At 70.8% G+C, this 54,745-nt stretch carries 58 protein-coding genes (2 of these 58 cut by a window edge); 28 read left to right on the forward strand and 30 right to left on the reverse strand.

Going from position 1 to position 54,745, the window contains the following annotated elements; translation table 11 throughout:
- The 9 genes from ABGB14_RS43370 to ABGB14_RS43410 all read right to left on the reverse strand — a co-directional run.
- Positions 1-650, reverse strand: partial view of a hypothetical protein gene (locus ABGB14_RS43370; RefSeq protein WP_347649719.1) — the 5' portion only. It extends 592 nt beyond the left edge of the window; the window shows 650 of its 1,242 coding nt (coding positions 1-650); it begins with the start codon at positions 648-650; its stop codon lies beyond the left edge, outside the window.
- Positions 651-853: 203 nt separating this feature from the next.
- Entirely contained in the window at positions 854-1,159 is a 306-nt protein-coding gene (locus tag ABGB14_RS43375) for a DUF1416 domain-containing protein (RefSeq protein WP_132337667.1), read from the reverse strand.
- Positions 1,159-1,998, reverse strand: a complete 840-nt coding sequence (locus ABGB14_RS43380) for a sulfurtransferase (protein ID WP_347649720.1) — start codon at positions 1,996-1,998, stop codon at positions 1,159-1,161. The genes ABGB14_RS43375 and ABGB14_RS43380 overlap by 1 nt, the downstream gene beginning before the upstream one ends.
- The gene (locus tag ABGB14_RS43385; RefSeq protein WP_347649721.1) at positions 1,995-2,408 is read right to left on the reverse strand and encodes a DUF4395 domain-containing protein; all 414 of its coding nucleotides are present in this window, start codon (positions 2,406-2,408) and stop codon (positions 1,995-1,997) included. Before ABGB14_RS43385 ends, ABGB14_RS43380 begins: the two co-directional genes overlap by 4 nt.
- Before the next feature lie 232 nt (positions 2,409-2,640).
- The gene (locus ABGB14_RS43390; protein ID WP_347649722.1) at positions 2,641-3,132 is read right to left on the reverse strand and encodes a thioredoxin family protein; all 492 of its coding nucleotides are present in this window, start codon (positions 3,130-3,132) and stop codon (positions 2,641-2,643) included.
- A 28-nt stretch (positions 3,133-3,160) separates the two neighbouring features.
- Positions 3,161-3,940: a zf-HC2 domain-containing protein gene (locus ABGB14_RS43395; protein ID WP_347649723.1), complete on the reverse strand. Its 780-nt coding sequence runs from the start codon at positions 3,938-3,940 to the stop codon at positions 3,161-3,163.
- A complete protein-coding gene (locus tag ABGB14_RS43400) occupies positions 3,937-4,416 on the reverse strand; it encodes a sigma-70 family RNA polymerase sigma factor (protein WP_347649786.1) in 480 nt (159 codons plus the stop codon). Before ABGB14_RS43400 ends, ABGB14_RS43395 begins: the two co-directional genes overlap by 4 nt.
- Before the next feature lie 124 nt (positions 4,417-4,540).
- A complete protein-coding gene (locus ABGB14_RS43405) occupies positions 4,541-5,206 on the reverse strand; it encodes a DUF2993 domain-containing protein (RefSeq protein WP_347649724.1) in 666 nt (221 codons plus the stop codon).
- Between the two features lie 63 nt (positions 5,207-5,269).
- Positions 5,270-5,521, reverse strand: a complete 252-nt coding sequence (locus ABGB14_RS43410; RefSeq protein WP_347649725.1) for a MoaD/ThiS family protein — start codon at positions 5,519-5,521, stop codon at positions 5,270-5,272.
- Positions 5,522-5,696: 175 nt separating this feature from the next.
- On the opposite strand from ABGB14_RS43410, the gene ABGB14_RS43415 reads away from it, so the two are divergent.
- Positions 5,697-6,389, forward strand: a complete 693-nt coding sequence (locus ABGB14_RS43415) for a response regulator transcription factor (protein WP_347649726.1) — start codon at positions 5,697-5,699, stop codon at positions 6,387-6,389.
- A 24-nt stretch (positions 6,390-6,413) separates the two neighbouring features.
- Here the strand turns inward: ABGB14_RS43415 and ABGB14_RS43420 are convergent, their stop codons facing one another.
- From ABGB14_RS43420 to ABGB14_RS43430, 3 genes are all read right to left on the reverse strand, one after another.
- A complete protein-coding gene (locus ABGB14_RS43420; protein WP_347649727.1) occupies positions 6,414-7,076 on the reverse strand; it encodes a hypothetical protein in 663 nt (220 codons plus the stop codon).
- A 114-nt stretch (positions 7,077-7,190) separates the two neighbouring features.
- Positions 7,191-7,724, reverse strand: a complete 534-nt coding sequence (locus ABGB14_RS43425; protein WP_347649728.1) for an SET domain-containing protein-lysine N-methyltransferase — start codon at positions 7,722-7,724, stop codon at positions 7,191-7,193.
- 16 nt (positions 7,725-7,740) lie between these two features.
- Entirely contained in the window at positions 7,741-8,955 is a 1,215-nt protein-coding gene (locus ABGB14_RS43430; RefSeq protein ID WP_347649729.1) for an FUSC family protein, read from the reverse strand.
- An 84-nt stretch (positions 8,956-9,039) separates the two neighbouring features.
- Here ABGB14_RS43430 and ABGB14_RS43435 point away from each other — a divergent pair, with 84 nt between their 5' ends.
- Positions 9,040-9,642, forward strand: coding sequence for a dienelactone hydrolase family protein (locus tag ABGB14_RS43435; protein WP_347649730.1), 603 nt, complete (start codon positions 9,040-9,042; stop codon positions 9,640-9,642).
- Here ABGB14_RS43435 and ABGB14_RS43440 read toward each other — a convergent pair.
- From ABGB14_RS43440 to ABGB14_RS43450, 3 genes are all read right to left on the reverse strand, one after another.
- Entirely contained in the window at positions 9,632-10,327 is a 696-nt protein-coding gene (locus ABGB14_RS43440) for a zf-HC2 domain-containing protein (RefSeq protein ID WP_347649731.1), read from the reverse strand. The genes ABGB14_RS43435 and ABGB14_RS43440 overlap by 11 nt on opposite strands.
- 120 nt (positions 10,328-10,447) lie before the next feature.
- Positions 10,448-10,945 (reverse strand): sigma-70 family RNA polymerase sigma factor, encoded by a 498-nt coding sequence (locus ABGB14_RS43445; RefSeq protein ID WP_132599997.1) that lies wholly within the window; start codon positions 10,943-10,945, stop codon positions 10,448-10,450.
- A gap of 175 nt (positions 10,946-11,120) precedes the next feature.
- Entirely contained in the window at positions 11,121-11,717 is a 597-nt protein-coding gene (locus tag ABGB14_RS43450) for a hypothetical protein (protein ID WP_347649732.1), read from the reverse strand.
- Positions 11,718-11,930: 213 nt separating this feature from the next.
- Here ABGB14_RS43450 and ABGB14_RS43455 point away from each other — a divergent pair, with 213 nt between their 5' ends.
- On the forward strand, positions 11,931-12,188 hold the full coding sequence (locus tag ABGB14_RS43455; protein ID WP_347649733.1) for an AbrB/MazE/SpoVT family DNA-binding domain-containing protein: 258 nt from the start codon (positions 11,931-11,933) through the stop codon (positions 12,186-12,188).
- Positions 12,185-13,216: an alpha/beta hydrolase gene (locus tag ABGB14_RS43460; protein WP_347649734.1), complete on the forward strand. Its 1,032-nt coding sequence runs from the start codon at positions 12,185-12,187 to the stop codon at positions 13,214-13,216. The genes ABGB14_RS43455 and ABGB14_RS43460 overlap by 4 nt, the downstream gene beginning before the upstream one ends.
- A gap of 22 nt (positions 13,217-13,238) precedes the next feature.
- Here the strand turns inward: ABGB14_RS43460 and ABGB14_RS43465 are convergent, their stop codons facing one another.
- Positions 13,239-14,243, reverse strand: coding sequence for a helix-turn-helix domain-containing protein (locus tag ABGB14_RS43465; RefSeq protein ID WP_347649735.1), 1,005 nt, complete (start codon positions 14,241-14,243; stop codon positions 13,239-13,241).
- Between the two features lie 70 nt (positions 14,244-14,313).
- Here ABGB14_RS43465 and ABGB14_RS43470 point away from each other — a divergent pair, with 70 nt between their 5' ends.
- The 3 genes from ABGB14_RS43470 to ABGB14_RS43480 are packed head-to-tail and all read left to right on the forward strand — an operon-like array spanning position 14,314 to position 16,551.
- Positions 14,314-15,594, forward strand: a complete 1,281-nt coding sequence (locus ABGB14_RS43470) for an MFS transporter (RefSeq protein ID WP_347649736.1) — start codon at positions 14,314-14,316, stop codon at positions 15,592-15,594.
- A 60-nt stretch (positions 15,595-15,654) separates the two neighbouring features.
- Entirely contained in the window at positions 15,655-15,918 is a 264-nt protein-coding gene (locus ABGB14_RS43475; RefSeq protein WP_347649737.1) for a hypothetical protein, read from the forward strand.
- Between the two features lie 33 nt (positions 15,919-15,951).
- Positions 15,952-16,551 carry a TetR family transcriptional regulator gene (locus tag ABGB14_RS43480; protein ID WP_347649738.1) on the forward strand — a complete coding sequence of 200 codons (600 nt, stop codon included), beginning with the start codon at positions 15,952-15,954 and terminating at the stop codon, positions 16,549-16,551.
- 18 nt (positions 16,552-16,569) lie between these two features.
- On the opposite strand, the gene ABGB14_RS43485 is transcribed toward ABGB14_RS43480, so the two are convergent.
- Positions 16,570-16,905, reverse strand: coding sequence for a hypothetical protein (locus ABGB14_RS43485; RefSeq protein WP_347649739.1), 336 nt, complete (start codon positions 16,903-16,905; stop codon positions 16,570-16,572).
- A 191-nt stretch (positions 16,906-17,096) separates the two neighbouring features.
- On the opposite strand from ABGB14_RS43485, the gene ABGB14_RS43490 reads away from it, so the two are divergent.
- Positions 17,097-17,705 (forward strand): hypothetical protein, encoded by a 609-nt coding sequence (locus tag ABGB14_RS43490; protein WP_347649740.1) that lies wholly within the window; start codon positions 17,097-17,099, stop codon positions 17,703-17,705.
- 34 nt (positions 17,706-17,739) lie between these two features.
- Here the strand turns inward: ABGB14_RS43490 and ABGB14_RS43495 are convergent, their stop codons facing one another.
- Positions 17,740-19,224 (reverse strand): M28 family metallopeptidase, encoded by a 1,485-nt coding sequence (locus ABGB14_RS43495; protein ID WP_347649741.1) that lies wholly within the window; start codon positions 19,222-19,224, stop codon positions 17,740-17,742.
- A gap of 128 nt (positions 19,225-19,352) precedes the next feature.
- Positions 19,353-20,300, reverse strand: a complete 948-nt coding sequence (locus ABGB14_RS43500; protein ID WP_347649742.1) for an ATP-dependent DNA ligase — start codon at positions 20,298-20,300, stop codon at positions 19,353-19,355.
- 55 nt (positions 20,301-20,355) lie between these two features.
- Here ABGB14_RS43500 and ABGB14_RS43505 point away from each other — a divergent pair, with 55 nt between their 5' ends.
- Positions 20,356-20,970 carry a histidine phosphatase family protein gene (locus ABGB14_RS43505; RefSeq protein WP_347649743.1) on the forward strand — a complete coding sequence of 205 codons (615 nt, stop codon included), beginning with the start codon at positions 20,356-20,358 and terminating at the stop codon, positions 20,968-20,970.
- Here ABGB14_RS43505 and ABGB14_RS43510 read toward each other — a convergent pair whose 3' ends face one another.
- Both ABGB14_RS43510 and ABGB14_RS43515 read right to left on the reverse strand, forming a co-directional pair.
- A complete protein-coding gene (locus tag ABGB14_RS43510) occupies positions 20,971-22,980 on the reverse strand; it encodes a GxGYxYP domain-containing protein (protein WP_347649744.1) in 2,010 nt (669 codons plus the stop codon).
- Positions 22,981-23,158: 178 nt separating this feature from the next.
- Positions 23,159-26,080: an AAA family ATPase gene (locus ABGB14_RS43515; RefSeq protein ID WP_347649745.1), complete on the reverse strand. Its 2,922-nt coding sequence runs from the start codon at positions 26,078-26,080 to the stop codon at positions 23,159-23,161.
- A 163-nt stretch (positions 26,081-26,243) separates the two neighbouring features.
- Between ABGB14_RS43515 and ABGB14_RS43520 the strand changes: the two genes are divergently transcribed.
- From ABGB14_RS43520 to ABGB14_RS43535, 4 genes are all read left to right on the forward strand, one after another.
- Positions 26,244-30,059 carry a S8 family serine peptidase gene (locus ABGB14_RS43520; protein WP_347649746.1) on the forward strand — a complete coding sequence of 1,272 codons (3,816 nt, stop codon included), beginning with the start codon at positions 26,244-26,246 and terminating at the stop codon, positions 30,057-30,059.
- A 137-nt stretch (positions 30,060-30,196) separates the two neighbouring features.
- Positions 30,197-30,547, forward strand: a complete 351-nt coding sequence (locus tag ABGB14_RS43525; RefSeq protein WP_347649747.1) for a hypothetical protein — start codon at positions 30,197-30,199, stop codon at positions 30,545-30,547.
- Between the two features lie 3 nt (positions 30,548-30,550).
- The gene (locus ABGB14_RS43530; RefSeq protein ID WP_347649748.1) at positions 30,551-32,674 is read left to right on the forward strand and encodes a carbon starvation CstA family protein; all 2,124 of its coding nucleotides are present in this window, start codon (positions 30,551-30,553) and stop codon (positions 32,672-32,674) included.
- Positions 32,675-33,031: 357 nt separating this feature from the next.
- Positions 33,032-34,261, forward strand: a complete 1,230-nt coding sequence (locus tag ABGB14_RS43535) for an MFS transporter (RefSeq protein ID WP_347649749.1) — start codon at positions 33,032-33,034, stop codon at positions 34,259-34,261.
- Here ABGB14_RS43535 and ABGB14_RS43540 read toward each other — a convergent pair.
- On the reverse strand, positions 34,218-35,108 hold the full coding sequence (locus ABGB14_RS43540) for a helix-turn-helix domain-containing protein (protein WP_347649750.1): 891 nt from the start codon (positions 35,106-35,108) through the stop codon (positions 34,218-34,220). The two genes, ABGB14_RS43535 and ABGB14_RS43540, sit on opposite strands and share 44 nt — an antisense overlap.
- A 331-nt stretch (positions 35,109-35,439) precedes the next feature.
- Here ABGB14_RS43540 and ABGB14_RS43545 point away from each other — a divergent pair, with 331 nt between their 5' ends.
- Positions 35,440-35,904, forward strand: coding sequence for a GNAT family N-acetyltransferase (locus ABGB14_RS43545; protein WP_347649751.1), 465 nt, complete (start codon positions 35,440-35,442; stop codon positions 35,902-35,904).
- Positions 35,905-35,919: 15 nt separating this feature from the next.
- Here the strand turns inward: ABGB14_RS43545 and ABGB14_RS43550 are convergent, their stop codons facing one another.
- A complete protein-coding gene (locus ABGB14_RS43550; RefSeq protein WP_347649752.1) occupies positions 35,920-36,390 on the reverse strand; it encodes a hypothetical protein in 471 nt (156 codons plus the stop codon).
- A gap of 38 nt (positions 36,391-36,428) precedes the next feature.
- Here ABGB14_RS43550 and ABGB14_RS43555 point away from each other — a divergent pair, with 38 nt between their 5' ends.
- A complete protein-coding gene (locus ABGB14_RS43555; RefSeq protein WP_347649753.1) occupies positions 36,429-37,019 on the forward strand; it encodes a TetR/AcrR family transcriptional regulator in 591 nt (196 codons plus the stop codon).
- Between the two features lie 50 nt (positions 37,020-37,069).
- On the opposite strand, the gene ABGB14_RS43560 is transcribed toward ABGB14_RS43555, so the two are convergent.
- A complete protein-coding gene (locus tag ABGB14_RS43560; RefSeq protein WP_347649754.1) occupies positions 37,070-38,290 on the reverse strand; it encodes a family 16 glycosylhydrolase in 1,221 nt (406 codons plus the stop codon).
- Between the two features lie 195 nt (positions 38,291-38,485).
- On the opposite strand from ABGB14_RS43560, the gene ABGB14_RS43565 reads away from it, so the two are divergent.
- The 3 genes from ABGB14_RS43565 to ABGB14_RS43575 all read left to right on the forward strand — a co-directional run bounded on the left by ABGB14_RS43565 (position 38,486) and on the right by ABGB14_RS43575 (position 40,728).
- On the forward strand, positions 38,486-39,529 hold the full coding sequence (locus ABGB14_RS43565) for a BtrH N-terminal domain-containing protein (protein ID WP_347649755.1): 1,044 nt from the start codon (positions 38,486-38,488) through the stop codon (positions 39,527-39,529).
- 33 nt (positions 39,530-39,562) lie between these two features.
- Positions 39,563-40,246, forward strand: a complete 684-nt coding sequence (locus ABGB14_RS43570) for a DNA alkylation repair protein (protein ID WP_347649756.1) — start codon at positions 39,563-39,565, stop codon at positions 40,244-40,246.
- 62 nt (positions 40,247-40,308) lie between these two features.
- Complete coding sequence (locus tag ABGB14_RS43575) at positions 40,309-40,728, forward strand: hypothetical protein (RefSeq protein WP_347649757.1); 420 nt, start codon at positions 40,309-40,311, stop codon at positions 40,726-40,728.
- A gap of 17 nt (positions 40,729-40,745) precedes the next feature.
- On the opposite strand, the gene ABGB14_RS43580 is transcribed toward ABGB14_RS43575, so the two are convergent.
- Entirely contained in the window at positions 40,746-42,080 is a 1,335-nt protein-coding gene (locus ABGB14_RS43580; protein ID WP_347649758.1) for a hypothetical protein, read from the reverse strand.
- 83 nt (positions 42,081-42,163) lie between these two features.
- Here ABGB14_RS43580 and ABGB14_RS43585 point away from each other — a divergent pair, with 83 nt between their 5' ends.
- From ABGB14_RS43585 to ABGB14_RS43595, 3 genes are read left to right on the forward strand one after another with little or no spacing between them, the layout of a single operon-like run.
- Entirely contained in the window at positions 42,164-43,495 is a 1,332-nt protein-coding gene (locus ABGB14_RS43585; RefSeq protein WP_347649759.1) for a DUF4407 domain-containing protein, read from the forward strand.
- The gene (locus ABGB14_RS43590; RefSeq protein WP_347649760.1) at positions 43,492-45,933 is read left to right on the forward strand and encodes a hypothetical protein; all 2,442 of its coding nucleotides are present in this window, start codon (positions 43,492-43,494) and stop codon (positions 45,931-45,933) included. Before ABGB14_RS43585 ends, ABGB14_RS43590 begins: the two co-directional genes overlap by 4 nt.
- 48 nt (positions 45,934-45,981) lie before the next feature.
- Entirely contained in the window at positions 45,982-46,698 is a 717-nt protein-coding gene (locus tag ABGB14_RS43595; RefSeq protein ID WP_347649761.1) for a class I SAM-dependent methyltransferase, read from the forward strand.
- 48 nt (positions 46,699-46,746) lie between these two features.
- Here the strand turns inward: ABGB14_RS43595 and ABGB14_RS43600 are convergent, their stop codons facing one another.
- Together ABGB14_RS43600 and ABGB14_RS43605 are read right to left on the reverse strand one after the other, a co-directional pair.
- Positions 46,747-47,505 (reverse strand): hypothetical protein, encoded by a 759-nt coding sequence (locus ABGB14_RS43600; protein WP_347649762.1) that lies wholly within the window; start codon positions 47,503-47,505, stop codon positions 46,747-46,749.
- A complete protein-coding gene (locus ABGB14_RS43605; protein WP_347649787.1) occupies positions 47,492-47,995 on the reverse strand; it encodes a SigE family RNA polymerase sigma factor in 504 nt (167 codons plus the stop codon). The genes ABGB14_RS43600 and ABGB14_RS43605 overlap by 14 nt, the downstream gene beginning before the upstream one ends.
- Positions 47,996-48,146: 151 nt before the next feature.
- Here ABGB14_RS43605 and ABGB14_RS43610 point away from each other — a divergent pair, with 151 nt between their 5' ends.
- The 4 genes from ABGB14_RS43610 (at position 48,147) to ABGB14_RS43625 (ending at position 50,585) form a co-directional block, all read left to right on the forward strand.
- On the forward strand, positions 48,147-49,043 hold the full coding sequence (locus ABGB14_RS43610) for a hypothetical protein (RefSeq protein ID WP_347649763.1): 897 nt from the start codon (positions 48,147-48,149) through the stop codon (positions 49,041-49,043).
- A 169-nt stretch (positions 49,044-49,212) separates the two neighbouring features.
- A complete protein-coding gene (locus ABGB14_RS43615; RefSeq protein WP_347649764.1) occupies positions 49,213-49,611 on the forward strand; it encodes a metalloregulator ArsR/SmtB family transcription factor in 399 nt (132 codons plus the stop codon).
- A complete protein-coding gene (locus ABGB14_RS43620) occupies positions 49,544-50,026 on the forward strand; it encodes an SRPBCC family protein (protein WP_347649765.1) in 483 nt (160 codons plus the stop codon). Before ABGB14_RS43615 ends, ABGB14_RS43620 begins: the two co-directional genes overlap by 68 nt.
- Entirely contained in the window at positions 50,013-50,585 is a 573-nt protein-coding gene (locus tag ABGB14_RS43625; protein WP_347649766.1) for a TIGR03086 family metal-binding protein, read from the forward strand. Before ABGB14_RS43620 ends, ABGB14_RS43625 begins: the two co-directional genes overlap by 14 nt.
- 111 nt (positions 50,586-50,696) lie before the next feature.
- On the opposite strand, the gene ABGB14_RS43630 is transcribed toward ABGB14_RS43625, so the two are convergent.
- A complete protein-coding gene (locus ABGB14_RS43630) occupies positions 50,697-51,326 on the reverse strand; it encodes a DJ-1/PfpI family protein (protein WP_347649767.1) in 630 nt (209 codons plus the stop codon).
- 156 nt (positions 51,327-51,482) lie between these two features.
- Here ABGB14_RS43630 and ABGB14_RS43635 point away from each other — a divergent pair, with 156 nt between their 5' ends.
- Both ABGB14_RS43635 and ABGB14_RS43640 read left to right on the forward strand, forming a co-directional pair.
- On the forward strand, positions 51,483-51,983 hold the full coding sequence (locus ABGB14_RS43635; RefSeq protein WP_347649768.1) for a SigE family RNA polymerase sigma factor: 501 nt from the start codon (positions 51,483-51,485) through the stop codon (positions 51,981-51,983).
- Positions 51,980-52,792, forward strand: a complete 813-nt coding sequence (locus tag ABGB14_RS43640) for a hypothetical protein (protein ID WP_347649769.1) — start codon at positions 51,980-51,982, stop codon at positions 52,790-52,792. The genes ABGB14_RS43635 and ABGB14_RS43640 overlap by 4 nt, the downstream gene beginning before the upstream one ends.
- Positions 52,793-52,825: 33 nt before the next feature.
- Here the strand turns inward: ABGB14_RS43640 and ABGB14_RS43645 are convergent, their stop codons facing one another.
- Positions 52,826-53,422 (reverse strand): hypothetical protein, encoded by a 597-nt coding sequence (locus ABGB14_RS43645; RefSeq protein ID WP_347649770.1) that lies wholly within the window; start codon positions 53,420-53,422, stop codon positions 52,826-52,828.
- A 1-nt stretch (position 53,423) separates the two neighbouring features.
- Between ABGB14_RS43645 and ABGB14_RS43650 the strand changes: the two genes are divergently transcribed.
- Positions 53,424-54,044, forward strand: coding sequence for a hypothetical protein (locus tag ABGB14_RS43650; protein WP_347649771.1), 621 nt, complete (start codon positions 53,424-53,426; stop codon positions 54,042-54,044).
- 227 nt (positions 54,045-54,271) lie between these two features.
- On the opposite strand, the gene ABGB14_RS43655 is transcribed toward ABGB14_RS43650, so the two are convergent.
- Positions 54,272-54,745 carry the 3' portion of an AraC family transcriptional regulator gene (locus ABGB14_RS43655; protein ID WP_347649772.1) on the reverse strand. It continues 339 nt past the right edge of the window, so the window shows 474 of its 813 coding nt (coding positions 340-813); its start codon lies beyond the right edge, outside the window; it ends in the stop codon at positions 54,272-54,274.

Here is a 54,745-nt window from a genome sequence, read left to right on the forward strand (position 1 = left end):
CATTCGGAGCGCGCGTCGGCGATGGCGACGGTGGCGTTCAGCCCGTAGAACATGAACGCGAACTCGGAGAAGGCCGCGGCGAAGCCGTAGAACCCGGTCTTGCCCTGCTCCACGAGCTTCGCGAAGAGCGTCTTCAGCCCGAACATGACGACCATCGCGCCGAGCGACACGCGCCAGTCGAGGTCGACGAGGCCGCGGCCGACCTGCGAATCCTCCCCGAACCAGGATGCGTCCGTCATTTCGTTGAAGTTGTGGAACAGGTCCATCTGGTAGATGTCCCTGGCGTCCTCGGTGTGGAATCCCCACGCCAGGTAGATCACGGCGAAGGCGGGGGCGACCCGGTCCAGCGTACGGAAGAAGCGCTCGTCGGCCACGCCCTCGTCGGCCCTGGCGCGCATCTCCCACAACGCGTTGCGCAGGCAGTAGAGCATGCCGGCGATGACCGTCACCGCGGACATGACGACCAGCGTGAGCAGGGTCATGACGGCCACCAGCCGGAGTTGCCGGAAGTCGCCGTAGGCCACCTCGGTGGCGGCGTACATCAGCACGAAGCGCACCAGCTCGCCGGCCGCGAACCAGAAGACCAGCGGCATGGCGCATCTGCCCACGAGCCGTAGCGTGTGCAGGGGCAGCGAGTACGGCGACGGCATCCGCTGAGCCGGCGTAGGCCCAGGTCGGGGCGGATCCATCACACCTGTCGAACCGGACATCTGTCGAATCGTATCGGTCTGTCCCTTCTGCCGCAGCCGCAACTCCCTGATTGCGTGCACGAGCAGTTCCAGGGTGGTGACCCCGGGGAGCACACGCGCGAAGGCCCGCGTCATGAAGACGCGGGCCTCACGGGAGAACGGGCTCAGACAGCCACGGCGAGCTGGGCGACCTCGCCCAGCTTGGCCTCGACCTGGACGTCGCGGGTGACGCCGCCGCCCGCGATGATGCGTACGGTCCAGTCGCCGGGAGCGGCGAAGAACCGGAAGACGCCGTCGTCGGAGACCACGACCTCGCCGGTGAACTCGCCGGACCCGTCGAGCAGGCGGGCGTAGGCCGTGCCGGCGCCGGTCACCACACCCTGGATCACGGCCTGGTTGGACAGATCGATCCCGGCCGGCAGCGCGATCGTCTGCTCCGGCGCTCCGCAGCCCTGTGCAGCGCTCGTCATCAGCGGGCCTCCCCCAGCTCGATCGGCACGCCCACGAGCGAGCCGTACTCGGTCCATGAACCGTCGTAGTTCTTCACGTTGTCCTGCCCCAGGATCTCGTGCAGGACGAACCACGTGTGCGCGGAACGCTCGCCGATGCGGCAGTAGGCGATGGTGTCCTTGCCGAAGTCGACTCCGGCCTCGGAGTAGAGCGTGCGCAGGTCGTCGTCGGACTTGAACGTGCCGTCGTCGTTGGCGGCCTTGGACCACGGGATGTTGCGGGCCGTGGGCACGTGGCCGCCGCGCTGGGCCTGCTCCTGCGGGAGGTGCGCGGGAGCGAGCAGCTTGCCGGTGAACTCGTCGGGCGAGCGCACGTCGACCAGGTTGAGCTTGCCGATGGCGGAGACCACGTCGTCGCGGAAGGCGCGGATCGCGGTGTCCTGCTCGCTGGCGACGTACTGGGTCTTGGGCCGCTGGGGCACGTCGCGCACCAGCTCGCGGGAGTCGAGCTCCCACTTCTTGCGGCCGCCGTCGAGCAGCTTGACGTTGTCGTGGCCGTAGAGCTTGAAGTACCAGTAGGCGTAGGCGGCGAACCAGTTGTTGTTGCCGCCGTAGAGAACGACGGTGTCGTCGTTGGAGATGCCGCGGTCGGAGAGCAGGGCCTCGAAACCGGTCTTGTCCACGAAGTCGCGACGCACCGGGTCCTGCAGGTCCTGCTGCCAGTCGACCTTCACGGCGCCACGGATGTGGCCCTTGTCGTAGGCGCTGACGTCCTCGTCGACCTCGACGAGAACGACTCCGGGGGTGTCGAGGTTGGCCTCGACCCAGTCGGCGTCCACCAGGGCGGCGGAGCGGCTCATTGGGATACCTCCATGTTGGCAGCGGGCGTTAGACGACGAATGAGCAGGTACATCTCGCAGCCGAGGCAGAATCCGAAGGCTGCGTTGAGGAATGCGGCGAGGAGAGCCGCGGCCGTGGCCACCAGGGCCAGCGGCACGATCCCGGTGAGGAACCCGACCAGGCCCGCGACCGCGAAGACCAGCCCGGCCAGCTGCGCGAAACGCGGCGGGCGGGCGTCTTCCGTCTCCTTGGGCGCGCTCTTGACGAACGCCTTGAAAAGCATCACGTAGGGCGAGCGGCCGGCGACTCCGAGCGCGAAGACCGCTGTCTGGGCGCCGAGGAGCCAGACGCTCTCCGTCACCAGGACGGAGAACAGGACCAGCGTGGTGATGGCCGCGCCGAAACGCAGCGCTCTAGGGTCGGCACGCATCGTGGGATGCTCCTGAAGGGGTCGACTGGAGCGGATCGGATATCCGCGAGATCGTCCTCAGGCAGCGCGACAGAGCGCGGTGGCGACGCGGCAGAAGTCAACCGCACGCCGCTTCGTCAGCAGCTCTGTCGATGGGTTCATGCCCATGACCCTACTCGGCGTCTCGTCATCTGTCACTTCTCGTCCGGTTATTGAGACTATCCGTCTGGTACGCGGACCGGCCACGACGCCGTCACCCGGGCGGCAGGGCATCGGCCACCGCGGCCAGGACGTCGGCCTTGCGGGGCTGGCCCGAGGCCCTCCTGACGACGGCGCCCGCGGCGTCGAGCACGAGGACGGTGGGCGTGCGCATGATGCCGAGCCGGCGTACGAGGTCGAGCCGCGACTCGGCGTCGATCTCGACGTGGCTCACCCCCGGCACGAGCGCGCTCACGTCGGCCAGGATCCGCCGGGTGGCCCGGCACGGCTGGCAGAACGCGGTGGAGAACTGCACCAGCGTCGCCCGCTCGCCCAGCCCTTCGCCCAGGTCGGCCCCGGTCAACCGCTCCGTCAGCCGCTCCGTCAGCCGCTGACTCCCGGACGGGTCCTCGGGCGACTCCCCGGGCAGGCTCTCGGGCAGCCGCTCCCCGCCCACGTCACGCATCCTTCCGCCGCGGCGCAGGTGGACCACGCCGATCACCGCACCGAGCGCCAGCGTCGCCACCGCCACCCACAGACCAGACATCCCTCGGTGCAACCGCGAAAGGCCGCGATTACTTCCGCACCGGGATCCGTACGAGCGCCTTGCCGTTCTCGTCGACGAGCTCGAACCGCGCGATGTCGCCCATGGGCAGCGACGTCGTGCTCTTGAAGGCGGCCTTGTCCTGGTAGCGGACGTCCCAGCTCCCGGCCGGGTCGCGCCGCCCGTCGCGGGCCACGACGACGAGCCGGGCGGTCGTGCCGGCCGGCACGCCGTCGACGCTCACGCTCAGCTCGGTGCCGCCGTCGCCGGGGAAGGCCGTCACGGTGGCGCGGTAGCCCTTGGCGCTGTTCTCGCCGGGGAACGGGCGGCCCGCGACCGCCCTGTCCGACGACTTCGGGACGGGCGCCCTGCTCGGGCTCGGCTTGGCGTCGCTGTAGAGCTCCGCTCTCGGCTCGGCCTTCTCCTGCGTGGACCGCGACGATTGGGCGACCGCGGGCGCGGCGGCCGAATCTTCATGGCTCGTGGTGTTGACCGTCGTCCAGACCGTGCCGCCCACCACCAGCACCGCGGCGGACGCGGCGACCGCCATCAGCGCGCGGCCACGCCTGTTGCGCCTGGCGCGGTCGTTCAGCAGCCGGTGGAGCACCTGGCGAGGGGGGCTGGACACCAGCTCCACGTCGCGTTCCGACACCTTGCCGAGGAACGACGCCACGCCCTCGAACTCGACCAGCTCGGCGCCGCACGCCTCGCAGGTCGCCAGGTGGTCGTCGATCTCCAGTGCCTCGTCAGGGTCCAGCGCTCCGAGGGCGTGCGCCCCCATGGCCAGCCGGATCTCTTCGCACGTCATCATGGCGCCAGCCCCCGCTCCTCGAGCGCCAGTTTCAGGGCGCGCAGCGCGTAGTAGGTGCGCGACTTGACGGTGCCCGGCGGGACGCCGAGCGTCGCGGACGCCTCCCTCACGGACCGCCCCCGGTAGTAGACCTCCAGGAGCACCTCGCGGTGCTCCGGCCGCAGCGCGGCCAGCGCTTCGGCCACGGACCACGACTCGACGGCCCGCTCCAGCTCGTCGTCGGCCGGTATGACCGCCAGGGCCTCGTCGCTGGTCTCCTGCGGCCTGGCCTTCCTGGCGCGGTGCTGGTCGAAGACGAGATTGCGGGCCACGGTGAACAGCCACGCCCTGATCGGCCGGTCGGAGAGCGCCTCGGGATGCCGCCAGGCCCGCAGCAGGGTCTCCTGCACGACGTCCTCCGCACGCCCCGAATCACCGGTCAGCCGCAGGACATAGCCGTAGAGCGGCCCCGCGTGCTCGTCGAAGAGGGTCCTCACGAGTTCCTCGTCGGCCGTGCCGGCCGCGCTCACAGGGTCCCTTCCCCTGTGAGCTCCGCCCCGGCTCGCTCGCTGCGCTCTCTCACGTCCCTCATCACGTACGGGAGGGCGCCGCGGTTCATCCTTATCCACGAATCGGCACGTCAGACGCTTCGGCCGCGAACTCCAGCCCGTCGGCCACGTTCTTCACCCCGGTCACCTTGACGTCGAAGGGCAGCTTTCCCTTGAACGGGATCGTGTACGAGATGAACCGCGCGGCCTGGTCGGGCACGCCCTCGATCTTCTCCGCCTGGAGCCTGAGGCCGCCGTCGGCCACCTCGACCGTCATCTCCGCCTCGAACGTCACCTTCCTCGCCCCGACCATCACCTCGCCCGATGCGACGAGCCGCTGCCCGTTCCCGCTGATCTTGACGCCGCGCGGGGCGAACTTGTCGATCGTGGCCCTGGTCAGCGTGCCGCTGACGGTCACGCGCCGGGCCCTGATGTCGGGTCGGTTCTGCAGGACGTCGGCCAGCGGGGCCGTCACGTCGTAGGCGGCGCCCCGCAGGTTCTGCACCGGCACGCCGGCGTAGGTCAGCGTGCCGAGGTCGAAGCGGACTTCCGGATAGTGCCCGGACAGGGCCTGGGTGAGAAAGGGGATGCCCTCGATGGTCACCGTCGGCGTGCCGGACAGGTCGGTGGCCGCCGCGATCCTGTTGGCGAGGTCGCGCTGCACTCCTGCCACGGCGACCCTGTCGACGGCGACAAGGAGGATGATCAGCACGATCAGAGAAACGATCAGCTTCCGCATGGGGCTCCCAGTCTCAAGCGGGGGTCAAGAGCCTACCGACTCCTTCCCCGCAGAAGACGGCGATCACCCGCCCGCGAAGGGCGGCAGCACCTCCACGGTCGCGCCGTCGCCGAGGACCACCTCGTGGTGGGGTCGTCTGCCGACGGGCAGGCCGTCCACGAGGAACGAGGACCGCCGGACAACCCGTGCCAGATCGGCACGATTTTGTGTGATTTGCGTCATGAGTTCGTCAAGAGTGACCGCGTCGAAGGATTCTTCCGCAACGCCGGCCGCCTCCTTGGCGGCGGCCCAATAACGTACTTTTCCCCTGGCCATGGGCACCTCACAATCCCTTTAATCCTATTGTGCGTCGCCCTTAACACGCACGTATCACGCGGCGTCCTGTTCGTCCCGAGGACGCGCAATGGACACCACTTACCCGTGAGATATCCTCGCCTACAGGACTCGGGCGACGTAGCCCCCGGGTCCTTGCGCGTTTGAGGAGGCCCTGATGAGCAACTTGCTCCTGCTGACCAACGCCCTCGAGCCGTCCGCCGAGGTGCTTCCGGCGCTGGGGTTGCTCCTCCACTCGGTCAGGGTCGCGCCCGCCGAGGCGTCCGCGCTGATCGACGCCCCGCCCGCCGACGCCGTCCTGGTCGACGCGCGCAAGGAGCTCGTGCAGGCCAAGAGCCTGTGCCGGCTGATCCGCACGACCGGCATCGACTGCCCGCTCCTGGTGATCGTGACCGAGGGCGGGCTGGCCGCCATGAGCGCCGAGTGGGGCGTCGACGACGTGCTGCTCGACAGCGCCGGACCGGCCGAGGTGGAGGCCCGCCTGCGCATGGCCACCGGCCGCATCTCACAGGCGGCCACGGAAGACGCGCCCGACGAGATCCGCAGCGGCGACCTGGCCATCGACGAGGCCACCTACACCGCCAGGCTGCGCGGCCGGGTGCTCGACCTGACGTTCAAGGAGTTCGAGCTGCTCAAATACCTCGCGCAGCACCCCGGCAGGGTCTTCACCCGCGCGCAGCTGCTGCAGGAGGTCTGGGGCTACGACTACTTCGGCGGCACCAGGACGGTCGACGTGCACGTGCGGCGGCTGCGCGCCAAGCTCGGCACCGAGTACGAATCGCTCATCGGCACGGTCCGCAACGTCGGCTACCGCTTCGTCCCCGACCGGGCCGACACCGCGCCCGTCTGATCCGCCCGTCCGAGTCCCGCCGTCTCATCCCAGCCGGGCGTGTTCCAGGGCTTCGACGCGGATGCCCGTACCCGTGTGGACGAACTGGACGATCTCCGCCGTGTCCAGCTCCGCCGTGCCGAGCGCGACGTCGGCGTGGGCGTCGCACCACTCGACGAGCCGGCGGGGGTCGGCGAGCGGGCCGGCGAAGTGCACGAGGCTGACGTACCAGCGGTCGCGGACCCGGCCGTGCTCCAGGTCGCGCACGCCCCGCGACTCCAGCGCGTGGGCGAAGCGCTTCCACAACGTCACCAGCGTGTCGTCCTCCGGGTGCCCGCAGACCAGCACGCCGCCGGGGTGCGGGCTCACGCCTCTCAGACGCACCCTGGCCCCCGGCAGGCCGTCGGCGGCCTCGGCCAGCGCGGCGGCGTAGGCGCGGCGGAGCGGGTCGGCCTCGGGGATGCGGGCGCGGTACGGCTCCAGAGACCTGAGCGTGACGTGCAGGGCCGGGCCGCCGTGCACCCAGTGGCCAGGGGCCTCGATGGTCCCGGACAGCTCCGTCAGGCGGTCGGCGATCTCTCGCTGGGGACGGAGCACGGCCGCGGCGCCCCAGCGTCTCGCGCCCTCCACCATGGGGACGTCGTGGGTGGCCCGGCCGGCCAGCAGGGCCGCGCGCCCTCTCGCCTGAAACTCCGTGAAATCGGACATTCGAGCAGTATGCCGGGACGCCTGGGGCTGAGCGAGAACGACCAGGACCTTACCGCGCGGTCGCTGCCCCGGCCGTGTCCTCCGGCGCGGACGGGCGACGGCCGGGCCCGGACCTCAGTCGGCGCGCCCGATGAGATCGAGCCCGATGAGATCGAGCAGGGCCGGCACCCAGTGCTCGCCGTACCGCTCCTGGAGCTCGGCCCGCCGCCAGTCCTCGCCGCTGACCCGGCCCCGGCACAGGCCGGCCCCGCACCGGCAGTCCATGGCGAACTCGGGCGCGCTGCTGCTGGTGGCGTAGTCGCTGGTCAGCTCCTCGCCCGGCAGCAGGTCGCGGCGCGCGGCCAGGCTGTAGGGGCCGGTCCACCACAGGTTGGGGTCGCAGCTGTGGTTGCTCTTGCCGACCGGCCGCCCGAACGGCAGGACCAGGTGCAGGTCGCCTGTCACGGTGATGGTGTCGACGTACGGGACCGCGGGGTCGGCAAAGAGCTCCCGCAACCGCTCCCAGGTCACGAGCCGGCCGCCGAGGCGGGCCACCTCGGTGCCGGCGGGGAGGGCGGCCGTGGTGAACAGCCCGTCGCCGGCGATGTGGGAGGGCCGCACCTCAAGGGCGGCGTGCGTCCAGCAGTCGGGCTCGGGAGGATCGATCACCTCTCCAGCATGGCACTCATTCGTAGGCGACATCGGGGAAGGCCGCCCTGTGCGGGCCGTTGTCCGGGTCGAACTCGTAGCGGATCCTGGCGCAGTCGTCGAGCAGCGCCCCCTGCAACGTCCTCAGCTCCCGGTGCCTGGTCCGCTCGAACTCCTCGGCCAGCACCTCCTGCCGCCGCCTTCCCTCGCCCAGCGCGGCACGCAGCTCCTTCACGTCCCTCCGGCAGGACCCCCTGCCGCTGCCCCGGCTGATCTGCAACATCCCGAAGGCGCCGAAAACGCGCGACAGCGACTCCAGCTCCTGGGCGAGCGGATCGGGCAGGTCCGCACCGCGCGCACCGGGCAGGCCGCGCGCGCCCGCGATCAGGTCCACCAGCCCTCTGGCGATTCCCCTGAGCTGGTTACAGGCGTGGTCCAGGCAGGTGGCGGCCTCGGCGACCTGGCGCAGGCGGGTGTCGTACCGGCTGCGCCGCAACGTCAGGCGCACCGACTCCGCCGCCTGGTCCGCGGCCTCCTTCGCCTCCTCCAGCCGTTGCGAGAGCGTCCTGGCCCGCTCCAGCCACTCGTCCGCCATGTCGCGGTCCCACTCGCCGCCCAGCCCTCGCGACATGTCCGCGGCCAGGTCGGCCAGCTCGCCGGAGAGCCCGCACAGCTCCTTCGCCGCCCGCTCCACGTAGCGCGGCGGAAGGACCAGCAGGTTCGCCGCCACGCCGATGAAGGCCCCGATCAGCACGTCCGCGAGGCGGGCGAAGCCGTACGTGCTGCCCAGCGCCAGCACCAGCAGCGCCGTGATCGGGATCTGCACGTTCTGGGCCGGCAGGTTCAGCAGCCGGGCCAGCACGAGGCCGGACGAGATCAGCACCGCCAGCGTCAGCTCGTTGGCACCGAGCAGCCAGATCACCCCCGTGGCCGCCGACACGCCCACGATCACCGCGCCGACCTGCTGCAGGCCTCTCACCACCGTGCTGTACGCGGTCGCCGACACCGTCAGCAGCACGCCGATGGGCGCCAGCACGGGCAGGCCCACCTTCAGCACGTGGGCCGCCAGCCACCAGGCCAGGACGCAGGCCCCCGTCACCTTGAGCGTCTGGACGAACGACTCGCGTTCCATGCGCAGCCAGCGCCCCAGGCCCAGACCGCGGGCCCGCCCGAGCGCCGCCTTCCCACCCGAGACGATGCGCTGGAGCGGGGCGCCGTACCGCTCGTGCCGGCGCCCCGATTCGGTCTCCATGCTCAATGCCCTGCCCAGCCGGGCAGCGGATAGAGCTGGGCGAACAGGGTAGCGGGCCCGCAGGCCGTGAAGGAGGTGTGGCACGTGCCCGGCGATCTGGTCGTCCCCGGCGGCGCTCGGGGAGTGGTTCTGTTCGTGCACGGCAGCGGCAGCGGCCGCCTCAGCCCGCGCAACCGTTACGTGGCCGGCGCGCTCAACGAGGCGGGGCTGGGCACGCTGCTGTTCGACCTGCTCACCCCGGAGGAGGAGACGGTCAGGGCGAACGTCTTCGACATCGGGCTCCTGACCGGGCGGCTGCTGGAACGTACCGCATGGGTGCGCGAGCAGCCCGCGACGGCGGGCATGCCGATCGGCTACTTCGGCGCCAGCACCGGCGCGGCGGCGGCGCTGGCGGCGGCGGCCGAGCCCGGCAACCTGGTCGCCGCGATCGTCTCACGCGGCGGCCGGCCCGACCTGGCCGCGGAGAAGCTGGCCGCGGTACGCGCCCCCACCCTGCTCATCGTCGGCGGCAGGGACCCGGTCGTGCTGAAGCTGAACGAGGAGGCCCGGCGGCGGCTGAACGCCGAGAGCCGGTTGTCCGTCGTGCCGGGCGCCACCCACCTGTTCGAGGAGCCCGGCGCGCTCGAGATCGTGGCCGACCAGGCGAGCGACTGGTTCACCGGCCACTTCTCCGCGCTCAGACGGTGATCGTGCCCAGGGTCTTGCCGTCCGAGGTCTGGATCGTGAAGTGGTTCAGCTCGTCCTGGGGGAGGCTGGTGCCGCCGTGCAGCAACATCGGGTCAGGTGAGCCCGGCACGCCGTACCCCGCCGCGGGGACGCCCCAGCTCGCCACGACCTCGGAGCGGCCGTCGTCGCCCACGGCCATGAGCCGGCACTGCAGCGGGCCCTTGACGCCCTTGAGCTCCAGCGCGACGTGGGTTCCCCAGCCCTTGTCCTCCAGCCCGATGACGCTGGACACGCCCGTCGAGGAGTCGGTGGCGGAATAGGTGTCCCCGGTCATGAGCAGCGCGCGGGCCGGGCTGTGGACGCTGTCGGGGTTCGGGCCGCCCATGAAGGAGCTGCCGGCCAGGAAGACGCCCGCGGCCACCACGAGACACGCGGCGGCGGTCATGAACGTGCGGTGGAACCGGCGGCGACGGCGCTCCGCGATCGCCTTGCGCACCAGGATCGACTCGACCTGCGGGTCCGGCGGGCTGGGCAGCAGGTCGTCCGGGTGCACGCCCTTGATCAGCTCCCCCACCGCCGTGAAGGATTCCACCTCCGCGGCACAGCTCCCGCAACCGGCCAGATGGTTCTCGAAAGCGGCTTTCTCCTCCTCGCCGAGCAGTCCGAGCGCGTACGCGGCCACGTCCTCGTGACGCACCTCCGTCATAGCGGCGTCACCCCCCTTACGCCGTGACGCGTCCTTCCCACGGAAGCGTCACCCCCCTTCACGTCGTGACGCACCCTTTTCACGGCAGCGTCACCCCCCTTGCGTCGTGACGCACCACGCTCATGGCAGCGTCACCCCCCTTTCCTCGAGCGCCACGCGCAGCGCGCGCATGGCGTAGTACACGCGTGACTTCACCGTGCCCACCGGCACGCCGATCGTCTCCGCCGCCTCCTGGACGGTGCGATCCAGCAGGAACGTCTCCGTGAGCACCTGGCGGTGGGCCGGGGAGAGCGAGAGCATCGCCTCGGTCACCACGATCTCCCGTAACAGGCGCTCGTCCTCCGCGGCCACGGGCTGGGCTCGGTCCTGGATGTCGTCGACGGTGTCGAGGGGACGCGTGCCGGAGCGGCGGTGGTCGTCGATGACCACGCGGCGGGCCACCGTCGCCAGCCACGGCATCAGCGAGCCGGTGTCGGTACGCAGGTCGTGGAGGTTCCGCCAGGCGCGTACCAGGGTCTCCTGCACGACGTCCTCGGCCCAGCGCCGGTCGCCGCCCGTCAGCCGGATGGCGAAGGCCATCAAGGGGGCGCCGTACTCGCGGTAGAGGGCTCGGACCATGGCTTCGTCCGTTACGCGGTGATTCACAAGGGGGCGGACTCCTTGCGCTGCGGCTATCACGAAATATCGCGCTAGGTACGCTGGTATTGAGAATTATTACTCTAGCCACCGGCCAGCCCCAGGGCAGGTAGTTTGCCCTATTCGCCGCCCAGCTATATTTCACCGGTAAATCGCGTCAACTCCCCGAACCCGCGATTTCGATCATGGTCTGGCCTCTGTCGTCCGGAATGCCCGTCCGCCGTTGACGGGCTCCGCCGCTCCCGGACCAGCGCTCGGCCTCCAGCAGCAGTTCGCGCACCGTGGCGCGGCGGTCCTCCCACGGGTCACCGAGCAGGGCGCGTACGACGTCGATCGCCGCCGGGCGGGACAGCGCGTTCGGGCGGCGGCACTCGTCGATCACCACCCGCAGTTCGGGCACCGGCCCGAGATAGGGACGCTCGCCGTCGCGGACCGGCCGCCCGGTCGCGGCGAAGACGATCACGTCGGCCCAGTCCCTGACGTCGGCGGAGGGGAACTCGCTGCTGCGCGGCCCCGGCGCGAAGAACGCCCGCCCCTCCTTCCCGATCATGACGTTGCCCGGGTTGAGCCGCAGCCCCGCGATCCCGCCCAGGTGCAGCCTGGCCATGGTGGCCGCGGTGCCCAGCGCGAGCAGGTGCAGCGCCTCTCCCCTGTACGGCCCCGCCGCCCTGACGACGGCGACGAGCGGTTCGCCCTCTCCCAGGTAGTCGCGCGGCAACAGGGCCAGCCCGTCGCTCCATCCCAGAAAGTCCATCGTCGCCCTCCTGGCAGCCGGGGCCCGGGCCCGCCGGCGTCCCGTTCACGGACACCGTCGAGCTCCGTTCCGCCAGGGAGTACGCCGGTCGGCCCGCGCGGGTTCAACCGGTTCACGCGGATGGACGGAACCGTTATGACACCCCGATTGGGAGAAAAGTAGGAAAAGTAGGTAGAGTGGAACTCGACTCACCGGAGACGAGAGCGGAGTGCGATGGCCGGGAAGATGATCGAGGGGCCGGACGGCCGCTACATCGTGGGGACCGTGAAGATCGGCGAGAAGGGCCAGATCGTCATCCCCAAGGACGCGCGCGACCTGCTCGGCATCCAGCCGGGCGACACCCTCCTCGTGCTGGTGGACACCGAGCAGGGCATCGCGCTGGTCGACAACGAGCGCTTCCGGCGCTTCGCGACAGGAGTCCTCTCCGTGCAGGATGACCCGCCCGCCGACCCCGAGGAGCCAGGCCGATGACCGGCTACCGCAACCCCTACGAGGGCCGGCGCGACCCGCTGCCGCCCGCGCTCGCCGAGGCGGGCTTCCACCAGGAGCTCGCCGAACTCGACGGCGTGCTGATCAACTACGTGCGGGGCCCCGCGGCCGGCCCGCCCCTCCTCCTGATCCCCGGCCAGATGAGCCTGTGGAGCAGCTACCGCAAGGTCATGCCGGAGCTCGCGCGGCAGTTCACGGTGTACGCGATCGACGTCCGGGGGCACGGAAGCTCCTCGTGGACGCCCGGCGACTACTCGTGGGACTCCGCGGGCCAGGACATCGCCCGCTTCCTGCGGCAGGTGATCGGGCGGCCCGCGATCGTCAGCGGCAACTCCTCGGGCGGCGTGCTCGCCCTGTGGTGCGCCGCCAACGTTCCCGACCACGTCGCGGCGGTGGTCCTGGAGGACCCGCCGATCTTCTCGGCCGAGATGCCGCGCTTCCGCGACCGCGACCGCTGGGTCTACGGCAGCCTCAAGCACACCGTGGAGGTGCTCGGCGACCTCGACCGGCAGCGCGTGGCCGACGTCTACCGCCAGGAGATCCCCGTCGGGGAGAGCAAGACCATCCGGATGCCCGACCGCTTCGTCGACCTGCTCGACCGCCTGGTCACCCGGCACCGGCGCAAGCACCCGGGCAGCCCGGCCTCGCTGGGCGTGCGCTGGCTGCCGGCGTCGCTCGACCACCTGATCCGGTCGGCGTCGATGTTCGACCCCGACTTCGCCAGGGCGTTCGTCGACGGCCGCTTCTACGGCGACTTCTCGCACGCGGCCGCGCTGCGGGCGACGACCGCGCCCGTCCTGCTGCTGCACGCCAACTGGAACCGGTTCGGCGAGCACGGCCTCGTCGGCGCCATGGACGACGACGACGCCGCCCGGGTGCGCGAGCTCGCTCCTCAGACCGTCTACCGCCGGATCGACGCCAGGCACGTCATCCACGACGACAAGCCCCAGGAGTTCGTCACCGCCGTGACCGAGTTCGGGGGCGCCCTGCGCGGCTCGCCCGCCCCTTGACAGGGGGCGCGGCCGGGCCGGATCACCCCGCCGCGTCCAGCTCGCGGAAGGCGGCCCGGTAGGTGCTGGGCGAGGTCCCCACGGCGGCGTGGAAGTGCTTGCGGAGATTGGCGGCCGTACCGAGCCCTGCCTGCTCGGCCACCTGGTCCACGGGCAGGTCCGACTCCTCCAGGAGCTCCCTGGCGCGTTCGACGCGCTGCTGGGCGAGCCAGGCCATCGGCGTGGTGCCGACCTCGTCGCGGAAGCGCCGGGTGAAGGTGCGCACGCTCATGGCCTCCTGGGCCGCCATCTGGCCCAGGGTGACGGCCTCGCCGAGCCGACGCAGGGCCCAGGCCCGCGCGGCCGCGGTCGAGGGAGACGACGGCTCAGGCACGGGGTGGCGGACGTACTGCGCCTGCCCGCCCTCCCGGTGCGGTGGCACGACGGTGCGGCGGGCGACGTCGTTGGCGACGGCCATGCCGAAGTCGTGCCGGATCATGTGCAGGCACAGGTCGATCCCCGCCGCGCACCCCGCCGACGTCAGGACGTCGCCGCCGTCGGCGTACAGGACGTTCGCGTCCAGCTGCACCTGCGGGAACAGCCGGGCGAACCGGTCGGCGTAGCGCCAGTGCGTCGTGGCGGCGCGCCCGTCGAGCAGCCCGGCTGAGGCCAGGACGAAGGCGCCCGTGCAGATCGAGGCCACCCGGGTGCCGGGGCGGATGCGGGCGAACGCGCCGGCCAGCGGCGGGGAGAGCGCGGGCTCCTGCTGCTCGTAGTCGTCGTAGGAGGACAGCACGATCACGGTCTCGGCCTCCGCGAGCGTCTCGGGGCCGTGCGCGACGTTGACGGTGAAGTCCCCGTCCGTACGCACCGCGCCGGGCCGAAGGGCGCAGGTGGCGACCTCGTACAGCGGCTCGCCGTCCGCCGACGCCCCCGCGCGGGCCTGCCCGAACACCTGGTGGACGATGCCCAGCTCGATCGGCAGGGTCATCTCGCGGACGAGGACAGCGACGCGATGGCGTATCGGATGGGAGAAAGCGGAACGCATGGCCATATTGTTGCGCATGTCGGCTATGTAGCCACTCGCCGGGGGCTCACCACGCCGAAAGGCTGGAGCCATGGTTCAGCATGTGCAGACCTCGCTCGCCGCACGCCCCGGCACGGCCCGCGCGTGGGTCGTCGCCGCCGCCGCGGGCGCGGCCATCGTGGCGGCCGGCGCCTTCACGACCGTCCCCGGGCTCCTGATCTCTCCCCTGCACCACGAGTACGCCTGGGACCGCGGCCAGATCGCCCTGGCCGCCTCCGTCAACATGATCTTCTTCGGCCTCACCGCGCCCTTCGCGGCCGCCCTGATGGAGCGCGCCGGCATCCGCCGCGTGGCGGCGGGCGCCATGCTGCTCGTCGCCGTCGGCGCCCTGCTCACCAGCGTGATGGCCGCGCCCTGGCACCTGGTCGCGTACTGGGGTGTCCTGATCGGCCTGGGCAGCGGGTGCCTGACCATGACCTTCGCCGCGATGATCACCGGCCGCTGGTTCGTACGGCGTCGCGGGCTGGTCACCGGCGTCCTGAGCGCCTCCAGTCATCTGGGGCAGCTGCTCTTCCTGCCGCTGCTCGCCTGGTCGGTCGACCGGTTCGGCTGGCGGCCCCCGGTCGTGACGCTGGCCCTCGTCGCCCTGGCCGTGTCGGCGCTGGTGGCCCTGTTCCTGCGCGACCACCCCGCCGACGTCGGCGCGCCGCCGTACGGCGGCGAGCACGTCGTCGCCAAGCCGGCTCCCGCCCGGGGCGCCGCGCGCCGCACCGTCACGGTCCTCCTCGACGCCACCCGCACCGGCACCTTCTGGCTGCTGGCCGGCATGTTCGTCATCTGCGGCGCCAGCACCAACGGCATCATGTGGAGCAACTGGGTGCCCGCGGCCCACGACCACGGCATGCACGCGACCGCCGCCGCGTCGATGCTCTCCCTGATCGGCGTCTTCTCCGCGCTGGGCGCCGCCGCCTCCGGCTGGCTCACCGACCGCTTCGACCCCCGCCACCTGCTGGCCTGGTGTTTCACGGTCCGCGCGATCACCCTGGCGGCCCTGCCGATGGTGCTCTCGTCGACGGTCCAGCCCTCCCTGGTCGCCGTCGTGGTCGTCTACGGCCTCGTCGACGTCGCGACCGTCCCGCCGGTCATCGCGCTCGCCCAGCGCCGCTACGGAGACGACGGCCCCATCGTCTTCGGCTGGGCCAACTCCGCTCACCAGCTGGGCGCGGGCGGTGGCCCCTCGGCCTTCCTCGGGGCCACCGCCCGCGACCTGGCCGGCACGTACGACGCCGTCTGGGCCGTGTTGTGCGCGGCCTGCCTCATCGCCGCGCTGACCGCGCTGGCCGTACGGGCCGGGAGATCCGACCGGGGTTGAGTCATGCCTCCTCCGACCGCGTCAGGTTGGGCGTCCTCGAACGGCGGCCATGGAGGGACGATGCTCAGCCGTTTCGCTGAATGGCTGTACGACAGGCGCATGACCAGATTGCGTGAGCAGGTGATCGCGGCTCGGATCAACGCCGGCCCGCCCCTTCCCGCCACGTGGGATCGATACGAGGAATCAGCGGTTCGGCTCGCCGAGATCGGGCCAGACGCACTGGGCGCCGGCCGCGAGGAGGTCAGGGAAATCGGTAACACCCTGAATGACGCCGGCGGAAAGCCGCTGCGGGGGCGGCGAAGCCGCGATAAAGTCCTCATATAAGGACTTCGTGTCGCGAACGTCGAGGAGGAGCTCGTGGGCAGGACGGGACGCCGCCCGGGGACATCGACCACCCGGCAGGAGATCGTGGCCGCCGCCGCCGCATCGTTCAGCGAGCACGGCTACGACGGCACGAGCCTACGGCAGGTCGCCACGGACGCCGGCGTCGACCCCGCACTGGTACGCAGGTTCTTCGGCAACAAGGACCAGCTGTTCAGCGCGGTCGTCGCGGAGGTGTTCCAGCCGGACCGCACGATCGTCATGCTGCTTGACGGTCCGCGCTCCAGCCTGGGGCGCCGGCTGCTCGGCTACGCCTTCGACCTGCTGGGGGACGTCGACTCCCCCGGCCCGCTGCTCGGCGTCATCCGCTCGGCCGCCACCAACGAGCACGCCGCCTCCCAGGTCAGGGACTTCCTGGCCGCCGACCTGCTCGTCAAGCTCATCCGGGCCCTGGGCATGGACCACCCCGACCTGCGCGCGACGCTCACGGCCAGCCAGCTCGTCGGGCTGGCGATCACCCGGTACGCCGTACGGGCCGAGGCACTGGTCACCGCCGATCCCGACGAGCTCGCCGATTGGGTCGCGCCGACGTTGCAGCGCTATCTCACCGGACGGGCGCCCAAGCCCTCAACCTGATGAGCCCGCGGCGCGCGCTCACGCCGCCGCACCGCCGAATCCGATGGGCCGCGCCATGGCGACATCGCCCCGGTTGATCAGCACCTCCCCGCGCTGCACCGCGACCTCTTCCACGCCGAAGCCCTCCTTCATGTCGCGCTGAAGCTCGGTCACCGCGGCCTCGGAAGCCGCGGCCGCCTCGGCGTCACGGAAGACCGTGATGGTCATCACCGTCCCCTCGCCGGTGCCGACGGCGGTGTAGAGGATCGAGCCCACCTGCTTCGGAACGCGGTCCGCGAATTGGGCGTCCACGTGCTCGACCATCTTCCTGATCGTGTCGGGATGCGCGCGGTAGTGCCGGACGATCGCGTACATGACACCTCTCCTGGATCGGATCTCTCCCCCCAACCGTATGTCTCCTTACGGAGACTTTTAAGTCGCCATCTGAAGACTTAACGAACCGCTCGCCGGTGGCCCGAGCCGGCATGTGCCCTCTGTTCCGGGGTTGACCTTGACGCGACGTCAACGTTTCTCATGGGAGGCGTCCAGCCGAAGAGAGGAGCACGATGGTCAGAGCCGCGCTGCGCGTCCTGGGGTTCGAGATGAAGGGCCTGGCCTCCGTCGGGCTGTGGATCGCGCGCCGGCGTCACGGCGTGCAGCCCGGGGCGAGCGCCGTCACGTACGCCAAGGAGCAGACGTTCATGCTGGCGCTCATGTTGTTCGCGATGGCGATCGAGACGGTGGTGGTGGACCTCCTGCTGGTCGCGCTCGGCGTGCCCGGCTGGTTGCGGTACGCGGTGCTGGTCGCCGACCTCTACGGGCTGCTGTTCGGGATCATGCTGGCCGCCGCCTGCGCCACCCGGCCGCACGTCATCACCGACGAGGAACTGCGCATCAGGTACGCCGCCTACTTCGACGTGCGGGTGCCCCTCGACCGGATCGTCTCGGTACGGACCGGCCGCAACCTCAACGAGGAGAGCATGGTCTCCGTCGCGGACGGGCGGCTCGGCGTGGCCGTCGCCTCGCAGACCAACCTGACGGTCGAGCTGGCCGGGCCGGTCACCGTCGTCCGCCCGCTCGGGCGCCGGGCCGAGGTCACCTCGATCCGGTTCTTCGCCGACGACCCGGAGGCGGCGCTGGCGGCGCTGCGTCCCCGGCTCACCGTGCCCTCATGAAGGGCGTCAGCCTCCGCGCTCCTCGTGGGAGGCGTCAGCCTCCACCTCCATGTGCGGGGGTCGCGCGGCGCGGGATCGAGCTCAGGTCGAAGGCGAACCGGGCGGCCGAGTCGGCGATGGCGTCGGCGTTCACGTCGAGCGCCGTGCCGTTGACGTTGCGGATCGTGTCGCACGCCTGGTGGTAGCAGGCGTCGTACGCGCTGCCCGCGGTGCCGCCGAACAGCTTCGCCTCCTCGGCCGTCTTGGAGCCTTCCGCGCCGGTGAAGATGCCGCCCGCCGGGATGCCGACCGCGATGAACGGGCCGTAGTCGGAGCGGCCGTCGAAGTCGGTGCCGACGGTGGGCAGGTCTCGGGAGCCGAAGAAGGTCTCGAACTGCTCCTCGATCTGGGCCGAGCCGGGCGGGCCCGCCGAGGCGCCGGTGTCGTCGGAGTCGTCGCCGTCGTAGAGCTTGTAGGCGAAGTTGGGCGAGGCGACCATGTCGAAGTTCAGGTAGAGGCGGATGCGGTCGCGTTCCGTCCGCGGCAGCGACGCGACATACTGGTCGGAGCCGAGCAGGCCGAGCTCCTCCGCGGCCCAGAAGGCGAAGCGCACCCGGTTCTTGACCGGGAAGCGGGCCATCTCCTCGGCCACCTCCAGGATGGCGGCGCTGCCGGAGCCGTTGTCGTTGATGCCGGGACCCGCGGGCACGCTGTCGAGGTGGGCTCCGAGCATGACGACGTTGCCCGGGTCGCCGGTGCGGGTTTCGGCGATCACGTTGTGGTCGGTGCCGATCGCGACGGTGGAGTCGACGGTGAGCCGGACGGTGGCGTCCTCCGTGCCGGCCAGCCGCTCGCCCACCGCGTAGTCCGCGTACACCATGGGGATGCCGGCCCGCCATTCGCCGATGTCGAGCTGCTCGGCCTCCGTGCGTCCCTTCTGGCCCTCGTTGAACACGATGATCGCGGCCGCCCCGGCCGCGCCGGCGTTGCGCACCTTCTGGGAGAAGGCGCAGGTGCCGCGCTGGACGAGCGCGATCCGGCCGGCCACGAACCCGTCGAAGTCGGAGGCCTCGCACCCGCTGGTGGAGGACGGTGTGGCGGCCGGGGGCAGCGTCAGGTCCACGCCCTGGACCTGCGCGGTCACGTCGCCGGCCGGGGAGGGCTCGAAGGCGAAGAAGTCCTGCTTTGGAACGTACGCCCGCCGTTCGGGCGCGGTCTCGGTGAGGGCGGGCGGGCTGTTCTCGGTCCAGCTCTCGACGAATTGGACGGGATCGAGCGTCACCTTGTAGCCGGCTCTGCGCAGCTTGTCGGCCACGTAGTCGCGGGAGGCGTCGTAGCCGGTCGTGCCCGCGGCGCGGTTGCCGCCGTGCGCGGTGGCGATCTTCTGGAAGGCGCGGAGGTGCTCTTCGACGTTCGCGCCCTTGACCTTCTTGACCAGCAGGTCGGCGTACGCGTCGGCGGGCTCGGCAGTATGGGCCGGGGCCGCCGCGGTCAGGGGCAGCGCCAGTGCGGTGATCAGTGCGGTGACGATTCTGCGCATGAGCGATTCCCCTGTCGTGGATGGGAATGCGACATTCCCCCGAGCCGCGATCGGAACGTAAATCCCCAGCTACGAGGCAGACAAGGCCTTCTCCAGCGGCAAAATCAGGACATGTTCGAGTAACGCGTTCACTCTGCGCGACGGGCGCGGGCGCGGCGTTTTCCCTCGTGCATGGCCTGGACGCGGGCTACCGGGATGGTGTGCCCCTCCTCGACCAGGTCGGCGGGCAGCGGTTGCGGCTCGGGCATGAGCTCGGCCCACGGGTCGGCCTCCTCGAGCCGCGCGGCCGCCGTGTGCACGGTGAAGTCGGCGGGCGCCACGCGGTCGAGCTCGTCCCACGCCACCGGGAAGGAGACGGGCACGCCGGGACGGATGCGCGGGCTGTAGGCGGCGGCGACCGTCGCGCCGCCCGCGCGGGTGGAGTCGAGGAAGACCTTGCCCTCGCGGTCCTCCCGGATGAACGCCGTGGTCGCCAGCGCCGGATCGAGCCGCTCGGCACGGGCGGCCAGCGCGCGGGTTGCCGCCGCGAGGTCGTCCACCGCCGTGCCCTCGGCCACGGGCACGAACACGTGCACGCCCTTCGCCCCGCTCGTCTTCACCGCCCCCGACAGCCCGGCGTCGCGGAGGGCCTGGCGGACGAGGAGCGCGCCGCGTACGGCCAGCGAGAAGGAGTCGTCGTGCTCGGGCGGGTCGAGGTCGAGGATGAGATGCGTGGGCCGGTTGCCGACGAACAGCGCCGGGTGATATTCCACGGCCCGCTGGTTGGCGAACCACAAGAGCGTTCTCCTGTCGTCGCAGAGCGCGTACGTCACCTGCCTGCGGGACGCCTCGGCCCAGAAGGAGACGGACCTGATCCACTCGGGGGCGTATTTCGGCAGGTTCTTCTGCATGAACGGCTGCTGCCCCGGGCGGACGCGCATCACGGACAGCGCGCGGTCGCGCAGGACGGGGATGATGCGGTCGGCGACGGCGTCGAGGTAGTCGACCAGGTCGCGCTTGGTGGCGCCGGCGCCGTCGAACAGCGGCTGGTCAAGATTGGTCAGGGCGACCCCGTCACGGGTCTCATCGGCGGCCACCCGCCCTACGATGCCACAGACCCCCGCACAACCGACATGGGAGTGAACCCCGCCGATGACCCGCTACCTGTATCTCACCCGCCACGGCGAGGCCACACCCGAAGGAGAGCTGACGGACGCCGGCCGCCGCCAGGCCGCGCTGCTCGGCGACCGGCTCGGCGAGCAGTTCGGCGACGTGCCGCTCGCCGCCGTGCACCACGGCCCGCTCCCCCGGGCGGCCGAGACCGCCCGGCTCGTCGGCGAGCGGCTCCCCGGTGTCCCGCTGCGCGAGTCGCGGGCCGCCGGCGACTATCTCCCGTACGTCCCGGTCAGGGAGGACCTGCCGGAGGAGTACGCCGACCGCCTCCTGGGGTTCGTCGGCCAGTTCCCCGAGGACGAGCGCCGCGACGGCCCGGCGCTCGCCCGCGAGGCCATGGAGCTGTTCACGGGACCGGCCGCGCAGCCCCGGCACGAGCTGGTGGTCACGCACAACTTCCTGATCGGCTGGCTCGTACGCGCCGCCATGGACGCCCCGGACTGGCGCTGGCTGGGCGTCAATCACTGCAACGCCGCCCTGACCGTCATCCGTTACACGCCCGGCCGCCCGTCGTCCGTGCTCTTCTTCAACGACATGGCCCACCTGCCGGCGGAGCTCAGGTGGACCGGCTTCCCACCCGAGCTCCGCCTGTGATCATCGTCCGAGGTGGTCGCCCAGCAGCTTGAAGAACACGTCGCCGCGGACGATCTCGAAGGGGTCGTCGAGCAGCGTGCCGAGCTCGGCGATGTCGCTCGGCGACCAGTTCCAGGCGTTGACGGCGCCGGCGATGAACAGCGGCTTGCTCCCGTCCCAGCCCTCGATGTGCTTCACCAGCGTGTCGCGGTATTCCTGGGCCCTGCCCTGCGGCATGAAGTTGCCGATCACGGGCAGGCCCGCGGGGTTGATCTGCAGGTCGCCGGTCTCCCACGACTGGATGATGCCGCGCAGGTCGGTGTTCTTCCTGTACGACCGCACGATGCGCTCGTCGAAGGCCACCCAGCCGTCGTCCTCCTCGTTGCGGTGGTTGTAGGCGTAGACGAGGTCCATGCCGGTCCTGCGCATGAATCGTCCTGAGAGCTCCGTGTACGCATCCAGCGCCTCCTTCGGCCACGACCCGGGGTAGGTGTAGCCGGCGCCCGACGGCCCGGCGATGAGCAGGTCGTTGGGCGTGGCCGTGCGCTGGAAGTAGGCGAGGATCGCGGGGCCGATCTCGGCCAGCAGGGGGCTGACGGTCCAGTTCGTGGGCACTTCGCCGCGCTTGTCGTCGTCCCAGATCTGCCGCATCCGGCGCTGGCAGTACTGGATGTTGTCGCCCTCGCCGACGGTGAGCGTGACGTAGACGCGGTTGCGGAGGGTGGCCCGCGGCCTCGGCGGCACCCGGTCGGAGACCTTGGCGCGCACGCCGGCGTGGACGGTGGCGTTCATGTAGTAGTCGGCGGGGATGACCTCGACGGCGTGTTGCGAGGCCCGGTCGACGCCGCCCCACTCGCCCGCCACGTCGTTGGAGAACCATCCGGCGTACGGCGTGGTCGGCTTGACCTGGCCGAGGATCTCGTCGAGCAGTTCGCCGGTCTGGCCGCTGGGCGGCAGCCAGAAGACCATGGCGCGCATGGCGACCGTGTAGTCGCGGAAATAGGGGAAGGGCTCGACCCTGGTCGGCGCGGTGGTGGTGGCGGTCACCAGGTACTGGTTCCACAGGTCCACGTCGACCGTGAGCTGCTGGGCGCCTTCGGGCGCGGTGAAGCGGTAGACGAAGTAGCCGCCGCCGTCGGAGAAGCGGTTGGACTTGTCGCCGATCGCGGAGTTGAGGCCGTCGAAGAGGTACGGCGTCTCGGCGTCCGTGCCGGGGGTGAAGGAGGCGATCTCCTTGCCGTCGGCCTTGACGGTGACCGCGCCGACCGAGGCGCCCCAGCCGTCGTCGCCGAACGAGTCCTGGAAGCGCAGGTAGACGCCGTCCTCGCCGGACAGTTCCTGGCTTAAGTCGAAGGTGCGCACCTCGCGGTTGGAGGTGTCGCGGATGCGCTCGGTCTCGCGGGCGACCTCGCGCCACTGGACGTTGTCGACGCTCACGGTCCTGGTCGGCGGCAGGCCGCTGAGCAGGGCGTGGGTGCAGCGCGGGAAGAGGTTGTCGAGCTGCCAGCGGTAGGTGCCCAGGATGTCGTCGGGGTCGAACTTCCCGCGCAGGTCGGTGATGGTCCTGAAGCCGTGCTCGGCGGCCTGCTCGGCCGTGGCGGCCACGGCGCCCTCCAGGCCGGCGAGGGTGGTGGCGACGTTCACCGAGTCGGGGACGTCGGGGTCGTGCAGGATGGCGCCGCGGGCCTCGCGGCCGTAGCGGGCGACCAGGTCGAGGGCGTTGTCGTGGCGGGTGACGCGGGCGCCCGTGCTGTCCAGCCAGGGGACGTCGAAGTTCTCCTTGTTGTAGTTGAAGTAGAGGCGAGGGCTGCGGCGGTTGACCACTCCTTGGAGGGTGGTCAGGAGCAGCTGGTCATTCCCGTGGAGGGCACTCACGTCGGCGTGGTCGAGCCGGGTGGGGCGACCGAAGTTGGGGAGGAGGGTCCGGGTGGCTGCGGTCGTGGCGGCGGCGGGGGTGGAGAGGCTGACTCCGAGCCCGCCGGCCGCGAGGACCGCGGTGTTGGCCAGCAAGAAGTTACGTCGTGACACCATGCGCGATCTCTGCTCCTGCGAGGGGGGGACCAGGAATGACATCGTTGTCATCTGCCAGAGAACGTAACAACCTGACGTAAGGATGTCCATGGCGTAAACCGCGCAATTCCCCCAGCAGCCCCCGGAACCACGGGCGCACCGTGGGCTCCCGCACGAACTCGACCGCTCCCGCGCAAGCTCACCCCGCCGGCAGGGCGAGCCCGCGCAGCTCCTTCCGCGACGGCAGGTTCAGCTTGCGCAGCACGCTGGAGATGTGGCTTTCCACGGTCCGCCGCGACAGGAACAGCTCTGTGGCGATCTCCTGGTTCGTCCTGCCCGCGGCGGCGAGCAGCGCCACCTCGCGTTCCCGCGCCGACAGCGCGCGCCCGTGCGAGGGCCGCCCGCCCCGCCACGGGTAGGGGATGGGCACGCCGTTCTGCCGCATGGCGCGGCACACCCGCGCGATGTCCCGGTCCGCGCCCATCGACCCGTACAGGCGCAGCGCGCTCTCCAAGCAGTCGCCGCCCGCGGCGCCGCGCAGGCGGCCCAGCCGCTCGGCGGCCTGCGCCTCGTCGTAGCGCAGCCCGGCCTCCCCCAGCGTGGTACGCGCCGCGTCCAGCAGCCGGTCGGCCTCGGGTTCGTCGCCCCGTGAGCAGGCCATGACGGCCCGCGCCGTCAGCAGCGCGGCCTGCGCGGCCGGCGCGCCGGCGTCCTCGATGCCGGCGGCCAGCTCCGCCACCAGCCCGGCCGCCTCGCCGGCCTCGCCGAGCGCGTCCATGGCATCCACCAGGCACAGCACGGTCTCGGCGCCCCACACCCAGTTGCCCTTGGAGCGGACCAGGGCGAGCCCGGCGGTGGCCTGCTCGGCGGCGGCCGCGGGATCGTCCAAAGTGAGCAGGAGCCGCGACAGCGCCATCCGCGCCGGGATGAGCGGCCAGACCGCGCCCACCCTCTCGGCGACGGCGATCACCTCGCCCAGGCACGCCCCGGCGTTCTCGACCGGCCCCATGGCCGCCAGCAGCGTGCCGTGCAGCAGCCGCGAGTCCAGGAACGCCGCCGCGAACGTGGCCGACGGGCCCGCCAGCCGGCGGGCGCGGGGCTCAAGCCCGTCCCAGCGCCCCGCGGCCCGGTCCACGGCGGCGGCGACCAGCTCGACGACCTCCGCCACGCGCAGGTACTCGGCCTGGTCGGCCACCCGGCGGCCCTCGGCGAGCAGGGCCTCGGCGCGGTCGAGCCGCCCGATGTGCAGCGCGCCCTGCGCCCAGTTGAGGCAGGCGCGGGCGTGCTCCCTGGGCACGGCGCGGAGCCGGTCGTCGCGCAGCAGGTCGTCGATCAGCCGCCAGCTGCCCGGGTCGCCCTGTTCGAGCAGGAGCGAGGCCCGCGCGATGCGTACGGCGATGTCCACGTCGCGGTCGCCGCTGCGGCGGGCCGCCCGCTCCGCCTGGTCGCAGCGGGCGGCGTGCTCGTCAACGTGCCGGTCGGGGACGGTCTCGGGCGCGGCGAGCACGGCGAGCGCCCGTCCCAGAAGGGCGGGCCGGTCGCCGAGGTCCTCCACCGCGCCCTCGATCTGCAGGTATCCCGCCCGCGCCTCACCCTGCTGGCGCAGCAGGCGGCCGAGCGCGAAGCGTAACTCTCCGCGCAGGTGGGCGGGGAGCGGCTCGGTCGCCAGCAGGCGTTCGAGAATGGGTACGGCCTCCGCGTGCGCCAGCCCGTCGACCGCGGCCCGGCCCAGCTTGACGGCCAGCCGCACGCGCACGTCGCTGGACAGCTCGCCCGTCTCCAGCGCCTGCAGCAGGAACCTCGCCGCCGTGGCGTCGTTGCCGTGGGCGAGCGCCTTGTCGGCGGCGGCCTCGGCGTTGCCGACGAAGTCCGCCGTGCGCCCCGCGAGCCGGTAGTGATGGGCGAGCCGGGCCACGGGCCTCGGGCCCGGCCCTCGTTCCAGGGCCTGCGCGGTCCTGAGATGCAACCAGCGCCGCCCGGAGACGGGCACCGACTCGTACACGATCTGCCGGGCCAGCGCGTGCCTGAACCGGCAGCGGCCGTCCTCCTCGTGCAGCAGCCCGGCCGCCTGCGCCGTCGCCAGGGCCTTGGCGACCTCCTCCGCGTCGCGGCCGGTGACCTCCGCGAGCACCCGGTCGTCGGGCGTCACGCCGATGACGGCGGCGGCTCCCAGGATCCCCCGCGCCGGCTCGTCGAGCGAGGTCAGGCGCCGCACCACCACGTCGCGCAGCACGGTCGGGACCGCGAGGCCGGCCAGCACGTCCGGGCGTCCGGGGATCTCGCTCGCGGGCAGCCGCTCCAGCAGCGTGCGGAGCACCTCCTCCACGACGAACGGGATGCCGCCGGTCGTCTCGTGGAGCGCCGCGGCGAACGTACGCGGCAGATCGGTCTTCAGGATGCCGCCCGCCAGCTCCTCCACCTCGGGCGGGCTCAGCGGCGTGAGGCCGATCGCCCGCGCCGGCCCTGACGGCGCTCTGGCCAGGGCCTCGCGGATGGGCAGCGGGCCCGTCTCGGTGCGGATCGTGAGGATCACCGACAGCCCGCGCGGCTGGTGGGCCGCCAGGAAGGCGAGGAAGTCGTGCGTGCCGCTGTCGGCCCAGTGCACGTCCTCCAGGACGAGCACCAGCGGGCTGAGGTGGTCGAGCAGCGCGACGGCGGCGCGGAACACCCGGTGCCGCTCCGCCCGCTGGTCGGGCAGGGCGGGCAGCGGCGGCGGCAGGTGCTCGGCGATCTCGGGCAGGAGCGGCGCCAGCGCCCCGATCACCGGGTTGGCCGGGCGGGACGCGGCGAGCTCGTCGCCGGCCAGGCGGAAGGCGTCGAGCAGCGGCGACAGCGGCAGCGGCTCCTGGAGCTGCTCGCACTGTCCCACCAGCGTGCGAACCCGGGCCGATTTCCGGACCGATTTCCGGGCCGATCCCTGTGCCGGCGCTCCGGGCGCTTCCGGCGCGGCGAGCAGCTCTCCGACGAGCCGGCTCTTGCCGATCCCCGCCTCGCCCTCGACCAGGGCGAGGGACGGCGGGGCGGCGATGACCGTACGGAGCAGGGCGAGCTCGGCCCGGCGCCCGACGAGGACGTCGGACAGGGAGCCTGAGGGGGCGACGCGGGCCTGGCCGGAGGGCATGCCTCACCCTCCCACCTGCCCCGATGGCGATATATCAGCTTCAACAGGCTACCGGATCCAGTGATGGTCAAAAATCCGTATGCGCTACGGATGTCCCCCTCCTCGCCCGTCACTAGCGTCTCGACCGTCCGCCGGATCGGCGGCGACGCACTGAGGGGCGACGATGGACCTGTCCACATCTCCTGGATCTCCTGGATCTCCTGGATTCACCACGTTCGGACGCCGGCTGGCGGCGGCCATGGCGCTCACAGGGCTGGCACTGGCCGGACTGACCGCGCCGGGCCAGGCCACCGCGGCGGCCGGCTCGGCAGAGCAGAAGACCTACATCGTGCAGATGACCCCCGACCCCGTGGCGACGTACGAAGGGGACGTCGCGGGGCTGGCCGAGACCAAGCCCGAGCAGGGCGAGAAGATCGACCCCGGCTCCAGCGACGTGACGAGGTACGCCGACCACCTGCGCGGCAGGCACGACGCCGCGTTGAAGAAGGTGGGCGGCGGCCCGAAGGTCTACGACTACGTCTACTCCTACGGCGGCTTCGCGGCCCGGCTGACCGAGGCGCAGGCCGCCGGGTTACGCGCGCTGCCCGACGTCGTGGCCGTGACCGAGGACAGGAAGGTGCCGGTGGCGACGTCGTCGACGCCGTCGTTCCTCGGCCTCGACAAGCGCGGCGGGCTGTGGGACGAGCTCGGCGGCCCCACGGGCGGCCGGCGGGGCAAGGGCGCGGGCGACGGCCTGGTCATCGGCGTGATCGACAGCGGCATCTGGGCCGACAGCCAGAGCTTCGCCGACCCAGGGCCCGGCGGGAAGCCGTACGGCAAGGTGCCCGGCTTCCACGGCAAATGCCCGCGGAGCAGCCCTGACGAGTCGTGGACCGCCCCCCTGTGCAACGGCAAGCTCGTCGCGGCGCGGCACTTCAACGCCGGCTGGGGCGGAGACGAGGGCGTCAAGCAGGCGATGCCGTGGGAATACCTGTCGCCGCGCGACTACAACGGCCACGGCACGCACACCGCCTCGACCGCGGCGGGCAACCACGGCGTCGAGGTGACCGGGCCGGCCGCGGTGTTCGGCTCGATCAGCGGCATCGCGCCGCGCGCCAGGGTCGCCGCCTACAAGGCGCTCTGGTCGACGGAGGACGCCTCCACGGCCAACGGCTTCTACTCCGACCTGGTCGCCGCCATCGACCAGGCGGTGGCGGACGGCGTGGACGTCATCAACTACTCGGTCTCCGGCACGAGCTCGGACCTGCTCGACCCGGCCGAGGTGGCGTTCCTGTCGGCGGCCGAGGCGGGCGTGTTCGTGGCGGCCTCGGCCGGCAACAGCGGCCCGGCCGCGAGCACCGTCGCGCACCCGTCCCCCTGGGTGACCACGGTCGCGGCGGGCACGCACGACCGCGGCACGCGGGGCTCGGCCACGCTCGGCGACGGCACCACGCTGAGCGGCGCCTCGCTGGCGGCGGTCAAGGCGGGGCCCGCGCCTCTCGTCGACTCCACCGCCGCGGGGCTGCCGGGCGCGGACGCGACCCGGCTGGCGCAGTGCCACGCCGCCAGGGACAACGGCGGCCAGGCCGTGCTCGACCCGGCCAAGGTCAAGGGCAAGATCGTCGTCTGTGACCGCGGGGAGACGCCGCGCGCCAACAAGAGCGTCGCCGTCGCCGAGGCGGGCGGGGTCGGCATGATCCTGGCCAACACCGACGACAACTCGCTCAACGCCGACCTGCACGCCGTGCCGACGCTGCACGTCGCGCAGAAGGACAGGCAGGCGGTCAAGGACCACGCCGCCGCGGACGGCTCGACGGCCACGATCGAGCAGGCGGAGATCGTCGATGACGCGCCCGCCCCTTACGTGGCCGCGTTCTCCTCCCGGGGGCCGCTGACCGCCGCGGGCGGCGACCTGCTCAAGCCCGACCTGACCGCGCCCGGGCAGGACATCCTGGCCGCGTACGCGCCGCCGGGCGCCAACGGGTCCGCGTTCAACGTCGCGAGCGGCACGTCGATGTCGGCGCCGCACGTCGCCGGGCTCGCCGCGCTGCTGAAGGACCTGCACCCGCGCTGGTCGCCGATGGCCGTCAAGTCGGCGCTGATGACCAGCGGCTCCGACGTGCTCGACGGGCCCGGCCACGACCCGTCGGTGATCTTCGGCCAGGGCGCCGGCCACGTCGTGCCGAACAGCGCCGCCGACCCCGGACTGGTCTACGACAGCGACATCAGGGACTGGCTGGCCTTCCTGTGCGGCTCGACCAGCGGGGTCGAGGAGCGGACCTGCGAGCACCTGGCCAGGAAGGGCCACTCGTTCGAGGCCGGCGACCTGAACGTCCCGTCCATCGCGGTCGGCCGGCTGCCCGGCACGCGTACGGTGACCCGCGAGGTCACCAACGTCGACCGCCGCACCGCCACCTACACCGCCTCCACGACCGGGCTCGAAGGCGTCGACGTCACGGTCGAACCGCGCCGGCTCACCCTGCGGCCGGGGCAGACCAAGTCGTTCACGGTGACCCTCAAGAGGACCACCGCCCCCATGAACGCCTACGTGGGCGGGCAGCTCACCTGGAAGGACCGCCGGCACACCGTGCGCGTGCCCGTCGTCGTACGGCCGGTGGCCGAGGCGTGGGCGGCCGCCCACGGGGTCGCGGGCGGGGAGGACACCGCCGGGCACATCGCCCTCGACCCCGAGGGCGAGCGGGTCTACGTGTCCGGCGCGAGCTACGGCTCGCAGCCCGGCGTGCGCAGCGCGCGCATCTCGACCGTCGCCCACGACGCCGCCACCGGCGCCGAGCTGTGGAGCGCGGCGTACGCGGGACCGGCCGGCACCTTCGACGAGCCGGCGGGGATCGAGGTGAGCCCCGACGGCGCCCGGCTCTTCGTCACCGGCATCAGCGCCGGCCAGGACACCGGCAACGACGCCGTCACGATCGCGTACGACACGGCCACGGGCGAGGAACTCTGGGTCGCGCGGCACAACGGCACGGCGAACGCCTCCGACCGCGCCGACGCCCTGACGGTCGGCCCCGACGGGACGCACGTCTACGTCACCGGCATGACCTCGCTGGGCGTGGGCGGCAAGGACGACTACGTCACGGTCGCGTACGACGCGGGCAGCGGCGAGCAGAAGTGGGTCGCGCAGTACAACGGGCCCGGCGACGGCACCGACTCCGCGCGGGTGGTCAAGACGACTCCTGACGGCTCCAAGCTCCTGGTCACCGGCCAGAGCCAGGGCGCGCCCGGCACAGGATGGTCCGACTGGGGAACCGTGGCCTACGACGCCGCCACCGGCGAGCAGCTCTGGACAGCCCGGCACGACGGCCCGGCGAACGGCTGGGACATTCCTGGCGGCATGTCCGTCGCCGCGGACGGCGCGTCGTTCTTCGTCATCGGAACCAGTGCCGGGGAGACGAAGACCGACATGACCACGATCGCGTACGACACCGCCACGGGAAAGGAGCTCTGGTCGGACCGTTACGACGGACCCGCGCACGGCGGCGACACCCCGCGCGACATCACTTCGGGGCCTGACGGCACGCTGTATGTCACCGGCAACACCGAGGGTGAGGGGACGAGGGACGACTTCACCACGATCGCCTACCGTCCAAGGACGGGCGAGCGGGTGTGGGTGCAGCGCCACAACGGCAGGGCGAACGAGCAGGACCTCTCCTGGGACGTCGCCGTGACACCGGACGGCAGCAAGATCGTCATCACGGGGCAGGGCTGGAACGAGGTGGCCAGGCCCGACGAGTTCCTTCAGAAGTTCGACTACGTGACGATCGCCTACGACGCCGCGACCGGTGAGCCCGTCTGGACCGGCGAGTACGGCGGCCCGGCCGGCGCCGCGGACAAGGCGCATGCGCTCGCCGTGGACGCGACCGGCGACTCCGGGGTGCGGATCTTCGTGACCGGATCGAGCACGACGTCCGGGGACCTGCTCTCAGGAACGGAGGTCGATTTCACCACGGTGGCCTATTTCGAGCCGTGGAAGAAATCATGACCCGTTGACGGTGCGCCCCCTGACCCGCCGGGTCAGGGGGCGCCGCTCTTCCACTGACTTGCCATGCGCGTTTCGAGGTCCGGCAAAGCGGGTAAAGCCGACATAAATTCTGAGCTACCTGTTATCAGGAGCGCCAGATGTCCCGAATCACGTTGACTCCTGCCGCACGTGAAGCGCTGGGCGACGAAGAAGTGTTGTTCTTCGACTGGCACGTGACCGGGCTCTGCTGCGCGGACGCGGGCGAGTTCTCCGTCCGGCCGCTGCGCCGCCCGCGACTGCCCCGGCGCGCACGCCCGCTCGGAACCGACCTGGTGTACGCGCATCCGACCGCCTGGGTGCATCTCACCGGCCTCCCCGTCACGATCGACTGCCGTCCGCTGTGGCGCTGGCGGCGGTTCACCTCCGATCTGCCGCCGGACGCCGGACTGCGCTGCTGCCTGGGGCGCCCCCTTTATGGCTCGCTAGATGGCTCCTTGGATGGGAGGTAACGGGTGAAACTGCGTTCCATCATCATCTGGACGGCGGTCGCCCTCGTCGGTGCCGCGGGATGGGCCGTGCTGGCCCTGTCCAGAGGCGAGAACGTCAACGCGGTCTGGCTGCTGGCCGCCGCGCTCGGCTCGTACGCCATCGCCTACCGCTTCTACGCCCGCTTCATCGTGCGCAGGGTGCTGGGCGCCGACGACCGGCGCGCCACCCCGGCCGAGCGTCTCGACAACGGCATCGACTACCACCCGACCGACCGGCGCATCCTCTTCGGCCACCACTTCGCCGCCATCGCCGGCGCCGGGCCGCTGGTCGGGCCCGTACTGGCCGCGCAGATGGGTTTCCTGCCCGGCACCATCTGGATCGTCGCCGGCGTCATCTTCGCCGGGGCCGTACAGGACATGGTGATCCTCTTCTTCTCCATGCGGCGCAACGGGCGCAGCCTCGGGCAGATGGCCCGCGACGAGATCGGGCCGGTCGGCGGGGCCGCCGCGCTCGTCGCCGTCTTCGCCATCATGATCATCCTGCTGGCGGTGCTGGCGCTGGTCGTGGTCAACGCCCTGGCGCAGTCGCCGTGGGGTGTCTTCTCCATCGCGATGACCATCCCGATCGCCCTGTTCATGGGGTTCTACCTGCGGGTGATCCGGCCGGGCAAGGTCGTCGAGACCACCGTGATCGGCGTCGTGCTGCTGCTGCTGGCGATCGTCGCCGGCGGCTGGGTGCAGGACTCGAGCTGGGCGCCGTTCTTCACGCTGAGCCCGTCGGCCCTGTCCCTCTGGCTCATCGCGTACGGGTTCGTCGCCGCCGTGCTGCCCGTCTGGATGTTGCTCGCGCCGCGCGACTACCTGTCGACGTTCATGAAGATCGGGACCATCGCGCTCATCGCGATCGGCATCGCCGTCACGATGCCGACGCTGAAGACCCCCGCCTTCACCGACTTCGCGTTCAACGGCGAAGGACCGGTCTTCGCCGGGTCGTTGTTCCCGTTCGTGTTCATCATCATCGCCTGCGGGGCCCTGTCGGGATTCCACGCGCTGATCTCGTCCGGCACGACACCCAAGATGATCCAGAAGGAGACGCAGGTCCGGATGATCGGCTACGGCTCCATGCTCATGGAGTCGTTCGTGGCCGTCATGGCCATCACGGCCGCCTGCGTGCTGACCCCCGGCCTCTACTTCGCCATGAACTCCCCCGCCGGCGTCGTCGGGGCCACCGTCGAGAGCGCCGCCCAGGCCGTGACGAACCTCGGCTTCGTCATCACGCCCGAGCAACTGTCGGCGGCGGCGGACGCCGTACAGGAGGAGACGCTGATCGCCCGGACGGGCGGCGCGCCCACCCTCGCCGTCGGCATCTCGCAGATCTTCTCGGGCTTCCTCGGCGGCGCCGGCTGGCAGGCGTTCTGGTACCACTTCGCGATCATGTTCGAGGCGCTGTTCATCCTCACCACCGTGGACGCCGGCACCCGGGTGGGACGGTTCATGCTCCAGGACACCATCGGCAACGTGTGGAAGCCGATCTCCCGGGTCAGCTGGTGGCCAGGACTCATCGTCACCAGCGCCGTCGTCGTTGCCGCCTGGGGCTACTTCCTCTACCAGGGCGTCAACGACCCGCTCGGCGGGATCAACCAGCTCTTCCCGCTGTTCGGCATCGCCAACCAGTTGCTCGCCGCCGTGGCGCTCACCGTGGCCACCACCCTGCTGATCAAGAGCGGGCGGCTGAAGTGGGCCTGGGTGACGGCGATCCCGCTGGCCTGGGACGCCGCCGTCACGCTCACGGCCAGCTGGCAGAAGGTGTTCTCGCCCGATCCGACGCTCGGCTTCTTCTCCCAGCGCGACCGCTACCAGACCGCTCTGGACCAGGGGCAGTTGCTCGCACCCGCCAAGACGCGGGGCGAGATGGAGCAGATCGTGCTCAACTCCACCGTCGACGGCATCCTGGCCGCGCTGTTCGCGATCCTCATCGTCGTCGTGATCCTGGACGCGCTACGGGTGTGGATCCGGGTGATCAGGAGCGGGGAGACGCTGCCGACCGCTGAGGCGCCGTACGAGGAGTCCAAGATCCTCGCACCGGCCGGTCTCATCGCCACCCGGGAGGAACGCGCGATGATGGCGAAATCGTCACCCGACGGCTGACCGGGCCGCTGCTCCGCCCGTTCATGCCTCGCCAACAACCTGGCGACTCCCGGCCAACGACAACGGCGCGAATCTCCTGAACGCTTGAACCGAGCGCTTCACGACGAGGGGAGAGATGTCATGCGCACGAACGGCTGGAACTAGGGACAGGTGAGACGGCAGCACTCGGGGTCCGGTCCTCGAGTGCTGTCCACCACGCACGCAACCGTCGCGGGCGGTGTGCACGCCTGGCGTACGAACTGTGCACTCCATGCCGTTCCCCCCGGCGACGGCCGCCCGGCATGGTGAAACAATGCCGACAACGAGAAAGCCGGCGGTCCTCGGGACCGTCGCGGCCGCGAGCGCGCGGACCGGGTGATGGCCACCTTCTCCGGCCTTTTCACGGTGCGCGAGTTTCGCTACCTCTACCCGGCCTATGCGCTCTCCTACGTGGGCGACCAGCTCTCGTCCGTCGCCGTGGCCATACTGGTGTTCGACAGGACCGGCTCGCCGGCAGCCACCGCGGTCGCGTTCTCCGCGGCGTTCCTGCCGTCCGCGCTCGGCCCCGTGCTGGGTTCGCTCGCCGACAGGTTTCCGCGCCGCGGCCTGCTCATCGCCTGCGACCTGGCCAGGGCGATACTGGTCGCGGCGCTGGCGCTGCCGGGCATGCCGATCGGCGCCGCGATCGCCCTGCTCTATCTCGCGCACCTGTTCACCCCGCCGTTCATGAGCGCTCGCGCCGCGTTGATGCCGGACGTGCTCAGCGGCGAGGCCTACATCGCCGGCAACGGCCTGACCAACCTCACCTACCAGATCAGCCAGGTGGCCGGGTTCGCGATCGGAGGCGCCGTCGTCCTGCTCGTCACGCCCGCGGGCGCGCTGCTCGTGAACGCCGCGACATTCGCGCTCTCCGCGGCGCTCATCTGGCGGGGCATCAGGCCCCGGCCCGTGCCCGAGAGCGAGGGCGCCCGCTGGTCACCCCTCAAGGACGCGGCGGCAGGGGTGCGCCACGTGTTCGCCGACCCCTGGCTGCGGCAGTGCCTTCTCCTGGTCTGGCTGGTGCCGGCCTTCGCCTTCGGCACCGAGGCGATCGCCTATCCCCTCGCCCGCGAACTGGGCGGCGGCCCGCCACTCGCCGGGGTGCTCATGGCCACCATCGCCCTCGGCTACGCGACCGGGGCGACCGTCCTCACCCGGTGGACGCGCCCGCCCGTTCGCGACCGCGTCACGGTGCCGCTCGCCGTGCTCTCCGGGCTCGCCCTGCTCCCCATGCTCGCGCACCCGCCCGCACCCGTGGTGCTGGCCCTGCTGTTCTGCTGCGGCATTGGCTGCTCGTTCAGCACGCCGCTCAACGCGATGTTCGTCCAGCGGGCCGCGCCGGCCTACCGCGGACGCGCCATGGGAGTCGCGATCGCCGGCATCGCCGCCGGCCAGGGCGGCGGATTCCTCCTGGCGGGATGGGTCACCGAACTCGGCGTCACCGCCTCGGCCACGGTGGGACTGTGCGGGATCGGCGCTCTCGTCGCCGCGGTGTGCTGCGGCGCCGCCTACACGTCCGCAGCAGCTAGTGCGGTGCCGTCCGGGCCGTCCGGGCCGTCCGGGACCTGAACTCCCGCGGCGACTCGCCATAGACCTTCCGGAACGTACGGCTGAAGTCCGCCGGCGCGCCGAAGCCCCACCTGGCGGCGATCTGGCGGATCGGCACGTCGGCGAGGGCCGCGTCGGCGAGGTCGCGACGGGTACACCTCAGCCGCTGGTCGCGGATCCAGCCGCAGACCGTGTCGCCCTGCTCCTGGAACAACCGGTGCAGGTAGCTCACCGAGATGTGGTAAGCCTCCGCAATGGAGCTCGGTGAAAGCTGGTGGTCGCCCAGGTGGCGCTGGATGTGGGCGCGTATCCGCCGGACGAGGTCCTGCCGCCGGTAGCTCTCCCGCCCGCCGGCTCCGCATTCGAGCAGGCTGGAGAAGCACACGGACACAAGGTCCACCAGCACCATCCCCAGCCGCTGCCCGTCGGCCGGTCTGAGCGACAGCTTCTCGTCGGACAGGGCCTGGATGAACTTCTTCAACAGCTCGTACACCCCGCTGTCAGCGGGGACGCCATGCCCGAGCACCGCGTCCACGGCCGGCGCCCGAAGCGGCAGCACCGGCTTCGGGATGATGACCACGGCCACCTCGAGGCCGCCGTGCCCGTCGGGCCGCAGAACCATCTCGTCGAGCCGGGCGAGGTCGTGCGCGTAGAGACCGCCGGCGGTCACGGTGTCCTGACGCCCGGCCCACGTCGCGCTCACCGTGCCGCGCACGGGCAGGACGAGCTGGATCGCGTCCTCGCCCTCCGCCCTCCTCCAGCCGGACTCACGCCGTAGGCGTACCGGACGGTATCTCCTCACCTCGAGCACGGCCACGCCGAGATCGACGACATGCCCGCCGATGAACGCCGTTTCGCTCCCGCGCACTCGTGTCCTCCGCACGCAGCGTTCACGGCACGACCCGACACCTCGACGGCTCCCACCGTGATCCCTCGCGGGTCCGCTCAGGAGGCACGCCCTACCGGGCTGCGAACGCCTCCGCCACGCCCCGAGTCATGTGTAGGGCGGCGCGCGTTTCCTCAGCGTTTCGTCCCAAAGCGCCCCGGACCTTCACGAGGAGCGCATCAGGAGGCGCAGCCGGTCACGGAGCCCCGTCTCGAAGGCGGCCTCGCCGTGCTCATCGCGGCCGGCGCGTAGCGGGGAAGAGCCTCCGCGTCCGCAGCGGCCGGTCGAGCGACTCTGACCTATGGTTTCTCCCATGACCGCAGACTCCCTCCGGCTGGTGCCGGTCACCCCCGCCAACATCGATGCGGCCCTCGCCGTGCGGGTCCGTCCCGACCAGGAACGGCTCGTCGCGCCCGTGGCGAAGTCGCTGGCGGAGGCGTACGTCCACCAGCAGGTCGCCTGGCCCCGGCTGGTCCTCGACGGAGATCGTCCCGTGGGATTCCTCATGGCCTTCCTCGACATCGACTGGAACGGCAAGGGGGTCGACTTCCGGTCGGGCCTGTGGCGGCTCAACGTGGCGGCCGACGCGCAGGCGCGCGGGGTCGGCCGCTTCGCCGTCGAAGCCGTGGCCGGCCACCTCAGGCGCCGCGGCTGCACGCGGATGTACGTCACCTGGCACCCCGGTGACGACGGCCCCGAGAACTTCTACCGCAAGCTCGGCTTCCATCCCACGGGCGAGGAGAGCGACGGCGAGACGGTGGGGGCGCTGGACCTGTAGCGGCGGTCACCGTGCTCATCCGGAGTGCCGGCGATGCGCGGCGAAGAACGCGCGGGCGGAGGCCGGCAGCCAGAGGGCGGCGATCATGGCGAGATGGATGACGTTGCCGGAGATGACGGCCCACCAGTACTCCGAACCGGCGGCGGCGGAGATGTAGCTGGCGAGGGTGGCGATGACCAGGTAGACGGTGAGGGCGATGCGGGCCCAGTGACGCCCCTTGAGCGCCTTGAGGACGAACCAGACGACGAGGACGGCGTCCAGGGCATGCAGGACGATCGCGTAGACAATGGCCGCGTTGACGGCGAAGTCGAGATCGGCGGGGTCGAGAGTGGGGTTGTTGCGCATGATCGACGCGCTGGTGAAGTCGCGGTCGACGGCCATCTGCACCGGTAGGGCGATATAGAGGACGACCAGGACGAGCATGTAGGGGACGAGGAGGCGGAGAGCGGTGGGAACACTCTTTTCTTGGTACAGCCGTACTACCATAATCGAGATGGTAGCACGACTGCGCTAACATGGATCGTATGCCCAGGCTGATCGATCATGAACAGCGCCGCGAAGAGCTCGCCGAAGCAGCCTGGCGAGTGATCATGCGGCACGGCGTAGGCCACGTCTCCGTGCGCATGGTCGCCGCCGAGGCGGGACTCTCCGCCGGATCGCTGCGTCACGTCTTCAGGACGCAGAGCGAACTGCTGGTCTTCGCCATGCAGCTCGTGGTCAATCGCGTCCGCGCCCGGATCACCGCGATCCCGCCACAACCCACCATCAGGCAGGCCGTCGAGGCCGTGGCGCGCGAGCTGCTGCCGCTCGACGACGAGCGGCGCGCGGAAATGGAGGTCAACATGGCGCTGTTCAGCGCCGCCACCGCCGAAGAGAGCCTCAGAGGCCCCCGCGCGGAGGCGCACGAGGCCCTCCGCGAGACCTGCCGCTGGATGATCGCCCAGCTCGACAACGGCGTCGACCTGGCGCCGGGGCGTGACCTGCGGCTGGAAGCCCTACGACTGCACGCGGTCATCGACGGACTCGCCGGCCACCTGGTCTACGAGCCGCCCACGGCGGACACGAGCTGGGCGACCGACGTCCTCTCGACGCACATCGACTCACTCAAGACTTGACCTGCTCTCCGCCCAGAAGGACGGAGAGCCCTGTCCTGCGGGAACATCGCTCAGGAGCGGGTCCACTTCTGGTTCGACGCCCCGGTGCAGTCCCACAGCTGCAGCCGCGCGCCGTTGGCGGTGTTGCGGTCCACGACGTCCACGCACCGGTTGGCCGCGATGTTGACGAGGTCGCCCGCCGGGCTGAGCGTGAAGCGCTGGGCTCCGGTGCCGTTGCACGTGTAGAGCTGGATCGGCGTGCCGTTGGCGGTGCCGGCCGCCGCGGCGTCCATGCACTTGCCCATCGCGCGGACCGTGCCGTCACCGTTGACGGACCACTGCTGGGCGACCGTGCCGTTGCAGTCGTACATCTGCAGCGGGGCGGCGTCCACGGGCTCGGCGCGGGGGATGTCGATACAGCGGCCGTTCAGGCTGGACCTGAGCGCGGCGCCGGATCCCGACCCGCCGTCGGTCCACGCGGAGACGCGAACGTAGTCGATCAGCATCGTCTGCGGGAACGTGGTGCCGGCGTTGGGCGGGCCTGGCCAGTTGCCGCCGACCGCCACGTTCATGATCATGAAGAACGGGTGGTCGAACACCCACCGGTTGCCGCGGAGGTCGGCAGGGGTGATGCGGAAGTATTCCGAACCGTCCAGATACCAGACGATGAGGTTGGGTGACCACTCGACCGCGTACCGGTGGAAGGCGTCGCCGAGCGGCCCGCCGATCGTGCGGCTGCCGCCGATCCCGCTGCCGCCGGAGTAGCCGGGGCCGTGGACGGTGCCGTGCACGGTGTTCGGGACGCTGCCGATGTTCTCCATGATGTCGATCTCGCCGTCGCCCGGCCAGTTGCGCCCGCCGAGCATCCAGAACGCCGGCCAGATGCCCTGGCCCCGGGGAATCTTGATGCTGGCCTCGAAGCGGCCGTACGTCTGGGTGAACTTCTCGGCGGTCAGGATCCGGCCGGAGGTGTACTGGCAGGTGCCGTAGTGGCACTGCAAATTGGACGGGTTCTCCCGGCGGGCGGTGATGGCCAGGTGGCCCTGCCCGTCGTGAGAGACGTTGCGGGTCGAGTCGGTGTAGTACTGCAGCTCGTTGTTGCCCCAGCCCCCGCCGCCGATGTCGAACTTCCACTTGGAGCCGTCGACGGACGTCCCGGCGGCGGCGTTGAACTCGTCGGACCAGGTGACCGGGCCGATGTCGGCCTCGGCCGGGTGGGCGCCGGTGACCAGGCCGCCGGTCAGGGCGGCGAGCAGGGCCGTGGCCGCGAGGAGGAGCCGGGGTTTGCGCATGGAGACCTCCGCTGAGTGGTCTTCGCCCCCCGATCAACAGGATGTAATATCAGCACCTCTCCTTTGTCAACAAGAAGCTTTACTTATTATTGCCGCGTGCCGCCCCGGCTGGACTCTCCCCCCGTGGGAGGCCTCATGCTGGATCCCGGCGGGAGGGTGCGGCCGTACGCCGCGCCCGCATGAGGAGAGCGACACATGGCCATTGTGAAGGGCGTCGAGGCCCGCGGCATGCACCACTGCGAGACGACCGCGCTGGGGGTGCTGTTGCGGCATGAGGGGCTCGACCTGTCCGAGCCCATGCTGTTCGGGTTGGGCTCGGGCCTGTCGTTCCTCTACTGGGACAGCAAGAGCATGGCCTTCCCCTTTCTCGCGGGCCGCGTCAGGCCTTTCGACCTCACCAGGAACCTGGCCGCCAGGCTGGGGCTGACGTTGCTGGTCAAGGAGACCGCCTCGCCGCGCAAGGCGTGGGAGAACGTGGCCGCCCCCATCGACGCCGGCCGGCCCGTAGGCCTCCAGCTCGACTCGTACCATCTGCACTATTTCCAGTCCAAGGTGCATTTCGGCGGTCACATCGTCGCCATGTACGGCTACGACGAGCACGACGCCCACCTGGTGGACACCGACCAGCAGGGAGGAGCGGTGCGCACCAGCCGGGCCGGCCTCGCCAGGGCGCGCGCCGAACGCGGCCCGATGACCGCCAGGAACCGGTCCTTCACCATCACCCTGCCGGCTCACCCGCTCGCCTGGCAGGAGCAGATCATCCCCGCCATCAGAGACTGCGCCGACGCCTTCCTCGCCGCCCCCATCGCGAACCTGGGCCACCGCGGCATCGAGAAGGCCGGCCGGAAGGTGCCCGGCTGGCTGGGGCGGGCCGGCGATCCTCGGCAGGATCTGTCGCAGGCCGCCCTGCTCATGGAGAGGGGCGGCACCGGCGGCGCCCTGTTCCGGGCCCTCTACCGCGACTTCCTCGACGAGTGCACCCGGCTGATCGACGACGACGACCTCCGCGCGGGGCACCGGCTGTACGCCGAGGCCGCCGGCCTGTGGACCGACGTGTCCGCCCTCGTCGCGAAGGCCGGGGAGAGCGGCGACGCCGGGCACCTCCAGCAGGCCGGCGCCCTCCTGCACGATCTGTCACGCATCGAGAAGGACGCCATGCAGGCGCTGCGCCGGTTGCGGCCCGGCGGGGAGGCCGTACGAGCACGGGCGCGCACGACAGGAAGCCGGCTTCCGTCGTAGGCTCGATCGCGCACGTAGGGACAGGAGGCTGAGGTGGCCGAGACGACGGTGGCCGAGGTGCTGGCCGAACTGGCCGGGCTGGAGGACCCCAAGGCACGCGCGGTCAACGAGAGACACGGTGACGACCACGGCGTCAACCTCAGCAGGCTGCGCGCGCTCGCGAAGCGGCTGAAGACGCAGCAGGAGCTGGCGCGCCGGCTCTGGGAGACGGGTGACACCGCGGCGCGACTGCTGGCGCTCCTGATCTGCCGCCCGAAGGCGTTCGAGCGTGGCGAGCTGGACGTCATGATGCGGCAGGCGCGCACGCCCAAGGTGCACGACTGGCTCGTCAACTACGTGGTGAAGAAGAGCCCGCACGCCGAGGAGCTGCGCCTGGCCTGGTTCGCCGACCCGGATCCGGCGGTCGCGAGCGCGGGCTGGGCGCTGACCGCCGACCGGGTGGCGAAGCAGCCCGAAGGCCTCGACCTCCCAGGACTGCTCGACGCCATCGAGGCGGAGATGAAGGACGCCCCGGACCGCCTGCAGTGGGCGATGAACACCTGCCTGGCCCAGATCGGGATCGAGCACGCCGGCCTCCGAGCCCGCGCCATCGGCATCGGCGAGCGCCTGGAGGTGCTCAAGGACTACCCGACCTCCCCGGGCTGCACGTCTCCGTTCGCGCCCATCTGGATCACCGAGATGACGCGCCGGGCCGGGCAGGGAGCCGGCCGCGGCTGAGCGCGGCCTCCGGGTGCCCCGGACCATCGCCCGCGCCCCGTCCCGGCGCATAATACGTTCTCATGATCAGAGAGCCGCAGATCCTGGCCTGTTCCGGGGTGCTGTCCCCTCCCGAGGGGTTCCGGCACGTCGGCGTGCAGATATGGCAGGCGAGGCAGCTGGCCGGCGCGCGCCGACCGCGGATGTGCCTCATCGCGACGGCGGTGGGTGACTCGCGGGAGTTCATCGACGGCTGGAGCGCCAACGGTGTCCATGACGATTTGGGTGACCAGCCCCGGCGGGCGCGGTTCCGCGAGTCCGTGGCGAGCGGGACGCTGCCGGCCGGGTACGCCACCGAGGACGGCGTCGCCCTCCACTACGTGGGCACCGGGCTGCACGAGGTCGTGAGCGTGCTCCCCGACCGGAACGCATGGTTCGTCGAGCCTGACGGCGCGGGCGGGACCAGGGAGAAGGCCCTTCCCGCCCGCTGCTGGGTTCCCTGAGCGCCGGCGGCACCCGTTCAATCGATGAGCGGAACGGGAATCTTCGGCCGCTTCAGCGAGGAGAGGCCGATCTGAGCGCACAACGCCTCCGCGTCCACCGTCGCGAGCGGCTTGAGCGCGGCGGTGCCGAGACGGGCCCAGACCGCTCCGCCCGGGGAGCCGGGCTGGTCGCGGATCGCGGCGAGCGTGACGTCCTGCTGCCGTTCGAGCCGGCTGAGCAACCGCTGCCAGTCGTGGCCGTGCGGGCAGGGCGCCACGTCGCCGCCAGGGCCGGGAGGGTGCGGCGGCCTCTCACCGATGACCAGCAAGGTGGTCCGCCGGGGGCGGGGCCCCGCATCCAGCCTGGCGACGACCTCGGCCAGCATGTCCTCCAGCTGGACGGCGCGCGGGTGGCCGGATTCCGCCGCGCCGAACCAGCCCAACGACTTCAGCGCCTCCTCCGGGTCCGCCAGCCAGTCGGTCACGATCACCCGGTCGCCGCGCCGCCGCCGGGTGGGGTGGTGCGCTCCGTAGCCCATGAGGCCGACGCTCAGCGCCCCTGGCCGGGGAAACCCCCGGTGCGCGGCCTTGACCAGCTTCTCCGCGCAGTCCAGCCGCGCGGCCACGCGCGCGGCGGGGCCGGCGATCTCGATGGCGCAAACGAGGTGGACGTGCTGCTGCACCGGCTCGTACGAGCGGGGAATCGCCGCCATCAGCTCGGCCACGCTGCGGTTGTCGCGGGTGACCTGCTCCGGAGAGAGGAAGAGCACCGAGCCGGGCCGGCGGAGCCGGACCCTGACCAGATGAGGTCCCGGCGGCACGTGGGCCACCTGCATCGACAGCAGCGCGGGGGCCGAGCCGTCCCAGGCGACCACCGCGAGCACGGTGCCGTGGTCGTCGGCCGCCTCGCTCCGCACCCTGACCTCGGCCACGGCGCCGCGCCTGGCGCCTTCGGGAAAGAGCTCCCGCAACGCGAGCATGATCTGGCCGGTACGCGGGTCCGCCCTGGCGACGAGCAGGCCGTGGGAGAGCCGGACCGGGGAGTCGGCGATGGCGTCCCGAGCCAGGCCGCGCACGTCCAGCCCTTCCTGGTCCCAGCACCGCGCATCCGGGTGGGCCGTGCGAAGCCGGTCGAAGATCGCGACAGCGCCGGGGGCGTCCGGAGCCGTGTTCACCACGTACAGCCGGCCGGTGGGCTCGGGCAGCGAGAGCTCGCCGGGCATGCCCGTGATCAGCTGCTCCGACGGTTGGGGAACACCCGCACCGTCAAGTGTGATCACGATGCTCAGGGCCTCGCCGGCGGTGAGCCCGACCAGAGTGATCGATTCTCCGGCGCCGAGTGTTGCGACAGCGGTACGGAACGCTTCTCGCACCGCCGCATGTTCTCATAATGACGCGGTTCCCAGGACTAAAATGGCACGGCGACCGGCTCACGTGATCGAGGAGGGCGGCGGCCATGGGCGGGCTCCTCCTCTACCTGTCCGGAGCGCGGCGCGACATCCTGTCCATGTGCCCGTCGGAGGCGGGCAAGTTCAGGTGGCTCGGCGGTGCCGTGCTGGTCACGAGCAGTGTGGCCGCCCTCTCCATGAGCTTGGCGCTGGGGACCGCGCTCGACGTCAACCTCGCTCTGGCCGTGATCACGGGGCTCGTGTGGGGGCTGGCCATCATGTCCCTGGACCGGTGGCTGATCGCGACCCTCGGCGACCACGGCGCGGGGCGGCTCTGGCTCGCCCTGCCTCGGCTGCTGCTGTCCCTGATGCTCGGCGTCATCCTCTCCACACCCCTGGTCCTGCACATCTTCAGACCCGAGATCGACGCCCAGATCGTGCAGATGCAGCAGGCCCGCGCGGAAGCGTTCCAGCGGCAGCAGTCCGCTGGCGAGAGCGCCAGAGAGATCACCCGCCTGACCCAGCTCGTCGACCAGCTTCACCAGGTGATCGAATCGAAGGGTCAGGTCACCATCGACCCCGCCAAGGATCCGAAGACGGCATCTCTGACCACTGACCGGGATCGTGCACTCGAGCAGGCGAACGCCTACTACGACGACTGGCAGTGCCAGTTGTACGGCGGTGAGTGCGAATCCGTCCCGGGCGCCAAGGGGGACGGTCCGCGAGCGCGCGAGCTGGAGAGCCGTTACCGGTCCGCCCGCCACGAGGTCGATCAGCTGAACACGCAGATCGATCAGCGGAGGCAGGAACTCACGCGGAAGAGCAAGAGCGCTGCCGCGGCACGGTACGAGCAGGCCAGGGCGGACCTTCCCGGATATCAGGCACAACTCGACCGGCTCAGGGGTGAGCAGGAGGATCGCCACGCCGCCTTCGAGTCGCAGAGCCGGGAGGGGGGCGGGCTGCTCCTCCGGATCGAGGCGCTGGGGGCGGCCTCGGCGAAGAACGCCACCCTGAACACCGCGAACCTGCTGATCTTCCTCCTTCTGGCGCTGATCGAGTGCCTGCCGGTGATGGCCAAGCTGATGCACCGGCCGGGCACGTACGAACGGATCGAGCAGGCTCAGGCCCGCAGGGAGGAGCAGGCGGCGGCCCGCGCATGGCTCATGTCCGCAGAGATCGACGCCGCGCAGGGCGCGGGAAAGCTGACGCTGGAGCAGGTCTGGGAGCGCGAGTCACGCCAGCCGGACCGGCCGTCCAAGCCCTCCGACCCCGTCGCCGGACGCCGTCGCCGGCCGGCGGATGAGGACGAGCTCCAGGATCGGGCGCTGCGTGGCATGCGGGACGCCCGTGCGCCGGAGGACCCCGACGCGACCCCGCTGCCGCGGGGGCAACGCCCATGACAGCCGCCTGGACCACGACGCCGGAGCTGTTTCCCTGGGACGAGCTGGCCGGCAGCTGCCGCGACGACCCCCGCATCCGCTTCTATGTCGAGCCCGCGCCGCCGCGGGCCACAACCGCGAGCCGGCCCGTGGACTGGGCTCGGGTTCTCGCCGGGAGCAGCAGAGACCAGGCCTTCCGCGATGCGACCGCGCTGGAAAGCTACGCCGGCTTCGCTTCCCTGGCCCACGCGAGCACCCGCGCCCGCATGGATTTCGAGGACTACGCGGCGGGATTCAGCCCGGCCGCGCTTCGAGGATTCCTGACCACGAGGGTGTCGCTCGTCGTGGCCGTCGGACTCGCGCTGCCGGTCTCCTCGTGGTCCGCGCTCATGCTGCTGGCCTGCCAGCTCTCCGCACTCGCCCTGGTGCCGGTGGCCGGCCTGACCTGGCGCTCGGCCCGCGCCACGCGCAGCGCGCCGCGGCTCCTCCTCGCCGCGCTGGCGCTGGCGGCGGGGCTGGCTCTGCCGGCGGTCGCGCCGCTGCTGGGAGCGGCGTTCTCCTTCACCAGCTTCCTGGTCATGGGTGGCTTCCTCGGCCTCGTCTGGATCCTGAGCCTCGATCACACCGGCCGGCCGCTGCGCCGGATGCTCAAGATGCACCTCCTCACCCCCGCGGCTCCCGGTCTCGAGAACCGCGCCGAGCGGGCGCGCCGGCAGTGGCTTGAGGACGCCCGCGAGAACGCCGTCATGCCCGAGCTGATCCAGACGATCAACCGCCTCCTCCAGCCCCGCATGGAAAAGCGGCTGCTCGTCCAGGACACGGCCAGGCTGCGGGCGATCTACCACGCCGGTCTCCTGGTGCCCACCCGCGCCACCCAGCGGGTCCAGGAGGCGCTGCGGCGCTCGGACGGCGCCAGCATCGCCATCTCGGGCGCGCGCGGCACGGGGAAGACCACGCTCCTGCGCATGTTGTGCGGAGGCGAGTCGCAGTTCTCGGTCCTGGTGTCCGCGCCCACCCACTACGTGCCGAAAGAGTTCCTCATCGAGCTCTTCCAGCGGGTGTGCGCCGCGTACATCACCGACCAGGGGTTCACGGTGGAACGCAAGCTCGCCGTGCGGCGGCGCATGGGCCTGCTTCGCTACCTGGCAGGCGCCTCCGGGCTGTTCCTCCGCGTGGCGCTGGCCTGCGGGCTCACGGGTCTGCTGATCTGGTCACTCGCCTTCGAGCTGGCACAGGCCGCGAACGTGGTGGCCGCCTTCGTCGGTGACCTGTCGGCCGGCGTGCGGAGCTGGTGGGAGGTCTGGTGGGCCGACAACCGGCTGGTCGTGCAGATCCTGCTGATCTTCCTGATCGTGGCGGCCGTGCCCAAACGGCACTGGCGGAAGCTGTCCTGGGCCTCGGAGCCGAAGCTGGTCATGGAGGCCAGGCGCCACTACCAGCGGCTGCAGGCGGAGCAGACGGCGACCACGCAGGCCAGCGGCAGCCTGCCGGCCCTGCAGACCGGATTCCAGCGCAGCATCGCGTTGAAGTCGATGCCCTGGGGCATGCCGGAGCTGGTCGGCCACCTGCGCCGGTTCCTGGAGGACGTCACCGAGGTCGAGCACGCGCGCGGGCGCAAGGTGCTCATCTGCATCGACGAGGTGGACCGGATCGGATCGGTGGAGGAGGCCACCCGCTTCCTCAGCGAGATCAAGGCCATCTTCGGATCGGTGCACTGCTATTTCCTCGTCGCCGTCGCCGACGAACTCGGCGCGTCGTTCGCCCGCCAGACCATCACCGGGCGCTCCCACCTCGAGAACGCCTTCGACGAGAAGATCTCCCTGGAGCCGATGTCCTTCGAGCTGTGCCGGCTCCTCCTGCAGCGCCGCGTACCCGGCTTCACCGAGCCCTTCGTCTGGCTCGGGCTCGTGCTGTCCGGCGGGCTGCCCCGCGAGCTCATCCGCGTGGCCAGACGGCTCGTGGAGATCAACATGGAGTTCGAGTACGCCCTGCGCCTTCCCGACCTGACCGACCGGCTCGTCAGGGAAGAACTCCACGAGGCGATCACCGGCACTCGCGCGCAGATCGGCCGCCTGCCGGCCACCCCCGAGTGCGGCGCCCTCCTCGACCGGCTGCACCAGCTGAGCCGTCCCCTCGAACCGGACGCTCCGCTCGGCGACCTGCGTTCCTCGCTGAAGGAGCTGGCACTGCTCGCATCGGAGCAACCGCCCGTGCTCAACCCGGACGACCTGCCCCTCAGGACCCTCGTGACCGAACTGTCGACGCTGGCCTTCCTCGGCATGACCGTCAGCGACGCGTTCAAGGACAACTGCTTCGACCTCATGGCCGGACAGGATCCGGCCCAGCCCGCGGCAGGACCTTACCTGGAGCTCGCGGCGGCGCGGCGCGAACTGAGCATCTCCGCTGACAGCTGCCGGGCGGCGGTCCAGCGGATCCGCGTGGGCATGGGCCTTCCGTAACGGCTTCGCGCTGAGCCATGACCGGTCTTTCGCGTAGCGTTGCCTGCCATGACCGACTTCGTCTCCCTCCCCTTCTATGACCTGTTCCACGAGAACGGGCATGTGCCGGGCATCCGCGAGAAGCTCCCCTCGCTTCTCACGGGGGTCCGGCGGAGCATCCTGGAGATCGGTGCGGGCAGCGGCCTGATCACCACCTCGATAGCCGACTGGACACCGGCCGAGATCTTCGCGCTGGAGCCCTCGGCCGGGATGCGCGGGATGTTGCTGTCCCGGCTGAACGCCCGTCCGGAGCTGCTCAAGCGCGTGACCGTGTTGCCCTGTGACGCGCTGGGCGTGGACCTGGACGAGCCGGTCGAGGCCATGGTGTTGATCAACGTGCTGTACGCCCTGGATCCGGAGTACCGCAGGCGGCTCTGGCCGGTGCTGGCGACCCAGCTGGAACCCGACGGCCTCCTGGTCTTCACCTGGCGCGACGGCGGCCCGCCCGCGCCCGGCCCGCTCGAGGAACTGGAGTCGTGTCAGGTGGGCCGGCACACCTACACCGTCCTGTCGGAGATCACCGAGTCGGACGGGGAGAGGTGCGAGGCCCGCTACGTCTACCGGGTCACGGAGAACGACAAGGTCATCAGCGAGGAGGAGATCTCCGGCTACGCCTACCGGCCCGTACGGGACGTGATCGAGGCAGAACTGGCCGGCGCGGGGTTCGTCCGGGCGGACGCGCCTGACGGGCTCCTCGCCTGGCGGCTCGGGCTCCAGCAGTTCTGATCGATCGCGGCACCACCTCCTGATCACGTGTTACCGCCCCGGCGGAGGTCAGAGGGTCGAGGTGAGCCCCTCCGCGATCTTCTTGAGCTCGGCGCTGACGGCCTCGGCGCCGGAGAACTCCTCGGCGTACACGGGACTGAACATGATCTCGGCGCGCTGCCGGTCGCCCATCCTGAGGAAGAGCGTGGGGGTGCCCTTCATGCCGTCCTCACCCACCTCCTGGATGACCAGGTAGCCGGTGCGGTCGCCGACGGTGATCTCCTCACCGTCGTCCTCGTCGCGGTACTGCTTGATCCGGTCGTCGACCTCCTGGACGGCCGCTTCCTCGTACATGTAGATCTGCACGCAGTAGAAGCCGTTCTTGTCGCCGTCGAAGTTGTACGAGGTCGTGTACCGGTCGCCGAAGTCCAGCGACCAGTTCGACCATTTCAGCCGCTCGGGCAGGTAGCCCACCTTGACATGCCCGAACGCCTTCCCGTCGCCCAGGTCTCCGAAGTCCGGCGTCGGGGAGGGAGCCGGCGGGGTGTCGTCGATGGCGGGCGGCTCCAGCGTCGCGGAGGTCGTGGGCTCCGGCACCGCGGAGATCGCGGGCTCCGGCCGCCCGGTGGTGGCCACCGAGCCGACGGTCACGTACCCGATGGGCGCGGCGGCGATGACGGCGACCGACGCGGCCAGCGCCGCGGCCCTGGTCCTCTTCCGCTTGCCGCGGGAGGAGCGCATGACCCGCTCCGCCAGGTCGGGCGTGGCCTGCAGCCTCGCGGTCTCGTCCGCCATGATCTGGCGGATCTCCTCCTCAAGCGTGGGCATTCCTGATCACTCCTTCCACTGGTTCCCGGCCAAGCGCCGCGCGGAGCTTGGCCATGGCCTTCGACGCCTGGCTCTTGACGGTGCCGACCGAGCATCCGAGCACCTCGGCGGTCTGCGTCTCGCTGAGGTCCTCCCAGTACCGCAGGACGACCACCGCGCGCTGCCGGGGCGGCAGGGCGCGCAGCGCCTCCATCAGCACATGGCGCAGGTCGACGTCGGTCGCGCGGGCCGCTCTCTCCGGCGGGCTGTGCATCGGGATGATGTTGAGGATGGCTCGGCGGCGGGCGCGGCTGATGGCGGCGTTGATGATGACGCGGCGCACGTAGGGCTCGGGGCTGTCGTGGAGCACCCGGTCCCAGCTCCTGTACGTACGCTCCAGCGCTGTCTGCAGCAGGTCTTCGGCCTCTGTCTCGTCACCGCAGGCGAGGTAGGCGACCCGCAGCAGGCTCGTGGCGCGCGCGGCCACGAAAGCGCCGAAGTCGTGCTCCATGCCGCTCACGGCTGTCTGTCCGATTTCACGCCTCCTAATACGCCTCGGCCGGTCCAAGCGTTGCCCGTCGGCGAGGAAAGGTCCACGGGCAACCATTCGGGCGGTCCCAGGCGTATTTCAGATCGTCACATCGAATCCACGGAGGAACCCTATGAAGTTCGCGACCGCGCCGATCCGGCGGCTGAGTTCCCTGGGCATCGGCCTGGCCGTGGGCGCCACCGCTCTCATGGGCGCGCCGGCGGCGGCCGCGGCGGCTCCGCCCGAGGGCGCCTACTGGCACTCTCGGGCGCTCATGACCACCACCCACGCCTGGCGGTTCGGCTCCAGGTCGGACCCCTATTCTCTGGTCCAGCGGCGGGTCACGGACTACTGGAACGCGCCCGACGGCAGGATGTGGATCGGGTTCCGCGAGCTCGGAACGCTGCCGAGGAGCGCGGCGGACAAGAAGGCGTGGCGGCGTGACGGCTCCCCGTCCAGGTGGAGCGAGTCGATCGACGGCAAGACCGTGAAGCTGTCCACCGAACCGGCCAAGGGCAGCGTGACCCCCGTACGGAATGAGAACTCGTTCCGGCTCGCGGGGCAGCGGCTGACGTACGACGAGGTGCAGCGCCTGCCCGCCGACCCGGACATCCTGAAGGACTGGCTCAAGAGGGCGGGCAAGGTCAGCCGCGTGCCGGACGGCGCCATCGACGGCTGGGTCACGAGCTCCCTGCCGGAGATCCTGCACTCCATACCCGCCCCGAAAGAGGTCCGCTCCGCCGCTTACCAGGCGCTGCTGACGATGCCGGGCGTCCGCGCCGGCGGCAACGCGAAGGACACCCTGGGCAGATCCGGCGCCGCAGTCGTGATCGACCGGACGAGCAAGGGAAAGAGCGGTACGAGCTCGGCCGAGATCAGGCTGATCGTCGACACCGGCACGATGGTGCTGCTGTCACGGGACCAGACGGTCACGCACAACGGCAAGACGATCGCGGGCAAGACGCACAACGAGACGCTGGTCAAGGTCGGCTGGACCAACTCCCAACCCGCAGTCCCAGCCCTGCCCTAGCACCCGGGCGGGCACCCGCGTTCAGCAGGAGCTCGTCTCCGAAGCCGGGTAGGGCCGCTTGTAGGAGGCACGGCAAGGCGGGCACGAACAGCGCTTTCAACCTGGAGGTTGACGGCTGGGGGGCCATCGGCCTACAGTTTCAACCACTGAGTTGAAAGTAGAGGAGCCGATGACCACGGACACGCTGTCGCGCGTCTTCGCCGCCCTCGCGGATCCCACGAGGCGTGACATGGTGGCCCGGCTCTCGGAGTGCGACGCGACCGTGAGCCAGCTCGCCGAGCCGTACCAGATGACGCTGCAGGCCGTCTACAAACACCTGCGGGTGCTGGAGGACGCCGGGCTCGTCAGCCGGCCGCACGGGCCCCAACCCAGGCCGGTGCGCTTGGAGGCCCAGGCCTTCGACCTGATGGACACCTGGATCGAGCGCCACCGCCGCCGCGTCGAGCAGCGCTACCGCCGCCTCGACGCCGTCCTCTCGGAAATGAACGGAGACCAACCACATGAGCACGACCAAGGAGACGGCCATCGAAGCCGACCCGGGGGTGCCGATCATCCGGACGACTCGTGACTTCGCGGCAACGCCCGAGCAGCTGTTCCGCGCCCACACCGATCCCGCGCTGTTCGTCCGGTGGGTCGGCCCCGACGACACGGCCACCCGGATCGAGCACTGGGACGCGCACACCGGCGGCAGCTGGCGCTACGTCTCGGAGCACAACGGCACGGAATACGGGTTCCGCGGCTGCTTCCACGAGGTACGGCCGGACCGCATCGTGCAGACCTTCACCTTCGAGGGCGACCCCGACGGAGTCGCCCTGGAGACGTTGCGGTTCGAGGACCTGGGCGACGGCCGGACGCGGCTGCGGTCGCAGTCGCTGGTCGACAGCTTCGAGGGCCGCGACGCGTGGCTGCGCAGCGGTATGGAGGTCGGTGTCAGCGAAGGCTACGCCAAGCTGGAGAGGATGATCATCGATGGCTCTGTCTGACCACCCCGCCGAGCGACACCGGCAGATCGCCGGGCTGTTCACCGACCGGGTCCGCGCCACCACGTCGTGGGACGTGCCGTCCCCGGTCGCCGGCTGGGCCGCCCGCGACATCGTCCGGCACCTGACCGAGTGGTTCCCCGGGTTCCTGGCCTCCGGCGCCGGCATCGAACTGCGCCGCGGACCCTCGGTGGACGAGGACCCGGTCGCCGCGTGGCACCTGCACAGCGACGCTGTGCAGGCGGTGCTGGACGATCCGGAGACCGAGCACCGCAAATTCACCAACCCGCACATCGGCACCCTGCCCCTGGCGACCGCGATCGACCAGTTCTACACCGCTGACGTGTTCATGCACACCTGGGACCTGTCCAGGGCAACCGGCCAGGACGACCGGCTGGACCCCGGCTTCTGCGCCCAGCTCCTCGACGGGATGGAGCAGATGGAGGAGGTTCTCCGCTCCTCCGGCCAGTACGGCGCCCGGGTCGAGGTGCCCGCCGGCTCGGACGTACAGACCAGGCTGGTGGGCTTCATCGGCCGGGACCCGTTCTGGCAGGGACAGTGATCCGGACACCCTCCACCTGACCGGACACCCACAACCTGCCCGGACGCTCTCAACCTGCCCGCTCAACCTGCCCGGACGCCGAAGCCACAGGCGTCCAGCGGCGAGCGCGGGTCAGCGGCTTCCGATCCCCCTGGCGAGAAGATCCTTGGCGGCCTGGGGAGCCTTGGCAGGGGAGCCCGCGTCGAAAGGTGGCTGAGGGTCGTACTCGATGGCGAGCTGGATCGACTCGGCCGTGGTCTGGTCAGCGATCCGCGCCGCCAGGGTGAGGGCCATATCGATGCCCGACGAGACCCCCGCAGCGGTCACGATCTTCTCCTGGAACACGACTCTCTCGGGGGTGTAGGCAGCTCCGTACGACTCCAGGACGTCGACTGCCGCCCAGTGCGTCGTCGCGGAGAGACCATCGAGCAGCCCCGCCGCGGCCAGCAGCAGTGAGCCTGTACAGACGGAGGTGGTCCAGACACTCCCTTCGTGCATTCGACGGATCCAGCCGAGGAGATCGTCGTCCTGGAGGAGGCCTCGAGCGCCTGGTCCCCCTGGAACGAGCAGCACATCGCAGGAGTCGACATCGGCGAACGCCGCGTCGGCGCTGATGGCCAGCCACTTGGGCACATCTCGCACCGGCCCCGGTTTCTCGGCGACGAACACGATCTCGGCGTCAGGGAGAAACTTGAGCACCTCGTACGGGCCGACTGCGTCAAGGGCCGTGAACCGATCAAACAGCGGAATGGCGATACGCACGATGACTCCTCCGGTCAGCTCGACAATGCTACGTCGGTGCCGTATTCCCTGTCGTTCCCGCGCGTGGAGCTGCCGCGCCACACCATGAACGCCTGTCATCCGAACGTGCCCGCCAGGTAGTAGTCATCGCCGGAGACGACGAGACGGAGATGACTGATGGACGACGGGTTCGCCGAGTACGTGGCGCACCGCCATCTACGGCTGTGCCGGATGGCGTACCTCCTTGCCCGTGACTGGGGCACGGCCGAGGACCTGGTGCAGACAGCGCTGGCCAAGGCCTGGGTGGCCTGGCGGCGGATCGAAGGCAACCCCGATCCGTACGTCTATCGCATCATCGTGAACACCCACGCCACCTGGTGGCGGCGGCTGTGGCGCGGCGAGCTGCCGGTCGAAACCCTGCCCGAGACGGCCGACCCGCATGACCACGCCGCCGCCGTGGACGACCAGGCGGCGCTGTGGAACGCCATCGGCACCCTGTCACCACGCCAGCGGGCGGTGATCATCCTGCACTACTTCGAAGGGCGGACGCTCACCCAGGTCGCCGACATGGTCGGCTGCTCGCTGGGCGCGGTCAAGAGCCAGCTCAGCAGGGCCCTGACCCGTCTCCGGGTCGATCCGGACATCCGCACCATGAACCTGGAGGAGCTCCACCGATGAGGCACACGGAGAGCAACCTGCGCACGCTCCTGGACAGGCACGCCCACGACACGACAGGGAGGGAACCGGTCCCCAACCTCGACGCCATCGTCCGCCGAGGCCGCCGGACGCGCCGGACCCGGCGCGCGCTGAGCGTCGGGGCGGCGCTCGCCGTCACCGCGACCGCCGCTGTCCTGCTGACGGGGCCCGTCCGGCCGGACCGGGCCGTGGTGGCCCAGCCGCCCAGCTCGGCGCGGATCGAGCCGCCCCCGGAACTGCCCGAGAGCTTCCCCGTTGTGCTGGGAGCCGAGAGGTTCGCCCTTTCCCTCATCCACTCCCAGCGCTTCGGTACGACGGGCGTCGGCCGGACCGTGACGTTCACACCGACAAGTCTCTCCACCGGCTACAAGGTGGTCTGCGCCGATCCCCAGGCCTGGGTCGTCGTCTCGATCTCGCACAAGGGCGGTGAAGCGGGCGGCACCTCCTGGCGATGCGGAGACGGAGTGGGCGGCCACCACGACCGGCTCTCCGCCCCCTCCGGCTGGCTCAAGGGCCCGCAGACGATACAGGTGTGGGTCTTCCCCGCCGACGCCCCCGTCGTCAAGGTCACCGAGGAGCTCGGCCGCTGCCGGCAGTTCACGAAGTCGCCGACGTGCGACGAGCGGGCGGCCGCGCGCGCCCTCTCCCGCCCGGACGTGCTCGAACGCCTCTCTGCGGAGGTCGGCGAGCGGCCCGGCGAGTGGGCGGTCGGCCTCTACGACCACCCGGCCGCCGCGACCCCGGCGACCCCTGACGCTTCCGGGCCCTCGGGAGACGTCGACCGGTCCTGAGCGCGCGAGGGCGCTATGTCCTGTCGGCGGAGTTCACTCCTCGTTCCAGTTGTCGAGGATGATGACGGGCGCCTCTTCCACATCCAGCCATTCGCTTTCAAGGCGCATGCCGGTGGCTGCCTCGATGAAGGCGAATGCCGCACTGAGCTTGCCGCGATAGTCCTCCGGGTGGAGGCTGTCGAGCATGGGCAGAAAATCGGCCAGGATGTCGGGGTCGCCCTGCTGGATGCGGTGCTCGGCGAAGATGAAGTAGCCCATTCGTGCCCTGATCTCGCCCTCGGCTGCGTTGAGGATCGTATATCCCCCGAAGGTGTGCCAGGTCGTCATCCATACCCGTGACGTCTTGCTGAGTTCGACGAGGATGTGATCGGGTGTGGCGTAGCCGTAGCTGAACTCCAGGAAACCGTAGGTTCCTTCGCCCTCGAAGGCGAAGAGCACCGGCAGATCCTCCCTCCAGGCCACCTCCGTGGGATGTTCCATGGTGCGTTGTCGGGGCTCGCGGCCTCCGTTCAGCCGCCGCAGGAGGTCGTCCACTGTGGTCTCTTCGTCCAGGGGTTGCACGACAGTCCAGCAGAGCGCCTGCTCTAACCACTGGTGCCAGTCGAAGAGGTTGCGGTAATGATCGATCACGGTGCTGATTGTCACAGAAGATGCCAGGATGGGCGCCCGCTCTGCCGGTGTGGCAGGACGGTGCTTCGCGTCGCGGCAAACTGGCGCTGTCGCCCGTACCATCCCCTTCGATACCTTCAACAAGCGTGCAGGCGATCGCCTCCGAGAAGGCGATTTCCTTTTCCTGCTGTCACCGCCCCGCGAGTGTTCGGAGCCAAAGACTATGAATGGCCTGGCGAGAACCTGTGCAGCCTTGGCAGTGGGCATCTTCTTAGCTGGCGCAATGACCGGCTGCGGCGCGTTGTGCCAAGCGCGGGCGAAGCAGGACATCAACGAACTGAAGCGAATCGTTCCAGGTCTTCTCCCGAAAGCTGTTGCTGAGACCGTCATGGAGGATGACGACTGCGAGTCCGGAAGTGGCGGGTTCCTTGTCTTCAGAGCACGCCGTACGATGACTAGCGAGCAGATATTCGAGAAGTTTCTCGCCAAGGGGTGGGATCGAATCGACGGACCACAGGATGGGTGCGCCCTTTGCGTCGACGGGCTCGACGGCGTAACTACCGAGCGGGACGGTCACACGGTCTACCTGAGGATCAGTGACTCGGAGGACGGCACGATGGATATCCTGGCGGCTTTTGCATGATGTGCGGCCCCGAGCGGCGCCCCGCGCTTCCCTGGCTCAGCCGATGACCGGCCAACGAGTCGAGCACGTGGGGGTCGGGTTGCCGAAGGAGAGGGAACGCTCGGCTGCGCCGGGCCGACAACGACTCCACGACAAACTTCGCTACACGGCCAGGCCCCTTTGTCGGATCCTCGCTGACCGGATGAAGGGGAACCGGATCTGCCGCTTCTCCCGCACCTGTCCCGCCCCTATGAGTGGACGGCACCGCCGTAGCGCCGGCGGAAGTCCCGGGGGGATATGCCGAAGACCTGGCGGAATCGGCGGCTGAGGTAGTTGGGGTCCGGCCAGCCGTACCGGCGGCCGATCTCGCTGATCGGGTCGTCGCTGTTGATGAGATCGGCGGCGACGTGCTCGGCGCGGAGCCGGGCGAGGTACGCGATCGGTGACATGCCGGTGGCCTGGAGGAACAGTCTGGACAGGTGGGACGCCGACAGGTGAGACGCCTCGACGAGGTCGCCGAGGGTCCACTGTCTGGCCACGTCACATTCCAGCAGCCGCAGCGTGTCGGTGATCGCCGCGGGCAGTTGCGCGGGCTGCTGCTGATGGAGGGCGGGCCCGTCAGGCCCTGACGCCGTGGAGAGGGCGCCGAGTACGGCCGTCAGCAGGCCGACCCGCCTGGACGCGTACGTGATGCTGCCGGGCGCGTCGCGAGGTGGCACCTC

The organism is Nonomuraea sp. B10E15 (genome assembly GCF_039871615.1).
Lineage (GTDB): Bacteria > Actinomycetota > Actinomycetes > Streptosporangiales > Streptosporangiaceae > Nonomuraea.

Bases quoted from the DNA above. Each gene is read 5' to 3' on its own strand.
- ABGB14_RS43560 (WP_347649754.1), bottom strand. From the start codon at position 38,290: ATGCGCAAACCCCGGCTCCTCCTCGCGGCCACGGCCCTGCTCGCCGCC.
- ABGB14_RS43460 (WP_347649734.1), top strand. From the start codon at position 12,185: ATGACCGGCTACCGCAACCCCTACGAGGGCCGGCGCGACCCGCTGCCG.
- ABGB14_RS43545 (WP_347649751.1), top strand. From the start codon at position 35,440: ATGACCGCAGACTCCCTCCGGCTGGTGCCGGTCACCCCCGCCAACATC.
- ABGB14_RS43415 (WP_347649726.1), top strand. From the start codon at position 5,697: ATGAGCAACTTGCTCCTGCTGACCAACGCCCTCGAGCCGTCCGCCGAG.
- ABGB14_RS43375 (WP_132337667.1), bottom strand. From the start codon at position 1,159: ATGACGAGCGCTGCACAGGGCTGCGGAGCGCCGGAGCAGACGATCGCG.
- ABGB14_RS43535 (WP_347649749.1), top strand. From the start codon at position 33,032: ATGGCCACCTTCTCCGGCCTTTTCACGGTGCGCGAGTTTCGCTACCTC.
- ABGB14_RS43520 (WP_347649746.1), top strand. From the start codon at position 26,244: ATGGACCTGTCCACATCTCCTGGATCTCCTGGATCTCCTGGATTCACC.
- ABGB14_RS43555 (WP_347649753.1), top strand. From the start codon at position 36,429: ATGCCCAGGCTGATCGATCATGAACAGCGCCGCGAAGAGCTCGCCGAA.
- ABGB14_RS43410 (WP_347649725.1), bottom strand. From the start codon at position 5,521: ATGGCCAGGGGAAAAGTACGTTATTGGGCCGCCGCCAAGGAGGCGGCC.
- ABGB14_RS43610 (WP_347649763.1), top strand. From the start codon at position 48,147: ATGAAGTTCGCGACCGCGCCGATCCGGCGGCTGAGTTCCCTGGGCATC.
- ABGB14_RS43385 (WP_347649721.1), bottom strand. From the start codon at position 2,408: ATGCGTGCCGACCCTAGAGCGCTGCGTTTCGGCGCGGCCATCACCACG.
- ABGB14_RS43510 (WP_347649744.1), bottom strand. From the start codon at position 22,980: ATGGTGTCACGACGTAACTTCTTGCTGGCCAACACCGCGGTCCTCGCG.
- ABGB14_RS43565 (WP_347649755.1), top strand. From the start codon at position 38,486: ATGGCCATTGTGAAGGGCGTCGAGGCCCGCGGCATGCACCACTGCGAG.
- ABGB14_RS43485 (WP_347649739.1), bottom strand. From the start codon at position 16,905: ATGTACGCGATCGTCCGGCACTACCGCGCGCATCCCGACACGATCAGG.
- ABGB14_RS43440 (WP_347649731.1), bottom strand. From the start codon at position 10,327: ATGACGGAGGTGCGTCACGAGGACGTGGCCGCGTACGCGCTCGGACTG.
- ABGB14_RS43430 (WP_347649729.1), bottom strand. From the start codon at position 8,955: ATGGAGACCGAATCGGGGCGCCGGCACGAGCGGTACGGCGCCCCGCTC.
- ABGB14_RS43605 (WP_347649787.1), bottom strand. From the start codon at position 47,995: ATGGAGCACGACTTCGGCGCTTTCGTGGCCGCGCGCGCCACGAGCCTG.
- ABGB14_RS43590 (WP_347649760.1), top strand. From the start codon at position 43,492: ATGACAGCCGCCTGGACCACGACGCCGGAGCTGTTTCCCTGGGACGAG.
- ABGB14_RS43475 (WP_347649737.1), top strand. From the start codon at position 15,655: ATGCTCAGCCGTTTCGCTGAATGGCTGTACGACAGGCGCATGACCAGA.
- ABGB14_RS43640 (WP_347649769.1), top strand. From the start codon at position 51,980: ATGAGGCACACGGAGAGCAACCTGCGCACGCTCCTGGACAGGCACGCC.
- ABGB14_RS43620 (WP_347649765.1), top strand. From the start codon at position 49,544: ATGAGCACGACCAAGGAGACGGCCATCGAAGCCGACCCGGGGGTGCCG.
- ABGB14_RS43575 (WP_347649757.1), top strand. From the start codon at position 40,309: ATGATCAGAGAGCCGCAGATCCTGGCCTGTTCCGGGGTGCTGTCCCCT.
- ABGB14_RS43470 (WP_347649736.1), top strand. From the start codon at position 14,314: ATGGTTCAGCATGTGCAGACCTCGCTCGCCGCACGCCCCGGCACGGCC.
- ABGB14_RS43615 (WP_347649764.1), top strand. From the start codon at position 49,213: ATGACCACGGACACGCTGTCGCGCGTCTTCGCCGCCCTCGCGGATCCC.
- ABGB14_RS43455 (WP_347649733.1), top strand. From the start codon at position 11,931: ATGGCCGGGAAGATGATCGAGGGGCCGGACGGCCGCTACATCGTGGGG.
- ABGB14_RS43625 (WP_347649766.1), top strand. From the start codon at position 50,013: ATGGCTCTGTCTGACCACCCCGCCGAGCGACACCGGCAGATCGCCGGG.
- ABGB14_RS43490 (WP_347649740.1), top strand. From the start codon at position 17,097: ATGGTCAGAGCCGCGCTGCGCGTCCTGGGGTTCGAGATGAAGGGCCTG.
- ABGB14_RS43420 (WP_347649727.1), bottom strand. From the start codon at position 7,076: ATGTCCGATTTCACGGAGTTTCAGGCGAGAGGGCGCGCGGCCCTGCTG.
- ABGB14_RS43515 (WP_347649745.1), bottom strand. From the start codon at position 26,080: ATGCCCTCCGGCCAGGCCCGCGTCGCCCCCTCAGGCTCCCTGTCCGAC.
- ABGB14_RS43505 (WP_347649743.1), top strand. From the start codon at position 20,356: ATGACCCGCTACCTGTATCTCACCCGCCACGGCGAGGCCACACCCGAA.
- ABGB14_RS43585 (WP_347649759.1), top strand. From the start codon at position 42,164: ATGGGCGGGCTCCTCCTCTACCTGTCCGGAGCGCGGCGCGACATCCTG.
- ABGB14_RS43390 (WP_347649722.1), bottom strand. From the start codon at position 3,132: ATGTCTGGTCTGTGGGTGGCGGTGGCGACGCTGGCGCTCGGTGCGGTG.
- ABGB14_RS43380 (WP_347649720.1), bottom strand. From the start codon at position 1,998: ATGAGCCGCTCCGCCGCCCTGGTGGACGCCGACTGGGTCGAGGCCAAC.
- ABGB14_RS43445 (WP_132599997.1), bottom strand. From the start codon at position 10,945: ATGGTCCGAGCCCTCTACCGCGAGTACGGCGCCCCCTTGATGGCCTTC.
- ABGB14_RS43450 (WP_347649732.1), bottom strand. From the start codon at position 11,717: ATGGACTTTCTGGGATGGAGCGACGGGCTGGCCCTGTTGCCGCGCGAC.
- ABGB14_RS43495 (WP_347649741.1), bottom strand. From the start codon at position 19,224: ATGCGCAGAATCGTCACCGCACTGATCACCGCACTGGCGCTGCCCCTG.
- ABGB14_RS43550 (WP_347649752.1), bottom strand. From the start codon at position 36,390: ATGGTAGTACGGCTGTACCAAGAAAAGAGTGTTCCCACCGCTCTCCGC.
- ABGB14_RS43600 (WP_347649762.1), bottom strand. From the start codon at position 47,505: ATGCCCACGCTTGAGGAGGAGATCCGCCAGATCATGGCGGACGAGACC.
- ABGB14_RS43405 (WP_347649724.1), bottom strand. From the start codon at position 5,206: ATGCGGAAGCTGATCGTTTCTCTGATCGTGCTGATCATCCTCCTTGTC.
- ABGB14_RS43635 (WP_347649768.1), top strand. From the start codon at position 51,483: ATGGACGACGGGTTCGCCGAGTACGTGGCGCACCGCCATCTACGGCTG.
- ABGB14_RS43395 (WP_347649723.1), bottom strand. From the start codon at position 3,940: ATGATGACGTGCGAAGAGATCCGGCTGGCCATGGGGGCGCACGCCCTC.
- ABGB14_RS43595 (WP_347649761.1), top strand. From the start codon at position 45,982: ATGACCGACTTCGTCTCCCTCCCCTTCTATGACCTGTTCCACGAGAAC.
- ABGB14_RS43465 (WP_347649735.1), bottom strand. From the start codon at position 14,243: ATGCGTTCCGCTTTCTCCCATCCGATACGCCATCGCGTCGCTGTCCTC.
- ABGB14_RS43525 (WP_347649747.1), top strand. From the start codon at position 30,197: ATGTCCCGAATCACGTTGACTCCTGCCGCACGTGAAGCGCTGGGCGAC.